Origin of the sequence: Methylovorus glucosotrophus (assembly GCF_009858335.1) — a bacterium.
GTDB lineage: Bacteria > Pseudomonadota > Gammaproteobacteria > Burkholderiales > Methylophilaceae > Methylovorus > Methylovorus glucosotrophus.
Map to the genome: position 1 here is coordinate 340,699 of NZ_VMSE01000002.1, position 57,671 is coordinate 398,369.

The window sequence follows — 57,671 nt, forward strand, 5'->3', positions numbered from 1 at the left end:
CCTGGCGTTGGCAACCGCCGTGACCTTTACCCTGTATTTTGCTGATGCCCGCCAGCTGATATCCGCCATCTGGGAGGGCCGTGCGCCCATGGCGGCCTATACCGCCATCGCCACCATCACCGCCACTACCTATGTCGCCGCCGGCTTCGCCCGCGAGAACATCTGCCGCGTGGCTTGCCCCTATGGCAAATTCCAGAGCGCCATGCAGGATCCACTGACCAAAACCGTGGTCTACGATGCTGCCCGGGGTGAACGCACCCAAGGCCGCCAGCCACCTGCCAAAGCGCTCAAGGAGCCGGGATCTCGCCAGCAGCAAGGCGTGGGTGACTGTATTGATTGCGGCTATTGCGTCAATGTCTGCCCCACCGGTGTGGATATCCGCAAAGGTTTTCAGATTGACTGCATTGCCTGTGGCTTGTGTATTGATGCCTGCAATACCATCATGAAATCCATCCAGCTGCCCACTGGCCTGATTGATTTCCGCCAGGCCGCGGCCGTCGAGCCTGCGGCCAAATCTGCCACCGTCAGCTTTGCCAGCCGCCTCAAGCAATATGGCTACCTGGGGCTGATGGCATTGGCGATTGTCTTCTTTGCCTACAAGATTCAGCACCTGGAGCCCTTTGTCGCCAATATCCAGCAGGACCAGCCGCTGGTGACCCGCATGTCCAATGGCGATCTCAAGAGCCGCTACATCGTGCGCCTCACCAATAAAGAAGCCCAGGCGCAGACCTATGTGCTCACCCTGCAAGGCTTGCCACCCGATGCTTCCCCTGCGCGGCATGTGATGCATGTGCCCTCCGGCAAGACCTACGCCAGCACGTTCAGCATTGTGGTGTCACCGCAGGTAGCGCAAACCCTGCAAGGCTTTACCGCCGTGATTACACCCATGGAAGCGCATGAACGCGCCGAGCCTGAACAAGCGCAGGAATTCAGTCTGGCATATTCGTCAGGCCAGGCTCACTGAGCAACTCGCATTTCTGCACGGGCGGTTATCACTATCCAATAATCCGGTGACGGCTTTTCTTGAGCCGAGTTTTTTCCTTGCATAGCATCCCTGGGTATTTAAACCATTTGTTTAATCTACCCAGGGGTAAACCATGTCATTGTTTGAGCAGCTTGCAGATAGGGTGTCACAGTACCAGCAGCAACTTAAAAAAGGGCGGTACCCCTTTCTTGCCACTGAAACGTCGGGCTTAAGCCGAGCCTGGGTGTTAAAACAACATGCCGATGGCTGCCGCCCGGTCAAGGCCCAGGCCAGTATCGCCATGGATAAATCGCCACCGCCGCTGGATGATGAGCCACCAGAGCCCGCACCCAGCCGCACATCCGCGCCCCCTGGCACAGGCAACACGCCACCCGCCACCGCGCAAAAGTCCCGTTCATCGCAAGTGGATGACGATGACGACGATGAAGAAGACTGCCCGCCACCGTTCGACATGCTCGATCTGCCAAAAGGCATGGCAGCCATGGGCTTCAAATACGCCGCCTACTGCGCCCGGCGCTGGTTCAATGGCCGTGCCCACGTTATCCCCGATAAATCCGACACCATGTTTGATGAAGCCTTTGTGGATACCGACAACCTCAAACTAAGCTGGGTGCTGGGCTTTGGCGATGTGCGCAAGCATTACAACTGGCTGCTGGATAGTGAGTTGGAGTCCACGGCCCATGAAAATATTTACAACAGTCCGGCTCGAAAAGAGCTTGTAAATAAATTTGAGCGCTTTATGAAGCGCTACGATTATCAGTACACTGGCACTCTGGATACGCTGGCGAACTGTGACAATGATAAGCAGCTTTTGCACAAGCGCTTCCAGTTTCAGCATGCCGATGTCCCCATGCTGGATGTGATTGCCAATCTCAAAACCGCTTATCAGGGCGTGGGCATGAACGACCTCGCCGCCGCCATTGGCAATTTCAGCCTGTATGCCGCCATTGCCAGTGCTGAAATCAGAGTGGCCCGCTACAATCGGTACGATCCTGTCCCATGGCGACAATGCCTGCATGCCACTGTCACCATCACCCATGTCTATGTTTATGCAAGAGACTACTATTCCTTTAACGATGCTGGGCACTCTGTTTCTCAGTACCTGGGACATTGGAACCATAGAGGTGTAATCATTGCCTTGGATGGTGCCATAGCAGACGTTATATCCAAGAAACTTGCTTCAAAGCGCAGATTTGAATTAGCTAATGATGCCCGCTACTACCTGCCCTCTATTCCAGACCACATCGACAAGCCGGTGGACATCAAGAGTCAGTTGCGTAAGGGGAATGTGTATTATCCGATCCGCAATCGTGACTTTCGCAGATGGCGCGAGCTTAAAATACGCGGTGGTGACTTTGTGATCTATTCTGATCTTAAGCGCATCAAACTGACCAAGCCTATCGTGGTTGATCTAGGAGAAGTATGCTGGGAGTACGAGCGATGATTATCAAAAGGATACTTCGCTTACTGCTAATTCTCGCGGCTATCCCCTATCTTTTCTGGTTATTCATGATGCGGGCAGACCTCGATGATTATTTTCGATGTGACCTTTACAACGAAGAAATGAATGGCGGCATCCATACCTTTCAGGGTCAGCAATACAACATTGTTCTTTGTGGACTGGCTGGAGGTATTGATCCAAGCAATTTCCAGGATGACGAAATCCTTCTCAGAGTTTACTCCATGCAGGGCGAGCTACTGGCCGAGCGCTACTTCGAGTTTAACTGGGAACTCCGCGAACTTGAGTATGGCAACGACTACCTGATCTACGCGGATGGTGGAGGTGCCGGATTTGAAACCCGCATGGCGATGCCACCCACCCGGTTGGATTGGATACGTGCCAGATTGCCGAGGCTGTGGCCGTGACTTTCCTACAACAAGGGCAGCATCTGTGGCGGGGCGGGGACATCCTGGAATAACAGGGAGGGATTGTGCAGCACCTGGGTCATTTCCTTGGCGGGCAGGGGTTTGCTGAACAGGAAGCCTTGCATCTTGGAGCAGCCCAGGGATTGCAGGGTGTGCATTTGCGGGATGGTTTCCACGCCTTCGGCGATGAGGTCGAGCTTGAAGCCGTTGGCGATACCGGCAATCGCCGAGATGATGGAGGCGTTTTCGCTGGTGCTGCTGATGTCGCTGACAAAGGATTTGTCGATTTTGACGCTGTGGATGGGGAAGCGACGCAGGTAAGCCAGCGAGGAGTAGCAGGTGCCAAAGTCGTCCAGGGCGATCTTGATGCCGTGGCTGCCCAGCTCTTTCAGCTTGCTGATGGAGCTTTCCACATCGCGCATCAGCAGGTTTTCGGTAATCTCGATTTCAAACAGGTCTTCGCTCAGCTGGTGGTGGCGTATCGGCGTCAAAATGCGGCTGACAAAGGCATCTTCTTCCACCAGTTGCGGTGAGATATTGATCGCCAGGCTGAAGTTGTTGAGCCCGGCATCCTGCCATTGCCGCATCTGCACACAAGCTTCTTCCAGCAGCATTTCACCCAGGGCGTGGATAAGGCCGGTTTCTTCTGCCAGCGGGATGAATTCCAGCGGCGAGACCAGGCCCAGCTCGGGGTGATGCCAGCGCGCCAGGGCTTCGAGGCCGATGACGCAATGACCATCCAGATGAATCTTGGGTTGGTAGTACAGCACAATCTGGCGTTTTTCGATGGCGCGCCGCAGCTCGTTTTCCAGCGACAGCTTTTTGTGGAACATGCTGTTCATGCTTGGATCGTAATACTGGAAGCCATTCTTGCCGCGCCATTTGACGTGGTACATGGCAATGTCGGCGCGCTTGATCAGGTTTTCGATGGAGTCGCCATGGTCCGGGTAAATGGCGATGCCGATACTGGATGAAATGAAGATTTCGCGATCATCCAGCATGAAGGGGCGCTTCAGCTCATCAAAAATCTTCTGCGCGATGACAGTCGCATCGTCGGGCTGATTCAGCTCGTGCAGCAGCATGGTGAATTCATCACCGCCCATGCGCGCCAGCGTATCCTGCTCGCGCATGCAGTTGCGCAGGCGGGCTGCCACTTGCTTCAGGAGCTCATCGCCATACAGATGGCCTAACGTATCGTTCACCCATTTAAAGCGGTCCAGATCCAGGAACATGATCGCCAGCTTGTGCTTGTTGCGCTTGGCGTGATGGATGGCGACGGTTAAGCGGTCCTTGAACAGCATGCGGTTGGGTAGGTCGGTCAGCGTATCGTGGTAGGCCTGGTGGGTGATGGCCTGCTCGGCTTTTTTGCGCTCGGTAATGTCGCGCGCCACGCCATAGGTGCCGTTGAAGGGCGTGCCATGTTCCGGGTGCGTGCCATAAATGCCCATGGCATTGATGACCACCGTAATGTAATTCTGCTCGGGCTGGCGGCGTTCACTGCGTCGCTCCTGGCAGCGCAGGCGCAGCTCCACGTTCTTGGCGGCGCGGTTGCCGGTGCGGCGCTCATTGAAGGCGTGGTGCGCGCGCTCGTAGTCTTCTTCGTGGATCAGCAGCGTGTAGTGCTTGCCCAGCATGGTCTCGCGTGAATAACCCAGCAGGGTTTCCACACGGTTGTTGATGAAGGTGAAGTTTCCGTTGTCATCCAGCGTGTAGATGATGTCGGGCGAGCTGTCGATCAGGTACTGGTAGAGCGTTTCTGATTCTTCCAGCCGGGCGTGGATGGATTTGTTCTGCAGCTCGAGCCGGGAGTGTTCCAGCGCGTTTTCAATCGTGCGCAGCAGCTCTTCCGGCTGGTAGGGTTTGCGCAAAAAGTCATAAGCGCCATGGCGCATGGCATCAATCGCGGCATTCAGGGTTTTGGTGCCACTGATGACGACCACGGGAATGCGTTGCTTGCCCTTGGGCAGTTGCATCAGCACCTCATGCCCGGTCATGCCCGGCATGGAAAGGTCCAGCAGCATCAGGTCAAAGCGCTGCTCGGCAACGAGATCAAGCGCGGCAAAGCCAGAGTTGCACACGTGGGCAACATAGCCATGGATTTCGACCAGGTATTTCAGGCTTTCCGCCAGCCGCACATTGTCATCGACAATAAGCAGCCGCGCCAGCGGCGCTGTTTCGGCAACCGGCTTGGGTGAGGCGTTGATGGGGTAGATGCTCGACATGGTGCCCTTTTATTCCATTAATGCCAGATCGCTGGCTTCGGATTGCAGAGGCAGGCGCACGTCAAAGCTGGTGCCCTGGGGGGATGTTCGGCAGGCCATGCTGCCATGCAGGGATTTGATAATGTCGTTGCTGATGGTGAGCCCGATGCCGCCATGGTTGCCGCCCTTGGTGCTGGTTTGCGGGCTGAACAAGCGTGCCATCACCTCATCGGGGATGCCATGGCCGGTGTCGCTGACCTGAATCAGCAGCATGGGTTCTTCGCCAGCGCGGTTTTCCACATGGGTGGCAATGGTAAGTGTGCCGCCATTCGGCATGGCTTCGGCGGCATTGCGGATCAGATTGACCAGCACTTGCCGCAACTGATACGGAATGGTGGTGACTTCCGGGAGGTTCGGCAGCAGCGCTTCCACTACATCCACGCCAGCGGGTTCCAGGTAAGTCTGGCGATGCAGGGTAATCAGGTCCAGTACCATCTGGTTGATATCCACACTGGCGGCGCTGTAGCTTTGGCCATTGGAATACAGCTCGCCGATCATGACGCCGATGCGGTCGATCTCTTCATTGACGATGCTGATGTCATCGCTTTGCATGCCGTTTTTCAGCATGCGCTGCTCTAAAATCGCGAGGTAGTTTTTAACCGTGGTGAGCGGGTTGCTGGTTTCATGCACAAACCGTCGCAAGCGTTCTTTTTGCGCTTCGCCTGCCAGCATGTCATCGGCCGGTTGGCCGCTGGCGGCCAGGCGGCTGGCGGCAATGCGGGCAAGGGCGGTGGGGATGGACATTTGCGTGTCCAGCAGCAGAAACTCGGGCTGATCCAGCGCCAGCACCATCACGCCCATGGGCTTGCCTTTCAGCATCATCGGCACGCACAGCATGCCAGCGGCATTGCTCATGCGCATCATCTGCTTGTCTGGCAAGGTGGCCTTGCTGCCACGGAAGGCTTCAAAACTATGGCGGGCCGCCTGCGCAAGCCAGGTGTCGGCAATCAGGCTGACATCCTGCTGGGTCGGCAGAATGAAATCGGCCACCCATTTCTGGTCAGCCTGCAGCGGCTTGCCGATGAGGGTGGTCTGGGTTTCATTGGGCACAAACAGCATCAGCTGCTTGCTGTGGCAAATCAGCCGCGCCAGCTTTTGCAGTTGCAGCAGCAGGGCTTCTTCATCCGGCTGCTGGCTGAGCGTGCTTTCCATGTGGTTGATCAGCGCATTGCTTGCCACGCCTTGCATCAGGCGGTCATCAATATTGGACGACGGTGCAAGCAGCGCTTGGGCACGGTTGCCAAGCGCACCCAGCAGGGCGTCGATATCTTCGGCTTCCGGGGCGCTGTCCATGCCCAGCGCGGGTTTTTCGGCTTCCAGGTTGAGCGAGATCGCCAGCACATCAATCTGCTGATGGCTGATGCTGACAATTTCATCCAGCGCGGTTTCGCTCAGATTGAACCAGCGCTCGGCCAGTTCGGCCAGGGCGGGTTTGTCACGGATATTCTGCTGTGCCAGCAGATTGGCCAGGTAGACAATCTTGATCAGCGCCGGCGAATGTTCCAGCTGTGCGGCAGGAAGATGGTGATAGGCAATCGCATCTTCCAGGAAGGACTTTACCTGCCAGTTCTTGATGACCCAGGCGCCCAGCTCGCAATGGTCGATGCCAAAGCGCGCGGCTTCACTCTCGATGTAGTTGGGCAGGGATTCGTCGATGGCAAAAAACGCCTGGTACTGGGCGTTGAATCCACTCAAGAGCCCCAGGCGGCCGATGTCGTGCAGCAGGCCGGAAATATAGGCTTCGTCAGTGGAAACCGCGCTGGTGCGGGCGGCCAGTGCCTTGCACAGCACGGCAGTGCGCAGCGAGTGATACCAGTAACTGGCGAGATCCTGCTGATTGCTCTTGAAGTAATCGCTCAGCATGCGCTGGAAGATAATGCTCAGGGTCAGCGTCTTGACCAGGTCCCAGCCCAAGTTGGAGATGCCGCTGTATACCGACAATACCTGGGTGCCGCGCTGGAAGGCCGCCGAGTTGGCTACTTGCAGGATGCGGGCGCTGATCACCACATCCATTTCCATCAAGTCCGCCAGCTTGCGCATGTCGGTATCTTCATCCTGCAGCATTTCCAGAATGCGCGTCAGCACCTGCGGAATAGACGGCAGCGCGCTGATCGTGACGTGATTCAGCACGATCTGCGCGTGATGGTCCGGCGTATATTGAGGCGATTGCTGCATGGGTTTATGGATTCAATGTCCGCGTTTTATAAATAGGCTACAAAAGGGCGGGACGCAAGAATCGTGCTCGCAAGGCGCATGCTATATAGACCCCCCTTGGAAAAACGCAATTAAACTACGTAAAATTTTCTGTTAAATAGCGATGTTTTTTTATAATTTGCCAACAAATTAAGGCACTTATGCCAAATTATTAAACCACAATGTATCATTGTGTGAATAAAGAGACAATACCGTGTCTTATCCCACAATTAATTTTTAGGATTTGTGTTATCCAACGACGGTCGGGCGCCAAGAAATGTGGTGCCGAAATCCCGTACTGACTGACCAGATTTCGACGTTGCCATGCTGGGAGGGAAACTGCCCGGTTTGGCGCCGGGCAGTTGGTGAGGCGGAGACTTAGAACTGCATCTGTGCCGAGAAGGCCAGGCTGCGCGGGGTGCCAAGGTAATAGGCGTTCAGCCAGTAATCCTTGTCGAACAGGTTATTCACATTCAAGCGCAAGGTCAGCGGGCGATTGGAGACCGTGGTTTGGTAACGTGCGCCAATATCCGCTGTGACAAAGGATGGCAGACGATCAGTGTTGGCGTCATCCGCATATTGCTTGCCGGTGTAGTAAACCCCGCCGGTGAGCGTCAGGCCTTCAACGCCCGGGATCTGATACTCGCTATATACCTTGGCAAACTGCTGTGCCACATTCATCGGCACATTGCCTGCGTTTTCCGATTTCTTCACCGTGGCATCCATTAGCGTCAGGCCGGTGATGACGGTGAGTCTATCGGTGGCTTTGCCGGTGGCGCCGAATTCTATGCCCTTGTGATTCTGGCGACCATTCTGGCGATAGACACTGCTTGAGCTGTCGATGACCTCCGTGTATTGATAGGCCTTTTCGATTTCAAAGATGGCGGTGGTTAGCAATACCTTGCCCACACTGGCTTTCAGGCCGAACTCCTGCTGACGGCTGACCATGGGTGGCATAACCTCACCATGGTTGGTATAAATCAGTGAAGTTGGCGCGCGACCACCTGCCTCCAGTCCTTCGATGTAGCTCAGGTAAGAGGTCAGCCATGGCATGGGCTTGTAAATCAGGGAGATCGCAGGCGAGGTCCGGCTCTTGTCATAGGAGGAGCTCTTGCTGTTGTCTTCGTTGTAGCTCAGCGACAGGATACGGCTGCGGTTTACCCCGGCCAGCATGGACCATTGCTCGTTGAAGGTCACCAGATCGCCCAGCATCAGGTTTTCATTGATATCGCGGCCTTTGGTATAAAGCGAGGCGGTGTCCGCAGCAAAGGCTGGTTTAGCGACATAGGTCGGACTGCGCATGGAAAATGGCCCTAGCGTGCTAGCGCCACTGTCGTAATCCGAGCCACGGAACAGGTCGGAATTCATGTAGTAGCCGGTGGTGAGCTTGTGCGAGATGCTGCCGGTATCAAAGCGGATATCGGCAAACGCCTGTCCCGCGTTATAGACATCCTCGCTATCGGCACCAGCCAGTGCCAGTTGCTGATAAGTGGTGGACGATTGCGGGTAATTGTAGGTGCCTGCAGTACCTTCGCGGTTGATGTAATCGCGCATGTAAGCGCCGCGCAGGGTGATGTTGTCATTCAGCTGGTAGGTCAGCTTGCTCATGAGCTTGGTATTGTGAAACTCATCACCACTCCATTTCTGGCCCCAGTATTTGCTGGTGTCGGGGGCGGAAGGGCGCTGAATGCCACTGGCCACATACCAGTAGGGTGAGACGGCATCAATTTTGTAGTGGTTGTAGACCGCGTTCAACTCCAGCAGCAGCTTGTCGGTGATCTGCCAATCGATGGCGCCGCTGATCAGTTCGCGCTGTATGCTTTGATGATCCAGCGCCGTGCCACCATCCTGCTTGACCACGTTCAGCCGATAGCCTGCGCGGCCTTCGTCGTCAATGCGGCCGCCAAAATCGCCATGCACATAGGCCTGGCTGCCACCGTAGTTACCCACAGTTACGCTGTTCAGGCGCTCCATGGTCGGGCGTTTGTACACGAAATTGATCATGCCGCCCGGGTTTGCTGCGCCATATAAAAAGCCGGAAAGGCCGTTCAACACTTCCACCCGTTCCTTGTCTTCCATGGTGGCAGCATGGTTGTAGGCGCGGCGCATGCCGTCTTCCGCTGTGTTATAGCCGTCAAAGCCGCGAATATTCACATTGGGGCTGAAGCCGGTGATCTGCGGCGTGGTGGTGCGGGTCGATGGGTTCAGCTTGTAGACATCATCTGGCGATTGCGCCTGGATATTCTGGATCAGCTCTTGCGGGATCACGCTGATCGCATAGGGCGTATCCTGCAGGCGCATGCTGCCGAGTGCGCCGACGGAGGAGATGGTCTTGACCCGATAGCCATCTGCGGCCTTGCCTTCTTCCTGCACGTTAGCGCTGGATTCGTTGGCGGCTGACACGCTGACTTCAGGCAGGGTAGTGGGCTCGGCATGGCTTTGCGGTTTTTCCACATTGGCCGGATTGGGCTTGAGGGTGTAGCTGCCATTGCTGCCTTTTACCGCCTGCAAACCGCTGCCGGCCAGCAGCGCGGTTAAGGCGTCTTCTGGCTGGTATTGCCCATTGATAGGTTTGGCCTGCTTGTTGCGCACCAGGTCGGCATCCACCCCGATCAGCATGCCGGTTTTGGCGGCCAGCTCGGTGAGGGCTTGCCCCAGTGGCTGGGCGGCGATCTGCAGATGGCTGGCAGTGCCGGTGTCGGCGGCGTGGGCCTGCGTCATCTGGCACAGGCACGCCACAATGGCGAGATGTAAAAGTGAGGCGCGGCCCCACGCTGGAGATGTTGTCATATGGACTCCCTGAGTTTGGTCATTGGAATTGAGAAGCTCTCAACTCCAATGACCGCGCTGAGGAAAAATCGGGCAGTCAGGAGTATTCGTCCCTTATATAAATCCTATAGAACGCTAGCGATCCGACGCAGGTTCGTTGCCGGCATCGACCAGCACGATGTAGTTCGAGTAGCGCTGAATGCGGATGGGCAAGGCCTGTTGCAGGATGCTGAGCGCCTTTTCGCTATCATCGGTGGGCAATACCCCGGTAAAGCGGAAGGCTTGGGTATCTGTCCTCAGCTTGAGCAGGCCGGGGCGGTATTCCGCCAGCCGTGCGATCACGGCACTGAGTGGTGCATCTTCAAATACCAGCCGTTGCATGTGCCAGCTATCGGCGAGTGCTGGGGCGGGCATCAGGGTGTATGCCTGCTGGGCGTCAAAGCGCAACTGTTCGCCTGCATATACTTTGCTGATGGTGGCTGAGTGGCGCGGCTTCACGGCTACCGTGGATTCCAGCACGGTGACGGTGCTACTGTCGGCATCCTGCCGCACCAGATAACGCGTACCCAGGGCAGTGGCCGTACCATCGCGATTTTCCACAATAAACGGGCGCTGCTGCGGGTCGTGCGCCACTTCGGCCAGCACTTCGCCCTCGGTCAGGCGTATGGTGCGGGTGTGGGCATCAAAGCGGATATCCACGGCGCTATGTGTATTCAGGGTGATGCGGCTGCCATCACTGAGGTTGATCTGGCGAATTTCGCCGGTCGATGTACGTTCATCTGCCAGCCAGTAGCGGGTGGTGGGCAGTTGCAGGCCGCCCAGCAGCAGCAAGGCACTCAGGGCGGTGCCGATCAGCGCCTTGCGCCTGCCCTTGCTGCGTTTTGGTTTCGCAGTGTCACCATGGTCCGCCAGGCTTTGCCACAGGGTTTGCATCTGACGAAATATCTCTGCGTGGCCAGGATGCTGCTGTTGCCATGCCTGGCAGGCCGCCTGCAATGCGGCACGCTGGGTGTCGCTTTCGGCCTCCGATAGCTGAATCAGCCATTCTGCGGCCTGCTGGCGTATCTCGGAAATGCTGGGCTGCGTCATCCCGGCGGAGGAGGCTGGCGTTGGCATGTCGTCGGGCATGATCAGGGCGCGCCGGGGTAGAGCCGGGCATGGCAATGCACCAGCGCCCGCGACAGGTACTGCTTCACGCTGCTTTCCGAGACTTGCATGGTAGCGGCGATCTCGCGATATCCCAGCCCATCGACACGAGCAAGCAGCAGGGCGCGCCGCGCTTTTTCATCCAGCTCTTCGCTCAGCATCAGCAATACCTGCGCCAGCAATTGCCGCGCCGAGCAGATGGTTTCCGGACTATGGCTGCTGTCATCGGCGTTGAGCAGTGCCACGGCTTGCAGGGTTTCCTGCTCCACCTGCCGCTTGCGGAATTCATTGATCATCAGCCGGTTGGCCGTCACCAGCAGGTAAGCCCTGGGCTCGCGGATGTCGGGGATGTTATCCAGCGCCAGCAGGCGGCTGAAGGTGTCGTGCGAAATATCCGCTGCATGGTGCGGGCAGCCCAGCTTCTTGCGCAGCCAGCCCATAAGCCAGCCCTGATGGTGGCGATAGAGCAGGCTTAGCCATTGATTGCGCAGATGAATCTGGGGGCTCAGCATGGTCGTGGCGGATTAATTCGCGGGGCTGGGCTTGGAGCCGTCGCGCTGCGCCAGTTGGCGCTTGCTTACGTCAGTGGACGCGGCGCGCTGACTTTGGTGCAGGCGCGACTTGCGCTTGCGTGCCCAGATAATGATGCCGGTGACGGAAAGCATGGTGACGACCACCCCCATCAGCGAGATCAGGATGCGCCCCGGCAAGCCGAGAATGCGGCCTGAATGCAGCGGGAACTGCGCCTGCATGAAGATATCGCCGGCACTGCCCGTGCCCGGTACGATGGCGCCCGCATATTCGCCAGTCTTGCCATCGAAATAGAGCCAGGGGTTGCCGAGCCCTCCATCGCCATGGTCATTGTCGGCTTCAAAGAATCCCACGCCATACACGCCAAATTGCGGCGACCAGAAAATGGCACCGGGAGGCGCTTCCCAGCCGCGCTTTCGTGCCTCGCTGGTGGCACGATCCAGCACGGCCTGACGCGAGATGACCGGCGTCAGCGGTTTATCCAGCGGGCTGGGGGTGATGGTATCAAACGGGCTGGCAGTCAGCGGCGATATGCGATTTACCAGCGGGCGCATGACTTCCGTATCCAGGTTCATCGAGATGGAGGTGACCGCCATGATCAGCAGCAAGCCCCAGACCCAGACGCCGCCCGAGCGGTGCAAATCAAAGTTGAGCGCATAGCCCCCCTTTTGCCAGCGAAACGCAAACGACTTGCGCCAGCTGGCGAGGTTGGGGAAGGAAATCCACAAGGCAATCAGGCTGTCTATGGTCCAGACGATGGCAACAATCCCCATGAACAGCACGCCCAGTTCAAGATTGAAACCATCGGGGATATGCAGGCTGTAATGCAGCTTGTACAAAAATGGCAGCAGGTTTTCCGGCGCCAGTGAAATCTCGCCCCACATGCGCTTGCCCTGCACCTCGCCGGTGTAGGGGTTCACCGCCATCTGGTTGAAGTCTGGCGTGTAGGGCTTGCCGGTGGCCGGGTTGAGCCGCGGCTGCACGAATAGCTGCAAGGCATGTCCGGCTTCTGTTGCCAGCGGCAGGTAGGTCACCTGTATGGACGGGTTGGCGGCCTCGATCTCGGCAGCCAATTGCAGGGATGGCTGCGGAATGCCATGCGCCGGGGCTTCTAACTCGAAAAGATGCGGATTCAGCGCCGCATCCAGTTCATGATCCCAGGAAATAACCGCGCCGGTAAGGCCGGCAATAAACAGAAAAATCGCGGTGGCAAGGCCAAACCAGCGATGTAGCAGGGCAAGTGGTTTACGCATGAAGCATCCGGCAGTAACAATATTCAGGGGATATTATACATATCAAATACAAATCATTCTCATTTTGTGCTGGGCCATGATATTGCATGAAAGCAGAGCTTGATCATGTGCTTGCGCGCTAGGACCTTATCCCGACTTTACGATTGAGCGGTTGTGGGATGCTGGCTTGTTTCATATAATGATAATTATTCTCAACTGTATGTATCGGTCATGTCCCTGATTCTTTGTCCCCGTCGTCGCGATGTGGCGGAAATGCTTTATACCCAGCATCACAGCTGGCTACAGGGCTGGCTGCGCAAAAAGCTGGGCTGCGCGCATGGGGCGGCGGACATTGCACAGGATACATTTTTGCGGCTGATGGCCTCACGTGATCTGCTGATGCTGCAGGAGCCGCGGGCTTTCCTGACGCGCACGGCAACCCGCTTGCTGATTGATGATGCGCGGCACAAGAAAATCGAAGCCCTGTATCTGGAAGAACTGGCGGCGCAGCTGGAACAAGCCCATGCGCCAGACCCGGCAAAAATACTGGAAGCGGTGCGCGCTCTGGCCTATCTCGTCTCGGTGCTGGAAACCCTGCCGCAGAAGCCGCGCGAGGCATTTCTGATGGCGCAGCTGGAAGAGCTGGGGCATGACGAAATCGCCCGTCGCCTGTCGGTGTCCACCCGCATGGTGCGCAAGTACCTGGTGCAGGCGTTGGTGCATTGTCACGATGCGCTGGAGCAGGTGCAAGCATGAGCGAAGCATTCGCATGAGCAACATCGCAGATCAGGGCGCAAAGCCAGCTGAAACGAGGTCTGCCGTGGTGCGTCAGGCAGCCGAGTGGCTGGTGCTGCTGGCCAGCCCGGAGGCCAGCGCGGCCGACGAGGCGGCGTTTAATGCCTGGGTGCAGGCAGATCCGGCCCATCTCAATGCCGTGGTTACCATGCGCGGCTTCGTCGGCAAGCTAAGTGCCATAGCGAGCGATACCTCGCAACGCGCTGTTCTCCAGCAGGCGTTGCACAAACCGGCGTCCGGTCGCGGCTGGCGTAACGCAGTCGCCGCGATGTTGCTGCTGGGCGCCATGCTGGGCAGCTGGCAGCTACTCAATCCATGGTCGGCCATGTTTGCCGATCTGAGTACCGAAACCGCCGAGTGGAAAAACGAAGTGCTGCCAGATCAATCGCACCTGGCTTTGGCCAGCGCCACGGCGGTGGATATCAACTTCAGTGCACATGAACGCAAGCTTGCGCTGCTCAAGGGCGAGATTCTGGTGGATGTTGCCCCTGATCCAGAGCGGCCATTTATCGTGCAAACCCCGCATGGCACCATGCGCGCCCTCGGCACGCGCTTTGTGGTGACGCTGACCGATAGCGGGACCACGCTGACCATGCTGCACTCCCGGGTCGAGGCCAAAACGGAGGCGCAAGACCAGACGCGCATAGTCAGTGCAGGCGAGCAGGTGCTGCTGTCGGCTGAACACATCAGCACTCCCGTGGCGATTGATACGGAAAGTGTCGCCGCTGCGTGGAGTGCCCATCAGCTGATGGTGCAGGACCAGCCTATGGACCAGGTGCTCGACAAGCTGTGGCGCTACCGTCGCGGCATTGTCATGTATCGCACGGCCGATATGGAAGCCATGCATGTATCGGCCCTGCTGCCACTGGACGATACAGACCGGGCGCTGCAATTGCTGGCGAGCAGCTTCCCGCTGCGCATCCGTCATTTGACGCCATGGCTGAGCTGGGTGGAGAAGGTGGAAAAGCCTCAGTCGGCAGCCAAGGTCAGCCAGGCCCCTGCGCAGAGTTCATCCAAATAACTGACAAAAAAACGGCAAGAAATGCAGCACATGCAGTTCCGCTTTTGCGGGTGACTACGTCATAGCTTGTGTAGACACCATCAAAAAAGGGAGCACATGAAGCAGTATCAGAAAAGTGGGAAAGGGCAGGCGCGCATGCCTGCAAAAGCGGCAGCGTGGACAAGATTAAAGCCCGCCTGTCTGGCGGTACATCTGGCCCTGGGTTCCATGCTGGCCATCTCGGCAAGCACCCAGGCAGCAGAAGTTGCGCAAAAGAGTTACCAGATTCCAGCGGGCAGTCTCGCCCAGGTATTGAACCGCTACGCGCAGCAGGCTGGCGTGCTGATTTCATATGATGCCGGGCTGGTGAAAAACCTGAATTCGCCCGGCCTGCAAGGGCAATACGACGTGGACGCAGGCTTTGCCCGTTTGCTGGATGGCAGTGGTCTGCAGGTAAAGCGCAATGCCGCAGGCTACGTGCTGGAAGTCGCGCCCAAAGCCGCTGCGCCAGACTCGGCGGCAGTGCGTGATCAGACCCTGCCTGAAGTCGCTGTGGTCGCAAACGAGGAAAGAATGGCCGTTACCGAAAACACCGGCTCGTACACTACGGGCGAGACCAGCACCGCCACCCGGCTCGGTTTGTCCCTGCGCGAAACGCCGCAGTCGGTGAGCGTGATTACGCGCCAGCAAATGGACGACCGCGCCTTGCTGGGCTTGTCAGATGTATTGCGCCAGACCACGGGCATCAGCGTCAACCAGAATGGCTCGGACGTCACCGATGGCGTGCAGTATTACTCGCGCGGCTTCGCGGTAGAAAACTACATGATAGACGGCATCCCGCTGTCGACCAGCGAAAGCTGGCAGTATCAGGTTTCCGACCTGGCATTTTATGACCGGGTTGAGGTGGTAAGGGGCGCGACTGGCCTCATGAGTGGCGTGGGCACGCCTTCCGCCGCCATCAATCTGGTGCGCAAGCGCCCGACCAAAGAGTTTCAGGCCTCGGTCACCGGCATGGCGGGCTCCTGGGATAACTTCCGTGGCGAAGCGGATGTTTCCGGATCGCTGAATGAAGATGGCAGTGTGCGTGGCCGCATGGTGGGCGTGCGCCAGAGCAGCAACTCCTTTATCGACCGCATGAGCTCCGACAAGGAAATGTTCTACGGTATTCTGGAAGTCGACCTCACTCCCAGCCTGCTGTTTACCGCTGGCATTGAATACCAGAAATACACCTCCACTAGCGCCAGCCGTGCAGGCCTGCCCTTGTTCTTCAGCGATGGCAGCCGCACCAACTGGTCGCGTTCGGCCAATTCGTCTGCGTCATGGGCGGATTTCAATCATGAGCAGCGCTCGTATTTTGCCTCGCTGGAAAAGCGTTTTGACAACGACTGGCTGGCCAAGGTCGTGGTCAACCAGCGTCGTAGCGATTACGACGCCCTGCTGGGCTATGCCATCTGGAAGACGCCGAATCGGGATGGTACCGGTTTGGGCATGTACAAGAGCAGCTGGCTGGCCAAGCCCAAGCAAAACAGTATCGATGCCTATGCCACCGGGCCGTTTAGCCTGTTCGGGCGCGAGCATGAGCTCGTGGTCGGCGTCACCGCCTCCAAAACCAGCTGGGGTAGAACAGCCAGTCATGGCTGGGCCCTCAGCGATATTGACAATATCTATACCTGGAATGGCGCTACGCCTGGCTACGACGATATCCCGGTGACTGGTTCCGGTGCGTTTGACAGCCACGAATCCGGTGCCTACACCACGGTGCGCCTCAAGCCCGTGGATGATCTTTCCATCATGATCGGCAGCCGTATCAGCAACTGGAGCACGCGCAACTTCTCCTGGGACCCGAGTGGTACGCAGAATGCCACCGATGCCCGCAGTGAAAGCGGCGTGGTAACGCCGTATGCCGGTGTGGTGTATGACCTCAACCGCACCTGGTCTGTGTATGCGAGCTATACCGATATTTTCAAGCCTCAAACCAATCGCGGTTCTGACGGTACATTTCTGGATCCTCTGACCGGCAGCAGCAAGGAAGCGGGCGTCAAAAGCGAATTCTTCAATCGCAGGCTCAATTTCAGCGCTGCCGTGTTTGAAATTCAACAGGACAATCTGGCGCAGCTGATTCCCGGTGTCACGATTGACGGCAACTCAGTGTATCGCGCTGTATCCGGGACCAAGAGCCGCGGCTTTGAAGCCGAAGTCAGTGGCGAACTTCGCCCGGGTTGGCAAGTGGTGGCCGGTCTTTCGCATAGCCGCGCCAAGGATAAGGACGGCGAGCTGCTGAATACCTATGTTCCGCAGAACACCATCAAGCTGTTCACGACCTATCGCATGAGCGGTGTGCTGAACAAGCTGACGGTGGGCGGCGGCACCAACTGGCAGAGCAAGACCTACACCGATGGGCTGGGCCCGAATGGCGACCAGCGCTTCACGCAGGATGCCTATGCCGTGGTCGACCTAATGGCGCGCTATCAGGTGGATAGCCATCTGTCGGCTGCGCTCAATATCAACAACGTATTCGACAAGTCGTATTACAGCACGACCAGCTCGAGCTATTTCGGTACGCCGCGCAATGCCATGCTGACACTCAAGTATCAGTTCTGACGCGCGTCGATTTGTGGTTTAACCCGTGACCGGTACCTGGTTGTTTTCAGGTGCCGGCCTGTTTTTTTGTAAAGGATGCATGGATGCAGGTGTATGACGAAGGCAATGAGATGAGCGACGTCGGGCTGGCGCCGCGCAAACCCGCGCAGGCGCAGCGTAAATCAGGCTCCGACACATCCGCAACCAGCATGCGCTGGGCGGTGTTTTCCCGGGTGATGGCGGCGATTATCGGCGCCTATGTGCTGACGCTGCTGAGCATCGCCGTGCTGGCACTGGTATTGCCGATGTCGCGCGCGGAGTCGGTGTTGCTGTCCATGCTGTTGTCCTTTTTGATTTATGCCTGTGCCGTCCTTTGGGTGTTTGCCACGCGCAGTGCATGGCGCGCATGGTGTGGCATGTTGCTGCCTTCGCTGCTGATGGCAGCGGGGCTGGGTGTGTGGTGGAGTGTGAGATGAAAGACGCGTTTAGAGCTTCCATGGCGTGGGTGCACACCTGGGCTGGCTTGCTGGTGTGCTGGGTGTTGCTGCTGATCTTTGCCGCAGGCACGGCCAGTTATTATCGCAACGAGATTACCTTGTGGATGCAGCCCGAACTGCATGCCATTGCCCCCAGTCAGGATAGCCAGGCCCACATGGCCGAGCGGGCGGTGATCGCCCTGCAACAGCGTGCGCCCGATGCCAAGCAATGGTTTATCGGCTTTCCCAGTGAGCGCAGCCAGGGTCTGCAGATTTTCTGGGAAGACAAGCTGCCGCCGGGGGTAGAGCCCACGCGTGAACGTTTTCACGATGTGATGCTGAACCCCGATACCGGCTTGCCGCTGGAGGTGCGGGAAACCAAGGGCGGCAATTTCTTCTACCGGCTGCATTTTGATCTGCATTACCTGCCGGTGACGCTGGCGCGCTGGATCGTCGGTTTTTGCGCCATGTTCATGCTGGTGGCGCTGATCACGGGCGTGATTATCCATCGCCGCATTTTCAAGGATTTTTTCACCTTCAGGCCCGGCAAGGGGCAGCGCTCGTGGCTGGATGCCCACAACATCACCGGTGTGCTGGCCTTGCCCTATCACCTGATGATTACCTATACCGGCCTCATGCTGCTGATGTACCTCTATATGCCCACGCCGATTGTGGTTGCCTACCAGGGCAACAACCAGGCATTTTTCGGCGAACTGTTCCGCGAGGAACCGGCGCCTGAGCCCAGTGGCCGAGCAGCAAAACTGACGTCCATCGGTAATCTTGTCGCACAGGCACAGCATATCTGGCGAGGCAGCGAGGGCGATGGCAGCCATGCAAAAGTCGACCACATGCATATCAATAATCCCAACGATGCTGCCGCCAGCGTCAGCCTGGATAAAGCCGGGGATGGCGGTCTGATCGAGAGCGGCATGTCGCTCACCTTTGATGGTGTCAGCGGCAAGCTGCTGCATGAGGTGGATGCAGAGCAGCGCGCCGTGGTGCAGACCGCCACCGCCATGCGCAGCCTGCACGAGGCGAATTTTGCCCAGCCCTTGCTGCGTGCCCTGTTTTTTATCAGCGGTTTGGGTGGCTGCCTGATGATTGCCACGGGGGCAGTGCTGTGGGCCGTGAAAAAGCGCCAGGCGCAAGCCAGGCGCTTGGCCAGTGGCCTGCCGCCAACCTGGGGATTGCGGCTGGTTGAGGGGTTGAATCTGGGCGTGATTGCGGGTCTGCCTATCGCCTTTGCCACGTTTTTCTGGGCGAACCGCATATTGCCGGTAGGGCTCGCGGACCGCGACGAATGGGAGATTCACTGTGTGTTTATCGCCTGGGCCGCCGTGCTGCTGCTGGCGCAGTGGCGACCGGGGCGGCATATGTGGCAGCTGATGCTCTGGCTGGGCGGCCTGATGTGGCTGGCGCTACCGGTGCTGAATGCCATGCTGACGCCGCAATCGGCCTTGTTGACCACCTTGCGGCAAGGTCCAGCGGCCGTGGCCGGCTTGGATATCACCGCCATGCTGCTGGGCGCGGCTATCTGTTTTGCCGCCTGGCGTACCGGCAAGGTGCGCAGCCAGTTAAGCAATCCTCGGCGCTCTGCGCGGCCTGAACACAGACCCGAACTGGCCGAAACGGAGGTGGCATGATGAAAGGCTCATGGCTTTATCTGGCAGTGTTTGCACTGGCGTATCTGGGGCTGGCAAGCCTGGCCTATGGCATGGAGCGTCACCACAAGCAGCTCACCCGCGCACACGGTTCTTCCGTGCTGGCGGCGCTGAAGCGCCTTACTCCAGTAGCGGCGTGGGGCTGGCTGATTGCCGCCTTGCATCTGGCGATCAGCCTCGAAGGCGCCGGCCCCGGCAGTGTGCTGTGGCTGGGTAATCTCACGGCAGCGGCCATGATGCTGGCCTTGCTGCTGACCTATGCTCCGGGGCTAGCGCGCAGACTTGCCATGGTCAGCCTGCCGCTGATCGTGCTCGGCATGCTAGTGGCTTACTGGGCATAGATATGCACGTACCAAGTCTGGCAGCTTGTTTCAGGCTTGTTTTGGAAATTTCACACGGAAGGTAATTCATCTTGATGCATTCAACACACTCGCGTTTTGCTATTGCCCGCCTGGGCGCTTTGCTGTTGTCGACCCTGCTGTTCAGTCTGTCGGCGCATGCCGATTATGTCTGGCTGGAGCGCGATGGCGCCACGGCCCATGCCTATCTGGGCGAGCTGCAGCCGGATCGTCCTGCGGCCAGCGCTGAGTTGCTGGGCGATGCCCGCGCCTTTATGGCGGATGGCAAATCGCTGGCGACCACCATGAGTGACAGCCATTACAGCATTGCCAACCTGCGCGAAGGTGGTGATTTGCGCTTTACTGCCAAGCGCCAGTCATCCAATGGCGGCCTGCTGTTTTACCAGGCCAAAGCCGGGCGTGAGGACACCAAGCCGGTGAATGATCTGGAACTGGTGCCGGACCAGGCGGGCGGCAATACCTTCCGCCTGTATTGGAAAAGCCGGCAGGTACCTGCCGATCAGGTCAACGTCTACACTTCCGAAGGCTGGACGCGCAGCTTCAAGGCCGCCGCCGATGGCAGCGTGACCATAAGCACGCCATTCCCCGGCCGCTATGTGCTGGAAGTGACGGCCAAGGTCAATGGCACGGTGGAACTGGAAGGCAAAAAATACGATGACGTGCGCCATGTGGCGACCGTGAGTTTTGTCGTCGCAAAATAAACGCGTAAACGCAGTACCCATTTCGCTTGCTCATCCGTCATAGAAAGTAAGAGCCGAAAAAATCGGCAAAAAGGTGGATGAGATGAAGAAGCAAACATATGGATGGGGACTGATGGTCCTGGTGATAGTGCTGACCGGCGCCTTGGTCTGGACCATGCGCGACACGGTGGAGCGCGATACGCAGGCTGTGAGCAAGGGGGACATCGAGATCAATGTCAGCGCACTGGGCACCCTGCAGCCGCGCAGTTATGTGGATGTTGGCGCGCAGGTGTCGGGGCAGATACGGCGCATACACGTGGCCCCCGGCAGCCATGTGGAAAAAGGCGAGCTGCTGATCGAGATAGATCCCAGCATTCAGCAGGCGGTGGTGGATAGCGATCGTGCTACGCTGGCCGCCCTCAAGGCGCAACTGATGGAAAGCCAGGCGCAAAGCGAGCTGGCCGGGCAGCAGCATCGCCGTCAGCAGCAGCTGGCAAAAGACGATGCCACGCGTGAAGAAGATGTACAGACCGCCCTTGCCAGCTGGCGTGCTGCTGAAGCCCGGGTAGACAATCTGCGTGCGCAGATTGATGGCGCCCAGTCTACGCTAAAGGGCCATGAAGCCCAGCTGGGCTACACCCGCATTTATGCGCCTATGGCCGGTACCGTGGTATCGCTGGAGGCGCGTGAAGGGCAAACCCTGAATGCCACTTACCAGACCCCCATGATCCTGCGCATTGCCGACCTCAGCAGCATGACGGTCTGGGCAGAAGTCTCCGAAGTGGATGTCACGCGCGTCAAACCCGGCATGCCGGTGTATTTCACCCGCCTGGGTACCGAGCAGCGCCGTTGGCAGGGCAAGGTGCGGCAAGTGCTGCCAGCGCCACCCACTGCCGCCGGGCAAGGGCAGAGCAGTGAAACCAAACCCGCCGCCTCCTCCGTGGGTAAAGTGGTGACTTACACCGTACTGTTTGATGTGACGAATGCCGATGGTGACCTGATGCCGCAAATGACGGCGCAGGTATTTTTTGTGGTGTCGCAGGCGCTGGATGTGGTGATGGTGCCCATGCAGGCCCTGCATATCAAGACGCCCGGCGTGTATGAAGCGCGGGTGCTGAACAAGGCGGGCAAGATTGAGGTGCGTGAGGTGCGCATTGGCCTGCAGGACCGCATTCATGGCGAAGTCTTGCAAGGCTTGCAGCCCAGCGATCAGGTGGTGACAAGTGAACGCAATATCAGCCACTGGGCCGAGAGGTTTCAGTGGTGAGTGAAGCCATCCCGCTGATCGAGCTGCGCGCCATCCGCAAATGCTATGGCGGCGGCGATACGCCCGAAGTTGAGGTGTTGCGCGGTATCTCGCTCAGCATCCATGCAGGCGAATTCGTGGCCATCGTCGGCGCTTCGGGTTCCGGCAAATCCACGTTGATGAATCTGCTGGGTTGCCTGGACCGGCCGACCAGCGGTGAATACCTGTTCGCCGGGCTAGATGTTGCCGGGCTGGGAGCCGATGCCCTGGCCTGGTTGCGCCGCGAAGCCTTTGGTTTTGTGTTTCAAGGCTATCACCTGATCCCCACCGAATCCGCCCGCGAAAATGTGGAAATGCCCGCCATTTATGCCGGCTTGCCCGATGCCGAGCGCGCAGCGCGTGCCATCAGCCTGCTGCAACGGCTGGGCTTGGGCGACCGCCTTGACCACAGGCCCAGCCAGCTTTCTGGCGGTCAGCAGCAGCGGGTGTCGATTGCGCGGGCGCTGATGAATGGCGGCCGCATCATTCTGGCGGATGAGCCCACCGGTGCGCTGGATAGCCGCAGCGGCGAAGAAGTCATGGCTTTGCTCAATGCACTGGCCGATGCCGGACATACCATTCTGCTGATTACGCATGATCGTGAAGTCGCCGCGCAGGCCAGACGCATCATCGAAGTGCGCGATGGGCAGGTGGTGGCGGATTCCCAAGCTTCTGGCCGTGACGAGAACTCCGTATCGCCTTCCATTGTGAATGCCACCCCCGCTGCAGCTTCCTTGCTGGGCTCACCCCAGCAACTGGTCGCCGCCATGCAGCAAGGCAGCACCGCCTCCCCGGTATTCTGGAGCGATCTGCGCGAGGCCTGCCGCGCCGCCTGGCGCGTGATGACCATCAACCGCTTTCGCACGGCGCTCACCTTGCTCGGCATTGTGATTGGCGTGGCGGCGGTGATCGTCATGCTGGCGGTGGGCAATGGCGCCAAGCGCAACATCCTGTCGCAGATTTCCATGTTCGGCTCCAAGAATCTTTACCTGGAGCCGCAAGGCGAAAGCGCGCTGCAAAACGGCGGGCGCATCTCGCTGGATGACGTCGCTGCTGTGCGCGAGATTCCCAATGTGCTGGCCGCCATGCCGTATCTCGAAGGCTTTTATACTGCGCGCTATGACAACCGGGATTTCCGTACCGAAATTGGCGGCGTCACGGTGGAGTTTCCACTGACCATCAACTGGAACGTGGCGCGTGGCAGCTTTTTTAACACCACCGATGAAAACAGCATGGCAAAAGTCGTGCTGCTGGGCACCAGTGTAAAAAAAGCCTTGTTCCCGGATGAGGTGGACCCGCTCGGCAAATATGTGCTGCTGAACAATATTCCGTTTCAGGTGATCGGCCTGTTGGCAGAAAAAGGCGCGGGCCGCGGGCAGCAGGACGAAGACAATCGCGTGGTGATTCCATATTCCACCGCCAGCAGCCAGATTTTCGGCAGCCCTTACCCCAACTGGGTCGCCATTACGCTGGATGATCCGGCGCTGATGCATGAAACCGAGCAGGCGGTGGATCAGCTCATGATGGCGCGGCACCATATCAAGGATTATCGCCTGTTCAATGCCGCCTCGTTCATCAAGGGCCAGGCCAAAGCCAGCGATACCATGTCCTTGCTGCTGGGGCTGATTGCGGTGGTTTCGTTGCTGGTGGGCGGCATAGGCATCATGAACATCATGCTGATGACGGTGCGTGAGCGCACGCGTGAAATCGGCATCCGCATGGCTACCGGCGCCCGTCAGCGCGACATCATGCGACAGTTTCTCACCGAGGCCATGCTGGTCTCGCTGGTGGGCGGTGCGGTGGGCGTGCTGCTGGGCCTGTTGATCGGGGCGGTGCTGGTGGTGGCTGGCGTGCCTATCATATTTTCAATAAGTGCCATTCTGGGGGCCTTTGGCTCTGCCATGCTGGCGGGCCTGATTTTTGGCTACACGCCTGCCAAAAAGGCGGCGCAGCTGGACCCGGTAGTGGCATTGGCGAGCGAATGATGCAATTTTCTGATCTGGATGTACCTATGAATGCGGTTGGTGCGGGGGCAGCTCGCCTGGCTGGCGTATCAAATCTGTTGGCGATCTCAAAGCGCTGGCGCTTGCTTGGCGGCATGATGGGCATTGTGGCCGCCAGTTTGAGTGCATGTTCTAGCACGCCGCTGCAACCCTTGCCTGGCACATCGGTGCCTGATCGCTGGCAATACGCGACGGGGAGTGTGGCTGCCGATGCCGTCTCGCAGCAATGGTGGCAAAGTTTTGGCAGTGATGAGCTGGACCAGCTGCTGACCCGTGCCCAGCGCGACAGCTTTGATGTGCAAGCGGCTGCCGCACGCGTGGAGCAGGCCGTGGCGCAGGCGCGGATTGCCGGTGCGCCTTTGTTGCCTGAGCTTAACCTTGGCGTCAACGCCAGTCGGCAGGATTATCTGGATAGTCATCGTAACGCGGATGGTTCCAGCCACACCGTGGCGTTGGCCGCGAGTTATGAAGTGGATTTCTGGGGCCGCAACCGGGCACTGCGCGACCGTGCGCGCTATCAGCTGCAATCCAGCCATCATGATCTCGACACCGTGCAGCTGACACTGACCAGTGGCGTGGCACGTCTTTACCTGCAAGTGCTGGGCCTGGCCGAGCGCCTGTCGATTGCCGAACTGAATGTGGCGAATGCCAGCCGGGTGCTGGAAGTGGTGGAAGCGCGTTATCGCGCCGGGGCGGCAACTGCGCTGGAGGTGGCCCAGCAGCGTGGCTTGCTCGCCAGCCAGCAGCGCACGATGGAAACCCTGCGCCAGCAGCTGGCGGATGGCAAAACCGCGCTGGCGGTGCTGATCGGGCTACCACCGGCGGAGCTGGTGATAAGTGGGCAGGGCTTGCAGGGCGTGCAAACGCCGCAGATTACGCCTGGCCTGCCCGCGCAACTGCTGGTACGGCGGCCGGATATTGCCCGCGCCGAAGCAGCATTGGCGGCGGCCGATGCCAACACCATTGCCGCCCGCGCCGCCATGTTGCCGCGTGTGCAGCTCACCGGCAGCCTGGGGCTGGGCGGCGAGCAATGGAGTGACATGCTGGCGCATCCAATCTACAGCGTGGCCGCTGCGCTGACTGCGCCGGTATTCAACGCCGGTCGGCTGGCGGCTGGCCGTGATCTGGCGCTGGCGCAGCGCACCGAGCTGTTGCAAAACTACCGTGCAGCGATTGTGGCGGCGTTTGGCGATGTGGAAACCGCGCTCAATGCCGTGCAGGCGATTGAGCAACAACGGCGTTGGCAGGGCGAAGAGCTGGCGCAGGCCGAGCGCGCCTTTCGTCTGGCGGAAACTCGCTACCGCGCTGGCGCCGATACCCTGCTGACCATGCTGGATGCCCAGCGCACCTGGTATAGCGCGCAGGATCAAGCCGTGCAGCTCACGCTGGCCAACTTGCAAGGGCGAGTTGCCTTGTTCAAGGCCCTGGGCGGCGGCTGGCAGCTCACTCCTGCATCCGCCTCGTGATCCAGCTATTGAATAAGGGCAGTATTCACGGCAAAGCCTTGGGATGACGGGCTGCCTGTGTCACAATTCCATCTGAAACAATTACCCTGCCTGTGTGGCAGATGATGGAGATGATGATGGTGGACGCATTGACGGATGCGGCGATCCAGCAGCTCAATCTGGGCTACAACGCCGAGGAAGACCGACTGCTGCTGAAGATAGGTTTGGCGGACGATGTGGAGGTGCCAGTATGGCTGACCCGGCGTATCGTGCGCTCCTTGTGGAAACTGCTGCATCGCGATGCAGCGCCAGCGCCCACGGCTCCTGAGCTGGCCGCTACCCCGATTTACCCCACCGCCGCGGCGCAGGTCATGCAGGCCTTTGCCGAAGAAATGCGCGAGCTCACGCTGGCGCAGCAAGTCAGCGAAAGCCTGGACATGACCGGCGCCTATGAAGAGCGCAGCCAGCAGCTGGGCGACGAACCCTTGCTGGTCAGCGTATGCCGCATGATTACCGAGCAGCCGGATAAACCGACGCTGGAGCTGGCGGCGGCCGATGGTCAGACCCTGCATTTTTCCCTGAGCCCCGAACTTGGCATGGCATTGGGCAGCATGCTGCAACTCGCCACCCGCGAAGCACAGTGGGATCTGGGCTTTGCCGATGGCCCGCTGCTGATCGATCAGCATGTGGTGCCCGCTGTTCTGCATTAATGAAGGCCACCTGCATTTTCAATGACTGAAGCGAGCCGTAATCAACAGCTGCTGGCGCGCAGCCTGCATGCCGTATGGCATCCCTGCACCCAGATGAAACATCACGAACACCTGCCGCTGGTACCCATACAGCGCGGTGAAGGCGTATGGCTGTATGACATGGATGGCAAAGCCTATCTTGATGCTGTCAGTTCGTGGTGGGTCAATCTGTTCGGCCATAATCATCCCCGCATCAAGGCCGCCATCAGCCAGCAAATGGATCAGCTGGAGCATGTGATCCTGGCGGGCTTTACCCACGAGCCCGTGGTGCAATTATCCGAGCGGCTGGCAGCGCTTACCGGGCTGGGGCATTGTTTTTATGCTTCGGATGGCGCCTCGGCGACCGAAATTGCGCTCAAGATGAGCTTTCATTACTGGCGCAACCTCGGGCTTGCGCAAGGCAAGCCCAGCGCTAAAACCGGCTTTATCAGCCTGCAAAACAGTTATCACGGCGAAACCCTGGGCGCACTATCGGTGACCGATGTGGCTATTTTCAAGGATACCTACGCGCCCCTCCTGCGGCAGAGCATCCAGATTCCCAGCCCGGACTGGCGGCTGGCAGAAGCAGGCGAGAGCGCCGAAGCCTATGCCCTGCGCTGCGCCCAGGCGCTGGAAACCCATCTGCAACAGCACCATGCCACCACCGCTGCCGTGATCGTGGAGCCGCTGGTGCAATGCGCTGCCGGCATGGGCATGTACCACGAGGCTTATCTGCAACGCTTGCGCGCCTTGTGCGATCAGTACGAAGTGCATCTGATTGCCGATGAAATTGCCGTGGGCTTTGGCCGCACCGGGACGCTGTTTGCCTGCGAGCAGGCTGGCATACGGCCCGACTTCCTGTGCCTTTCCAAGGGCATCACCGGTGGCTATCTACCTTTGTCGGTATGCCTGACGACCGATGCCATATACCAGGCGTTTTATGATGACAGCACCGCGCGTGGCTTTTTGCATTCGCACAGTTATACCGGCAATGCGCTGGCCTGCAGTGCGGCCCTGGCCACGCTGGATATTTTTGCCGAGGAAGACGTCATTGCGCGCAACCGCGACAAAGCTGCAGCGATGAATGTGCAATTGCAGGCCTTGCAGGATCTGCCCATCCATCATCTGCGCCAACGCGGCATGATCTGGGCATTTGATGTTGAATCGGCGCGCTCCGATTTCTCGCGCCAGTTTTACCTTGAAGCCTTGCAGCATGGGCTTATCCTGCGGCCCATCGGCAATACGGTGTACTTCATGCCGCCGTATTGCATTACGCCGGATGAAATGTCCACCCTCGTCGACCACACCGCGCAGATACTGCGCAAGCTAGGTTAGCCGTGTTGCGCCGCCTGCTGCTTTGTTGCTTGCTGGGTCTGGCCGTGCCTGCACACGCCGTATTGCCTCTGCCCGTGAGCCAGGCCTTGCAACAGGCCGGGCTGGCAGATGATGATGTGGCGGTGTATGCCCAGCGGCTGGACCTTCCCCTGCCGGTGATTATTGCGCACCGGGCTGATGCCGCGCTTAACCCGGCATCCACCATGAAGTTGCTCACGACCTATGCCGCGCTCGATATGCTGGGCCCGGCCTACCGCTGGCGTACCGAGATTTATCGGGATGGTCCGCTGGTCGATGGCGTGCTGCAGGGCAATCTGATTCTGCGTGGCGAGGGCGACCCGGCGCTGATGGCGGAAGATTTCTGGCGTTTGCTGGGCCGTTTGCGGCAGCTGGGAGTGCGCGACATTACCGGCGATCTGATCATCGATAACAGCTATTTTGCGCCGCAAGCACAGGATGCCGCGGCGTTTGATGGCGATGGCTACCGCGCTTACAACGTCACCGCCTCGGCGCTGGTTATCAATCTGCAAGCCAGCAGCCTGCGGCTGGCAGTATCCGCCGATAGTCCCGCCAGAGTAGAAGTCAGCGCCGAGCCTGCATTGCCGGGCGTGGTGGTGCAAAACCGCCTGCAGGTCACGAGCGATAGTTGCGGTGACTGGCGCAGCCGCCTGCAATACAAGGTGCAACCTAAAGTGGAGCCGCAGGCGGCAAACGATCCTGTGCGTGGTGTGAGCATCGCATTGAGCGGGACGTTTTCGGCAGATTGCGGTGAAAAGTATCTAGAACTCAGCGTGCTGGATGGCCCGCAATATACCTATCAGCTGTTCCAGAGCCTGTGGCAATCGCTCGGTGGCTCCTTGCATGGCGAGGTGCGTTTGCAGGCCTTGCCGCCACAAGCGGTGAAACTGACGGACCAGCTATCGCCGCTGCCACTGGCGGATGTGCTGCGGCGCCTGAACAAATACAGCAACAACCTGATGGCGCGGCAACTGCTGCTGACCGTTGCCGCCCAACAGGGCTCCCTGCCCGCCACGGAAGAGGCCGGGGCGAATGCTGTGCGGCAATGGCTGGCTAAAAAAGGCTACCGCTTCCCCGAGCTGATGATAGAAAACGGCGCCGGGCTGTCGCGTGTTGAGCGCATCAGTCCGCGCCATCTGGGGAATATTCTGGCCGATGCCTATGCCGGCCCATGGATGCCGGAACTGATGTCATCGTTGCCCGTGCTGGGCGTGGATGGCACGCTGCTCAAGCGCATGCAAGGCCAGCCGGTGCAAGGGCGGGCGCATCTCAAAACCGGCTCGCTGAATGGTGTGAGCACGCTGGCGGGTTATGTGCTGGACCAGCACGGCCAGCGCTGGCTGCTGGTATTCATGGCGAATCACCCACGCGCCGCGGCTACAAGAGCGGCGCAGGATGCCCTGATTAACTGGATTTACCGGCATGATGAGTAAGGCTGTTTTACCCTGCTTTACGTTACCTTTGCCGCTAGCGGGTGCACGGCTACGGAACCGATGCTGAATTCGGGTATCATAATCCCCTCGGAAACAGGCGGGTATGCAGCCGCAATGTCGCCTGCTTCTGCAGCACTTCAGCCAGAAACTCGCCTATCACCGGGTTTTGTAACATTAGCCTCTAAATTTTGGAGTACGCAATGAAACATGTAAGTCTTTTTGCCAGCGCATTGTTGCTGGCGATGTTTGCGACCAGCGGATGCAGTGCTGACAATAACGGAACATCTTCAACACAGGAAAAACCCGCCATGAGCAAAACCATTACCGAACTGGTCAAGATCGACCAGGTAGTCGGCACCGGCCGTGAAGCCGAACCCGGCCTCAACGTCACCGTGCATTACACCGGCTGGCTGTATGACCCCAGCAAGCCTGAAGGCCATGGCGCCAAATTTGATAGCTCGGTCGATCGTCGTGATCCTTTCATTTTCTACCTCGGCGGCGCGCAAGTGATCCGTGGTTGGGATGAAGGCGTGGTCGGCATGAAAGTCGGCGGCAAGCGCACGCTGATCATCCCTTCACACATGGCTTATGGTGAGCGTGGTGCGGGTGGCGTGATCCCTCCTTACGCGACCCTGGTGTTTGATGTCGAACTGCTGAACGTCAAGTAATCCTTCCGGGCCGGCCATGGGTCGGCCCTGTATAGCCCTGGAACGGGCAGGAGCAAGTATGAAAGCAAGAATCAAGTGGGTGGAAAATGTCTGCTTCATGGGCGAGTCTGAAACCGGGCATGCCGTGATTCTGGATGGCGCCCCGGATGCCGGTGGCCGTAATCTCGGCATGCGTCCGATGGAAATGCTGCTGATCGGCATGGGCGCCTGCACGTCGTTTGATGTGGTGACCATTCTCAAAAAAGCCCGCCAACCAGTGACCGATTGCGTTGCGGGCATCAGCGCCGAACGTGCCGATGAGGTGCCAAAGGTCTTTACCAAGATTCATGTGCATTTTGTGGTGACGGGCAAAGGATTGAATCCGGCACAAGTCGAACGTGCGGTGAAACTGTCTGCTGAAAAATACTGCTCGGCATCCATCATGCTTGGTAAGGCAGCAGAAATCACCCACGACTATGAAGTGGTGGAGGCCCCGCTGTGAGCACACGCCCAGGCGGCATGCTGGGCATGCATCATGTGGCCTTGTTTGTGCATGATCTCGAAGCTTGCCTGCATTTTTACCGCGATGTGGTCGGCATGGTCGAAGAGTGGCAGCCTGATCCGGACAATATCTATTTAACTTCCGGTAACGACAATGTCGCCCTGCACCGGCTGGCGGCAGACAAAACGCTGGATGGCCCGCAACGGCTGGATCATCTGGGCTTCATCCTGCGGACACCGGAGGATGTGGATGCCTGGCATGCCCACCTGACGGCGAATGAAGTTCGCATTGCGCAGGCGCCCAAAACCCATCGTGATGGTGCACGCAGTCTTTACTGCTTTGACCCTTGCGGGAATCTGGTGCAGTTTATTTATCATCCGCCGATTGCAGACAAATTGTAGAGTGCAACCTGCGGTTAGGAATCAAAAAGGCCCCGCAAATGCGAGGCCTTTTTTGTGTGGGTGATTTATTAATTTGTTTAATATTTCCAGGTGAGGGTGGCGCTAGCGTTCATGGGGGCTCCGTAATAGCTCTGACCACCATTGGCCCACATCAGACTGGTGAGGTATTTTTCGTCGGTAAGGTTATAAATGTTTAACGCCGCGCTCCAGTGTTTATCGATTTCATAATTGGCCATCAGGTTCAAGAGTGCATAGCTATCCTGCTTATATCGTGTAGTGCCTATATCTACATGCGTTTCGCTTTGCCAATTAACGCTCGCGCCGACTTTCAGTTTTTCGATAAAAGGCACTTGGTAGACGGTGGTTAGTCTTAGCAGCTGCCTTGGGGTGTAAGGCTTGACGTTCTCATCATTGTCACCTTTTACACTGGCCAACCGGGTGTACCCGCCGGTGATCTTCAGTCTTGGGGTTACCTCACCTGACATATCAAATTCATACCCCTTGGTGGTGGCGTTGATACCTTCATAGATGGTGGTGTTGCCTATCACTGTGCCAGTGGACTGAGCCAGATTTTCTTGTTCAGTCTTAAATACTGCAAAAGATGTGTTCAGGTTATTGAACAGCTGACTTTTAATGCCGGCTTCATAGTTTTTGCCTTTCATTGGCGCCAGTGGCTGGAGGTTCCTGTCCAGTTTGGTTTCTGGATTGTAGATGCCGGTATAGCTGGCATAGAGAGAGTGTTCATTTGTCAAGTTATAGACTGCTCCGGCATACGGAGTGATTTTATTATTGGCTTCCGATTCTCTGCTGACGCCATAACTTACTCCGGTCAGCTCATAGCTCAACATGTTTCCGCCAGTGGTGATTTTCAGTTTGTCAGTGACATTGAATTTGGCTGCGGCATAGGTGTTAAGGCGTTTGACGTCAAAGGAAGCCGAGCTGCCTGTCACCCAGGTAGGCTCTGGCAGGTCGCCCGCATTATCGAAACTGCTGAGACCGATCGTTGTGTAGGAAGCTGATTTCTCGTGCTCATCATAAGTGGAGCGCGACCAGTTACTGCCAATTACCAACTCATGTTCACGACCCGCTAATTGAAATGGGCCAGATACATAGGCATCCGCAATCAATTCTTTATAGGAGTCGCGATATGCACCTGGCCAGCCGGTCAAGCCAGTTCCTGTGCTGCGGTCTTCGTTGCCAAAAACATAAAGAAGTTTGGCATTTCCAGTCATTTCTTTGCGGGTTAGCTGGGTGCGCAGTTTCCAGCCGTTATTGAACAGGTGGGTCAGCTCAGCGAAGGTAATATTGTTGGTTGTATCCCAGTAGCTCCAGTCTGCAGATGTAGATGCTGATCTGCTGTAATGGCGGGTTGAGCCATCCGAGTAAAGCAGTGGCAGGCTGCCCCACATCGGGCTGTTGGTATTATTCTGTTGATAGGTGTGACCAAATGTCACCGTCGTGTTATCGGTAATGTCTGCTTCAATTACGCCATAAGCGACATTCCGCTCCTGACTGTAGCGGTCCAGGTATGAGTTACGATCCTGGTTGGAAAGAACCAGGCGGCCGCGCACATTTCCGGCCTCATTCAATGGGCCAGAGACATCCATATCTACCCGGCGCTTGTCCCAGGATCCGACGGTCAGATCAATCTTGGCCTGAAATTCTTGTGTCGGGCGTTTGCGGATAAAGTTGATGGTGGCTGATGGGTTTCCTGTGCCGGATAATAAGCCTGTCGCACCCCGTAAGACCTCAATTCGATCATAGACTGCAGTATCTATATCACCAATTAATAGCCCATCCGGGAACGGCACACCAAGTCCATCTATCTGGAAGTTGGTAATGTCTGAGCCTCTGGCTGTGTAATATGTACGATCGGTTTCGGCCCGTTCAACCTTAATGCCGGTGGTCATGTCCAGCACATCATTAATGGATGTGAGCTTGAAGTCATCCATTAACTCGCGTGTGACGACAGAAATCGACTGCGGTGTTTCCCGCAAACTCGTATTCAAACGGGTCGCAGTTTCTGTGGATTTCACCGTATAGGATTTTGTTTTTTCAGAAGCCTGTGGGGCCGAGTCTTCGGCCTGGGCGCTTACTTTCACTTCCGGCAGTGTGCTTGTGTTTTCAGCGGTTTGTTCGGCAGCGAAACTATTGGCTGCCCAGATGGCGGAGAGAGCCAGCGCAAGTGCTTTTTGTTGCATGGGGTGTCCTCATGGAGCTTATGGTTGAGGCACGGGCGGGCTACTTGTTGCTGGCTGGTGCGGATGATTAATTTATCAAATGATAATCGTTTTCATCCACATTGAAAATGCATGGAGTGTAAAAGTGTTGGATTTTTACATCTGCAAAGGAACTTACAGGGTATCAGGAGAGGTATCCCCCGCTTGAAGAGCAGTGAATGTTGCAGGGGTGCAACATTCACGGAGGGAAATTTATTCTGTCACTTTGGCCGTCAGGGTGTGCTGGCTCGAAATGACATCCAGCAAGCGGTCGATATTGGGGTGTTTGCCTGGAAAGGCTTTTGCATCCGCAGTGTGCTCGGCATACAGATCCAAGCCCTCCTGAGCGGCGGCGGGTGTGATGGCGCCATGCTTTTTGATCAGGTGTTGATATACCTTAAGCGAGCCCTGGCTGCCGGGTTTGTTTTCAATCAAGCCTGCGGGTTGCTGGTCAGGAGTGTAAAGGGCGATGGATTGAATATGATCTGCACTGGCAAGGGTACTGAGAATTTCGCTAAAAGGTTTCATGGCGGTGTTTTATCAGGCTTAAAGATAATAGGTGGTGGAAGTCATGACTTTGGACGCGGCTTGCATGGCGGACTTGATCGTAGGTGGAAGCTCCGCTCCACCCTGTGCCACGGCAGTTTCGGCATGCTTGGCTTCGTCTTCCTGCATCTGGGTGACAACTGCACGGCTTTTGGCATCCTGCTCAGGTAGCGTTTGCAGATGGGATTGCAAATGCCGACCCACCTGACGTTCCGTTTCCGCCAGAAAGCCCAAGTTCCATTTATCGCCCAGGGCGCCAGCCAATGCACCAAGTGCAAACGAGCCACCGTACCAGAGCGGGTTGAGCAGGCTTTTGCGGCCACCCAGTTCGCGGATGCGCTTTTCGCACCAGGCCAGATGCTCGGTCTCTTCACGCGAGGCTTCCTGCAAAGCTGCCACCGTCTGCGGATTGCGTGCAGTCAGAGCCTGGCCGTTGTACAGCGCCTGTGCGCAGACTTCGCCCACATGGTTGATGCGCATGAGGGATGCCGCATGGCGTTTTTCAGTCGCACTGAGAGGTGCTTCGGGAATCGTTTGGTCGGGGAAGGGGCGTTGGCTGTGGGCTTCGGCAAATACCGTGCGCAGGCCTTTGTCTAACTCGATGATCAGTTTGTCCAGCATGATGACTTTCCAATGAAAACCGCCGCCATATTGCATGGCGGCGGGTTCGGTCTTACTTGTGTTGCAGGATCTGCAGGCCTTTGAGCAGGTTCAGGGCCTGAGTGAACTGGTAGTCGTTCTTGGAGCCTGGCTCCATGGGAGCCTTGTCAGCGGCTTTGTCCTTGCCATCCTTGTCGGCTGGCTTGGCATCATCCTGGCTGTTGGCCGGGGTTTTTGGCGTTTCAATCGTCACCGGAGTATCGCCATCCTTAGGGTTGGACAGGTGATGTGACAGATCAGCCTCGCGCAGATTCATGCCTTGCTCGACGGTGTTGATCGTTCCTTCTTCCACAGCGATGTCCGGCACGATGCCCTTGGCCTGGATGGAGCGGCCATTCGGCGTGAAGTAACGCGCAGTTGTCAGCTTGATGGCGGTGCCGTTATTCATGGGCAGAATGGTTTGAACGGAGCCTTTGCCAAAACTCTGGGTGCCCATGATGACGGCGCGCTTGTGATCTTGCAGAGCGCCGGACACAATTTCAGAAGCCGAAGCGGAGCCGCCGTTTACCAATACTGCCATGGGCACGGTCTTGATGTCCGCAGGCAGGTTGCGCAGGTAATCACCACCGCCGCGCACGTAGTTTTCAGGTTGTGCGGTCAGACGCATCTTGGCATCTTCCGTGCGGCCTTCGGTGTAGACCACGAGGTCACCCTTGGGCAGGAAGGCAGCCGAAACACCAACAGCTGCGTTCAACAAGCCGCCTGGATTGTTGCGCAAGTCCAGAATCAGGCCCTTGAACGGTTCCTTGTTTTCGTCACGCATGGTCTTGAGGGCCTTGGCCAGGTCTTCACCAGTGTGTTCCTGGAACTGGGTGATGCGGACATAGGCGTAGCCAGGTTCGGTCAGCTTGAATTTCACGCTTTGCGTTTTGATCACGGCCCGGTTCAGGGTCACGATGATAGGTTTGGCTTCGCCCTTGCGCAGGATGGTCAGGGTGATGGGGGTGTCTGGCTTGCCGCGCATGCGCTTGACGGCATCATTCAGCGTCATGCCTTTAACCGGGGTTTCATCCAGTTTTACGATCAGGTCGCCGCTCTTGAGGCCGGCCTTGTAGGCAGGGGTGTCTTCAATCGGGGACACTACCTTGACGAAACCATCTTCCATGCCGACTTCTATGCCCAGGCCGCCGAATTCGCCTTGCGTACCGGCTTGCAGGTCCTTGAAGCCATCAGCATCAAGATAGGCCGAGTGAGGGTCCAGCCCGGACAGCATGCCGTTGATAGCCTCGGTCAGGAGTTTTTTGTCTTCCACCGGTTCTACGTAGTCACTTTTGATCTTGCCGAAAATCTCAGCGAAGGTGCGCAAATCGTCGATAGGCAGCTGTGGTTTGGTTTCCTTATCGGCGACGGCGGAGTAGTTGAGGCTGAGCATGATGCCCAGAACAGCACCCGCAGTGATGAGGCCGAATTTTTCGAATTTTGCGCGCATGTGACACGATTCCTTCATGGGAAAAGTAATGGGAAGTACTTAATGATTAATCAGATTAAAATTGAGCTTAACGCAAAGCTTGCATATTTTCCGCTATTTAATGGGAGCTTGCAAAGCCGCCGAGTGTTTTTAGGCGGTTTTTTACGCTATTTGTCAAAATCTTGCATACCTAACATCTTGCTAACTTGAGGTTGTCATGAAATCACATCATATCGAACTCGAATACTGTACCCAATGCCGCTGGTTGCTGAGAGCGGCCTGGATGGCACAAGAGTTATTGACGACCTTCGAATCGGACATCGAACGTGTATCGCTGGTTCCGGGTACCGGGGGCATTTTTGAGGTGCGTCTGAATGGCGAGGTTATTTTTTCGCGAAAACAGATGGAGCGTTTCCCCGAGTCCAAAGAATTAAAGCAGCTGATCCGTGACCGCATTGATCCTGAGCGCTCTCTTGGACACAGTGATCGCTAGGATGCGTTTGCAGAAATGCATAAATTTAAGGGATAAATTTTTAAACTCAATTTTGCAAATTTTTACTTTAAATAATAATCATTCTCAAATAGAATTGGCTGTATGTGATTCTGATTGAGGTGAATGTTAATGAATGCGATTAACCGGCTTGAGTTAAAAGCGCTGTTTGCCAGCCAGGCATTAGACCCTGAGGAACTGCCCGCCCATGACATGCTGGATGTGGTGATGTCCCGGCGCTTTGGGGTGGAGTATCAGCCTATTGTCGACGTGCAGGCTTGCGAAGTGATGGGCTATCAAGCCTCTGCCAGATTCTGGAATGCCGAGCAGCAAGCGCTGGATGCAGGGCGCATGTTTGCCAGCCTGCACCGCAACCCCTTGCTGCTGTTTTATACCGAACTGGAGATGAAGCGCTTGCAGATCGCGCAGGCGCCCAGCCAGGGATGGCTGATGCTGGATCTGGATATCGACAGCTTTTTTGAAGGTGGTGACCATCTGGATAATCCGTTTTTGCAGCTGTTCAAGACCCATGCCTGGACGGAGCGCGAGCTACTGGTCAACATTGTCGAAAATCATAATCTTGCCGATGCCCAGCGCTCGCAACGCATGATCGAGCTATTGCAGCAGAGTGGCACTTCGGTGGCGCTGGAGGATGTGGGCGTGCGCTGGGGCATGTTTTCACTGAGTGCTTTTATGGATGCCACGGTGATCAAGTTTAATGGTCAGCAGTTGCGCAGTATGAATGAAAACGCCGCTCAGGCCATGGTCGATTGGCTGGTGAGCGCTGCCCGGCGCATAGGCGTGCATGTCATCATGAGTGGCATTGATAGCTGCGAAGAATTCGAATGGGCGAAACGTTTTGGCGTGGATTATGTGCAAGGCGGACTGTTTGCCAAGCAAGAGATTACGGCCAAGCTATAAACGATACGGTGGTAAGGAAGGGCAGTTGAAACAGAGGTTACGGCGGGGAGGAGTTACTTGAGGGAAGGCTGGCTGGATTCGGTTTCACTCGGCTCAATACGTCGGGCGCCATTGAAGCGTTTGGCCCAGTAGGCATCTTTCATATCCACCACCTGAATGCCGCCGCCCGTGCTGGGGGCATGGATAAAGCGGTTGTCACCCAGATAAATGCCCACATGAGAAAAGGCAGATTTAAGCGTATTAAAAAACACCAAGTCGCCGGGTTGCAGCTCATCTTTGGATACAGACTGGCCCAACTGGCTGATGGCGCGTGCATTATGTGGCAGGGTCAGGCTGGCTGCCTGCTTGAATACATAACGAACAAAGCCGCTGCAATCAAATCCGGTGTCCGGGGAGTTCCCGCCGTATTTGTACTGAATGCCAGTGAGGCTGAGCGCGTTTAGCAGGACTTCTTGCGCCGTGTCTGACCAGTCAGCCGTGTCGGCAGCAAAGCCTGATTTGTTGCTGCCATTGTCCGCGCGCGTCTCTGCCGCATGGCAAAAACTGGTGAACAACAAGCCGAGAAAAATGAAGAGGGTGGCAAAACGCATGCCCCGATTCTAAAAGCAAAAGACGCGTGTTGTAAACCCTTGACGCAATGTGAAATTATTTTCGGCCTTCGGTTGCCAAGGAACCATAGTGTAGAATCAGGCTCAAGACATCACCAACGCCGGAGCCTGGTATGCGCAATCACTCCCTGATGAAATTCCGCAATATTCGCTATTCCTCCCCTCAGCTGGCGCATGATGTGCAGCGACCGCAAGAGGGCTTGCAGGGCACCTTGGCCGACTACGCACATCATATGGGGGTGAGCACCAGGCAACGTTTGCGTTTGATTGCCAGAGGCGTTGTAAATGAAATTCGCAGCAGCGCGCGGGAAGGCGGCAAGATGGCGGGCCGGGCGGCGGAACGAGTAAAAGCCAGACTGGCGCATGGCGCTGCCCGCCGACTGATCAAGCTGGCGGACAGGCTGGAACGCAAGGTCTCCCGCATCAAGTAGCCTCAAGTTACGTAGCGCTAATGTCACCCACCTAACAGGAATAAATTAACGCCCATGATTCGTGCCACCCTCTTCGTTATTCGTGACTTTCGCCGTATTCGGGCCATCGCCGGTATTTTGATGCGCTATGGCTGGGGGGATGTCGCCAAGCGTCTTGGGCGTGGCAGCTTTATACGCCGGGCGGGCAATGCCCTGAATTCAGAGGCTTCACGCGAGGTCATGAGCTTGCCATCCGAAGTGCGCGCGCGCCTGGCGATTCAGGAGCTGGGGCCAACCTTCGTGAAATTGGGTCAGGTGCTGGCAACCCGTCCCGATATTTTTCCGCCCAACTGGATTGCCGAATTTGCCAAGCTGCAGGATCAAGTGCCGCCAGTGGCTTTTGAAGAGCTGCTGCCTGAGCTGGAAAAAGCGCTGGGCCGTTCGCCCTTCGATGTGTTTCGTGATTTTCAGGTAGAGCCGATTGCTGGCGCCTCCATTGCCCAGGTGCACCTGGCCAAGTTGCAGGATGGCACCCCAGTCGTGCTTAAAATCCGCCGCCCAAATGTACAGCACAGTATTGATGCCGACCTGCGCTTGCTGATGCATCTGGGCAAGCTGGTCGAGGCCGAGTTTGAGCAGGCACGCCGTTTTCAGCCGGAAGAAATCATCAGCCAGTTTTCCAAATCCCTCAAGCGCGAGCTGGATCTGGCGTTGGAAGGGCGCAATACCGAACGCTTTGCGCAGAATTTTGCCAAGGATAAAAACGTCAAGTTTGCCAAGATATTCTGGGAATTCACCAGCGAGAGCGTGCTGGTCATGGAACATATTGACGGTATTGCTGGCAACGCGCTGCAAGAGGCGCGAGAGGCTGGGCTGGACCTCAAGCTGCTGGCCGAGCGTGGTGCCAATGCGGTGCTGAAGATGGTGCTGATTGATGGGTTCTTTCACGCCGACCCGCATCCAGGCAATATTTTTTACCTGGAAAACAACCGCGTTGCCATTATTGATTGCGGCATGGTCGGCCGTATTTCTTTCGAGCGACGCGGCGAAATCGCCGATTTGCTGGCGGCGCTGGTGTCACGGGATATTGATACCCTGCGCGATATCCTCATTATCTGGGCGGGCGATGCCGAGGTGGATGAAGCCAAGTTGAGTGCGGATGTGGATGAGTTCATCTGCAACTATGACAATGCGCCGCTCAAGCACCTCAAATTCAGTGCCTTGCTGAATGACCTGACGACCATCATGCGTGAGAATCACCTGTCGGTGCCGCCTGACCTCACCATGCTGTTCAAGGCATTGGTGACCCTGGAAGGCCTGGGCAGGCAGCTGGATCCGGATTTTCAGATAGTCAGCCACCTCACGCCCTTCGTGAAGAAAATAATCATTGATCGCTATATGCCAAGCACCCTGCTCAAGCGTGGGCGGCGGGGCATCAGCAGTATTGCCAGTGCGATTACCGAGCTGCCAGGCGATGTTTCGCAGGTATTGAAAGAAGCCGGCCGTGGCAAGCTCAAGATCAATCTGGACCTCAAGCGCCTGGATCACTTTGGTCATCAGCTTGATCACAGTACCAATCGGCTCACCATGGCCATGATTACCGCAGCCCTTATTGTGGGCTCGTCTATCGTCATGACGGTGCGCGGCGGCCCTACGCTATTTGGCCTGCCGGCCTTCGGGTTTATCGGCTTTTTCCTGGCCTTTGTCATCGGCGTCATGCTGGTGATTTCCATCTGGCGCTCAGGGCGGGATTGAGTCAAACATGCATTAGCTCTACAGCAGGGCGCGCCGTTTGAAGGCGCGCCCCAACTTGGTGCAAAAACGCACATATTGTCAGGAGTTGCTCTTGAAGATCATGATTTCTAACGACATTATGCGCTGGCACGCGGTTTGCGTAAGCTAAACCATGGATACTACCCTTCAAACTGCATTCGATGAGATGCAACTTCCAGCGGGGGCGGTACGCGAGATTTACGCCGCTTATGCTGACTGGTTGCGTGATGTTCCCCACCAACAGCTGGAAAGCAAACGGCAGGAAGCCGAGCTGCTGTTTCGCCGCGTAGGTATTACCTTCAATGTCTACGGTGAAACAGCGGGTGCCGAGCGCCTGATCCCGTTTGATGTGATCCCGCGACTGCTGGCGGCCAAAGAGTGGAAAGTATTGTCGGATGGGGCGATTCAGCGGGTACGGGCGCTGAACATGTTCCTGAACGACATCTACCACAACAAGGACATCATCAAGGCGGGCATCGTCCCCGCCAGCATCCTCGCCAATACCCAATACCGCCCCGAGATGCATGGGGTGGACGTGCCAAATGGCATTTATGCCCATATCGCGGGTGTCGATATCGTGCGCACCAGCGAAAGCCAGTTCTACGTGCTGGAAGATAATCTGCGCACCCCGTCCGGGGTTTCCTACATGCTGGAAGACCGCAAGATGATGATGCGGCTTTTCCCCGAACTGTTCCGTCGTTATTCCATCGCGCCGGTCGAGCATTACCCGCAAGTCCTGCTGAATAATCTGCGCGCGGTGGCCCAGCCCGGCGTGCAAGAGCCAACCGTGGTGCTGCTGACGCCAGGTGCTTATAACAGCGCCTATTTCGAACATGCTTTTATTGCGCAGCAGATGGGCATCGAGCTGGTCGAAGGCCAGGATCTGTTTGTGCGCAACAATGCGGTGTATATGCGCACGACCGAAGGCCCCAAGCGCGTCGATGTCATCTACCGCCGCATAGACGATGATTTCCTTGACCCATTGAGCTTCCGCCCCGACTCCATGCTGGGCGTTCCGGGTTTGCTGACGGTCTACCGCAACGGCGGAGTTACCTTGGCCAATGCCGTGGGTACCGGCGTTGCCGATGACAAGGCGACTTATACCTATGTGCCGGAGATGATCCGGTTTTACCTGGGTGAAGAGCCCATCCTTTCCAATGTGCCTACGTATGAACTGAGCAAGGAGGATGACCTCAAGTATGTGCTTGATCACCTGCCTGAGCTGGTGGTGAAGGAAGTGCAGGGGTCTGGCGGTTACGGCATGCTGGTTGGGCCTAGTGCCAGCAAAAAGGAGATTGAGGAATTCCGCTTGCGTATTCTTTCCAATCCCGCCAATTACATTGCCCAGCCAACGCTGGCGCTTTCCACCTGCCCGACGCTGGTTGAGCAAGGCATTGCGCCCCGGCATGTGGATTTGCGGCCATTCGTGCTTTCCGGCAAGACGGTTACCCTGGTGCCTGGCGCCTTGTGCCGTGTGGCATTGCGAGAGGGGTCGCTGGTGGTCAACTCATCCCAGGGTGGCGGTACCAAGGACACCTGGGTGCTGAATGACACCGGCATGTAAGCGCGGACTTGAAGCTTAAGCAGTTGCAGGCCGCTACGATAATGTAAAAAAGAGGGAATTCCGGCAAGGCAACGCCGGACCTCTCGGAAAAGGGTTCAAAGTGTTAAGCAGAACGGCGGATCACCTCTACTGGATGGCACGTTACATTGAGCGTGCCGAGAACATGGCACGTGTGCTGGATGTGACTTACAACATGTCACTGGTGCCGAATGCGGCGCAAAGCGAAGCTGCATTGTGGCAACCCGCGGTGGAGATTGCGGGCAACACCGAACTGTTTGAAAAGAATTACGGCGAGTACACGGCGGCGAATGTCATCCAGTACATGTCCATGGACGATGCCAATCCGTCCAGCATCTACAACTCCTTGCGCAGCGCGCGCGAGAATGCGCGGGCGGTGCGGGTGGCCATGTCCTCCGAAACCTGGGAAAACATCAACACCCTGTGGCTGGAATTCAGCCAATTCATCGGTATCCGGCTGGTGGAGAGCGGGCTTAGCGTATTTTGTGACTGGGTCAAATCCCGGTCACATCTGTTTCGCGGCGTGAGCTTTGGCACCATGCTGCGTGATGATGCGTTCCGCTTTGTGCGGCTGGGGACGTTTATCGAGCGGGCGGACAACACCGCCCGGCTGCTGGATGTGAAATACCATCTGCTGTTGCCCGAAGGCGAAGAAGTCGGCGGCGCGGTGGATTATTACGAGTGGAGTGCGGTGCTGCATTCGGTGTCGGCCTTTCAGGCTTACCAAAAGGTATTCAGCGATACCATTGTGCCTTGGCGGGTGGCGGAGCTGCTGGTGCTGCGTGGCGATATGCCGCGTTCACTGCTGGCCTGTTACGATGAAATCACCATTATTCTGGGGCAGCTGTCCGGTCGGCAGAATAATGAATGTCGCCGACTGGCAGGCGAACTGCACGCCAAGCTGCGCTATGCGCGCATGCGCGATATTTTCCAGGATGGGCTGCACGAATTCCTCGAAGACTTTATTGTCAGCAATAATAGGCTCGGTGGCGAAATCCAGCGTACCTATCTCAATGTGCACGGCGGCTAAGGCGAACTAACGGGTTACGGCAATGCTACTTAATATTGAACACCGCACGACCTACCAATACAGCGAGGTGGTGAATTACACCATCCAGCTTTTGCGTCTGACGCCGCAAAACGGCTTCGGCCAGCAGGTGTTGCGCTGGGAGATTCGCGTCAATGGCCATCTGCAGCCGCACAAGGATACCTACGGCAATCATGCCCACACCCTGGTGGTGGATGCCCCACATGAAGAGATCAGCATCGTGGCATCGGGCGAGGTGGAAACCGGCCTGAATGTGTTGCCTATCAATGATGGCTTGCCCACGCCGATTTATCTTCGTCCCACGCCATTGACCGAGATGGATGAAAACCTGACGGCCTTTGTGGAAGAATTCAAGTTAACGCACCCCAAACTGCAGGAGCCCGCAGCGCTGCAAGCATTGATGGATGCCATCATTGACCGTGTGCCGTATGTGAAAGGCCAGACGGCGGTGGAAACCTCCGCGGCCAAGGCATTCGCCCTCGGCTCTGGCGTTTGCCAGGATCATGCCCATATTTTTATTGCGTGCTGCCGCTATCTGGGTGTGCCGGCGCGTTATGTCAGCGGTTATCTGTTTACCCCGGATGGCAGCCTGATGGAAAGCCATGCCTGGGCAGATGCCTGGCTGGACGATATCGGCTGGATCAGTTTCGATGTCACCAACCGCTGCCGTACCAACGGCGTGCATGTGCGGCTGGCAACCGGTCTGGATTATCGTGATGCCTGCCCTATTAGCGGCGTGCGCAATGGTGGCGGTGTGGAAACCATGTCGGTTAAGGTCGTCGTCCATCAGATGCAGCAGCAAGCCCAGCAATAAGCGCTACCGTCATACCCAAGGAATCAGCACATGAACTCTCTCGGCTTTGCCCGTCACGGCGATAAGGAAAACTCGCCATTCTTTGAAGAATACCTAGTGCGCCTGCTGGAAGAGCGTGACCGTGTCGGCCTGACCGATATGATTCACGAAATAGATGCGCTGATGATAACGGTGGATCCTGGACACTCCATCCAGTACATCGCCGAGCTGGCGCTGATGACGCCGTATCATTACCTGGTCACGCTGGAAAGCGAAAGTCACTGGACGCATATCCTGCGCATTGATCTGGAGTCACCGGATATTCTGGTGCGCGAAGTCAAGGACCCCAACTTGCGCGGGATTTTCCGCGCCCTGAATGAGGTGTACCCGGTGGGCGCCCGCAAACCCAACAGCCGCTATATGGGGGAAGTGCTGCGCGTCAGCAATCTGCACGAAGTCAGCCGCCTACAGCAAGCGCGTGAATTCCGCTTTTTCAGCCAGGATGAAGTGCGCAAGCTGGAGCTGCCTGGCAATCTGGCCGTGAGCAAACCCTCGCCGTATACCCATAACATCATTGCCTATCTGGAACGCGAGCCGCAGGAGCTGCGCGTGTATGCGCTCGGTGTCAGTCGTATTGATAATGAAGTGCAGGCGGTCTACGAGCAGGCCAAGAATACCCAGGCCAAGCTGGGTGTAGATCAATTGCTGCTACCGCTGGATCACTTGGCCACGCGCGTTTACAGCCAGAATCGCGAACTGGCGATTCTGGAGTACCTGTCCTGGTCGAGCTACTATTTCTGGGGCGCCTACAACATCCACGACCAGAACTCGTCGACCAATGTCACCAAGAGCGTGCATGGCATCCCCGAATCCAAGAGCCCGGCCAAGGTATTCACGGCCAACAACACGCCTTATTTCGTCAATCACCTGGAAAAACTGCCTTCGCCGACCGAGACCTTCGTGCGCAACTATGGCCCGCGCCTGCACCACATGGCGATCGCCGTGCGCGATGGCGAAACCCAGGGCCTGGAGAACATAGATTACGTGGTGAATTCCATCGCCGAACAGGGCAAGGGTTTTCTGCTGGATGTGATCGGCTCCAAGAGTGAAGGGCTGAAGCAGATTTTCTCCAATGCCTCCGAACACTCCTCGCTCATCATTGAGTATGTGCAACGCTTCGGCAGCTTTGATGGCTTCTTTACCAAGGATAATGTGGCTGTGCTCACCGAAGCAGCAGGCCGCGAAGAGGGCGTGCAAGCCGTAGTCTGAGGGTGTACGCCATCCGTGCGCAGACGCTGGGGGCGCTTTGCGGTAAAATACGCGCTTCCCCAGCCTAGCCCTTCGCCATGACCGCTCACCGTCGCCAACTTGAACTGCTCGCCCCTGCCCGTAATGCCGACTTTGGCATTGAGGCTGTGCGGCATGGCGCCGATGCCGTGTATATCGGCGGCCCGGCGTTTGGCGCGCGTGCCAAGGCTGAAAACTCTGTCGCAGACATTGCACGCCTGGTGCAATATGCCCACCGCTTTCGTGCTGAAGTGTTTGTCGCGTTCAATACCATTTTTCACGATAACGAGATTGAAGCTGCCCGTGACATGACCTGGCAGCTTTACGAAGCGGGTGTTGACGCGCTGATCGTGCAGGATATGGGCCTGCTGGAAATGGATATTCCGCCTATTCAACTGCACGCCAGCACGCAAACCGATATTCGTACCGTGGAAAAAGCGGTGTTTCTGGATCAGGTAGGGTTCAGCCAGATCGTACTGGCGCGGGAGATGGATATCCAGACCATCCGCAAAGTCGCGGATGCGACCCAATGCAATCTCGAATTCTTTATTCATGGCGCGCTGTGTGTCGCCTTCAGCGGTCAGTGCTATATCAGTCACGCCCATACCGGCCGCAGTGCCAATCGCGGCGAATGCTCCCAGGAATGCCGCCTGCCATACACGCTGGAAGACAGCAAAGGCCGCATTCTCGCCAAAGACAAGCACCTGCTTTCCATGAAGGATAACGACCAGAGTGCCAACCTGCGCGCGCTGATTGATGCAGGCGTCAGCTCTTTCAAGATCGAGGGGCGCTACAAAGACCTGGCCTACGTCAAAAATGCCACCGCGCATTATCGCCAGCTGCTGGATGAGATTCTGCTGGACCTGCCGGATTACGCACGCGCGTCTTCCGGTCGCTGCAGCTATACCTTCACTCCGCAACCGGAAAAAACCTTCAACCGCAGCACCACCGAGTATTTCATTCATGGTCGTGGTGAGGACGTGGGCGCGTTTGACACGCCCAAGTTTGCCGGAGAAGAAATCGGCAAGGTAAGCAAAGTCGGTCCGGATTATTTTGAGGTGGAAAGCCAGCTGGAATTGCACAACGGCGATGGCGTGTGTTTTTTTGATGTACATAAAGAGCTGGTTGGCATGCGCATCAATACCGTCAACGGTAAGCGCCTGTACCCGAATGAAATGCCTGCGGATATACGCCGTAACATGACGGTGTATCGCAATCGCGACCAAGCCTATATGCGTCTGCTGGAAAAAGACTCTGCCAGCCGCCGCATCAGCGTCGATATGGTGTTTTATGAAACGCGTGATGGCTTTGCGCTGGATCTGGTGGATGAAGATGGCGTCACTGCGCATGCGCAATGCGTGGCGGAAAAGCAGCCGGCCCAGCAGGCCGAGAAAGCCTATGCCAGCTTGCGCGATAACCTGACCAAACTGGGCGCTACCGATTTTGTGGCACGCGACATCCGGCTTGAGATTGCCCAGCCCTGGTTCCTGGCGGCATCCATCATTAACGGCCTGCGCCGCGATGCGGTATCCGCGCTGGAAGATACGCGGCTGCAAACCTATCCCCGCCCGCAACCGGCGATTCCCGCCCAGCTGCCCGCTGTTTATCCGGAAGATACTCTGAGCTATCTCGCCAACGTCTACAACAAGCATGCGCGGGCGTTTTATGAAAAGCATGGTGTCAGCGCGATTGCCGCTGCCTATGAAGCCAATGAAGAGCTGGGCGAAGTGCCGGTGATGATTACCAAGCACTGTCTGCGCTATAGCTATGCCATGTGCCCCAAGGAAGCCAAAGGCGTCATCGGTGTGCAGGGGACGATTACCGCCGAGCCCATGACCCTGATCAGCGGCAAGGACAGGATTACTCTCAAATTTGACTGCAAGCGGTGTGAGATGCATGTCATGGGCAAGGTACGCAAACCTGTCCTCGCCATGCCGCCGCCTCAGCCCGTGCAGTTCTTTGCCAAGCGGCCATAAGCCCATCGGCGTGCATGATGGCCATTGTGAATAAATTCGCGTCAAAGCTGTAAAAACCGGTAAACCCGGCTGATCGCTCTCGCCGGCCTGCTTATACTCGTTGCTCCATTATCTGGGAGTTCTTGATATGCGTTCCATCCATAGCCCAATTGCCATCGCGTTACTGTTGTCGGCCTCGCTCGCTTCGGCTGATGCGCCGCCGCCTCCACCTCCGCAGGATTTTGCTGCCGCCAGGCAGGACGCCATTCAACGGCTTAATGCCGAGCTCGCCTGCGTGCAGGCGGCCAAAACCCCTCAGGCATTGCAGCAATGCCGTCCACGTCCGCCGGCTGGCGCTGATGGGCGGTCGCAGAATGCCCCACCTGGGCCGCCGCCTTCCTCCTGGTAGTTGTGTTCGCGCCCGAATCTCATGCGCTCGCGTGTTAGAATGCACGCGGAAGTTGGCTGGACAGTCGCCGCCCGCGCAAGCGGGGGGAGGAAAGTCCGGGCTCCGCAGAGCAGGATGACGGCTAACGGCCGTACGCCGTGAGGCGAGGAACAGGGCCACAGAGACGAGCGTATTAAGTTACGGTGAAACGCGGTAACCTCCATCCGGAGCAAGACCAAATAGGGTAGCAAGGGCGTGGCTCGCGCTGCTACCGGGTAGGTTGCTTGAGCGTACGAGCAATCGTGCGCCTAGATGAATGACTGTCACGCATCGCAAGATGCGACAGAACCCGGCTTATCGGCCAACTTCCTTTTATTGCTTCTGTTTTTCCCTCTGATTTTGACCCGATTTACACCACTTTCCCCCACCTGATTATCGAGCACCTCACGATTCAGTCACATCAAAGATTGTTCTCACAAAGCACTTTCAGTTAATTGGCTATCTCCTTATTTTTAAACAACTAATTTTTTAGCAGCAAAATTCGCTAAGTCATTGTCCCATAAAGGAAAAATAGCAAAAAACCGCTTGCATGCCCTTATTTTTTTAACTATAGTGGGCGTAAGTGGAGAAATGTGGGTTTTTGTGGGAGATTGCTGGCCGAGGCTAAGGGCGGTCAGCAATTTTTCTAACCCGACAATTGGCAAAGGGGTGTGTGTTTTAAATGTTTCGCGGTGCTACATCATTGAATCTGGATGCCAAGGGCAGATTGGCCGTGCCGGCCAAGCACCGCGATGCCCTGTTGTCCCAGTGCGCCGGTCATCTGGTGCTCACTGCGCATCCACACCGCTGCCTCCTCCTTTATCCCCAGCCTGCCTGGGAACCCATTCAGGCCAAAATGATGGCGCTCTCCAGTTTTGACCGCCAGTCCAGCAGTCTGCAGCGTTTGCTGGTGGGCTTTGCCGAAGATATCGACATGGATAGCGCAGGCCGCCTGCTGGTGTCTCCGGTATTACGCGAATTTGCCGGTCTGGAAAAACAGGCCATGCTGGTCGGTCAGGGTAGCCATTTTGAGCTCTGGAACATGGACGCCTGGCGAGCCCAGCTTGATCAGGTGATGGCCGCCGACGAAATGGTGCTGCCGGCCGAACTTGAAGGATTCTCACTGTGAGCGCGCGCTCACAATCCCCCTCCGAAGTCGTTGTGTCCCCACATGTTTCGGTATTGCTTGAAGAGGCGGTCGCTGCCCTGGCGATCAAGCCGAATGGCATTTACGTGGATGGCACCTTTGGTCGCGGTGGTCATAGCCGCAAAATTCTCGAGCAATTAGGCGCAGATGGTCGCCTTTTGGGCCTGGACCGTGATCTGGCAGCTGTTTCGGCTGCCCAGTCCATTCAGGATCCACGTTTTTCCATACACCATCATCACTTTTCCGAGTTGGGCGAAGTATTGCGCGCCCAAGACATCCAGCAGGTCGACGGGGTCTTGCTGGACCTTGGAATTTCATCGCCGCAAATCGACGAAGGCGAGCGCGGTTTCAGTTTCAGATTTGACGGTCCGCTGGACATGCGCATGGATCAAAGCCGTGGGCAAACAGCCGCTGAGTTTCTGGCGGAGGCGTCCGAGCAACAACTTACGGGGGTAATTAAAGAATATGGTGAAGAACGGTTTGCTAAACAGGTTGCAAGGGCGATTGTTGCGGCACGCACAGGGGGGAATGCCCTCACCACTACAGGACAGCTTGCCAAGGTCGTGGCTGGGGCGATCCCCAAAGTCGAGCCTGGGCAAGACCCGGCGACGCGCACCTTTCAAGCTTTACGGATTTTCCTCAATCAGGAGCTTGAGGAGTTGTCGCTAGTTTTACCGCAATGCCTGGATGCCCTGGCACCAGGTGGTCGTCTGGCCGTGATCAGCTTTCACTCGCTGGAAGACCGCATCGTAAAACGCTTTGTGCGCAGCGAGCAGGATCGCGACGACTTGCCTGCCAACTTTCCGGTGCTGGCGAAAGATTTGCCGCAGCCACGCATGATGGCGGTGGGCAAGCCCATCAAGCCCAGTGCTGCTGAGATCAAGCGCAACCCACGTTCACGCAGCGCCGTGCTGCGTGTGGCCGAGCGTACGGGGGTGGCATAACCATCATGACGCGGCTCAACCTCATCCTCTTCATGGTACTGATTGTAACGGCGCTAGGCGTCATCACGTCCCAGCACAAGTCGCGTAAGCTCTATATCGAATTGCAGCAACAGGAAGATGCCGCCAAGCAATATGACGTGGAGTGGGGCCAGTTGCAGCTGGAGCAAAGCACCTGGGCCATGCACGCGCGGATTGAGCAGATAGCCAACCAGCGTCTGCATATGCAGGTGCCGGATGCCAAGCGGGTGCAGGTGGTGACGCGAGGTGCCCAGCCATGAGGTCGCGCGTGATTCAGCCTCCCGTGATCAAGCTCCCCGCCTGGCGTCGCCGCGTATTGTTGATCGTGGTGATGGCGGGTTTTGCCGCATTGCTGGGCCGCAGTATCTACCTGCAAAGCATGCACAAAGGCTTTCTGCAGAAAGAGGGCGATGCCCGCTATAGCCGCTCGATGAAGCTGCCAGCGCATCGCGGCATGATCACCGATCGTTTTGGTGAGCCACTGGCCATCAGTACGCCGGTGGAGTCGATCTGGGCGAGTCCGCCGGACGTGCAGGCCACGCCGCAGCAGATCAGCAAAATGGCGACGCTACTCAAAATGAAGCCCGCCGAACTCAATAAAAAACTCGCCAATAATCCGCGCGAGTTTGTCTACATCAAGCGCCGCATTCCGCCCGAGCTTGCCAAGCAAGTCATGCAGATTGGCGTGCCCGGTGTTTTCATGCAGCGCGAATACCGTCGCTATTACCCAGCTGGCGAAGTCATGGCGCATCTGGTCGGGTTTACCGGTATCGATGAAAATGGCCAGGAAGGCTTTGAGCTGCGCTACCAGGATTGGCTCTCCGGCAAATCCGGCAGCCGTCGCGTGATCAAGGACCGCCAAGGTCATATTGTGGAAGACCTGGAAGCCGTCAAAGTCCCGCAGGATGGCCATGATCTGGTGCTGTCGATAGACCGCAAGATCCAGTATCTGGCCTACCGCGAACTCGCGCATGCCGTCGATCAGTTCAAAGCCAAGGCCGGCGCTGCCATTGTGCTGGATGCCCGTACCGGTGAAGTACTGGCCATGGCCAATCTGCCCACCTACAACCCCAACAACCCGGTCAATATGGCCGGGCGTTCGCGCAATCGCGCCATTGTTGATACCTTTGAGCCGGGCTCCACCCTCAAGCCATTTACTGCGGCCGCTGCCCTGGAGTCCGGACATTTCACGCCAGATACCCATATCCAGACCGCGCCTGGCATTCTGCGTATTGGCCCGGCGACTATCCATGACGCTCACCCGCAAGGCATGCTGACGGTGGCGCAGGTGATTCAGAAATCCTCCAACGTTGGTTCGGCCAAGATGGCCCTGACGCTGGAGCCGCAATATCTGTGGGGCATTTATAACCACATGGGCTTTGGCAGCCCGACCCATATCGGCTTCCCCGGCGAAGCTTCCGGCCGTCTGCGCAATTACAAGAACTGGCGGCCTATCGAGCAGGCCACCATGTCGTTTGGTCACGGTATCAGTCTCACGCTCTTGCAGCTGGCGCGGGCCTATACCGTGTTTGCCAATGATGGGGAGCTGAAGCCGGTTTCGCTGCTGAAGCTGAAAGAAACCCCGGTGGGTCAGCAAGTGTTTTCCGCCAAAACGGCGCTCGCCGTGCGCGATATGCTGGAGTTGGTCGTGCAGCCAGGCGGCACGGCGCCACGTGCCCAGATAGCGGGTTACCGTGTGGCAGGCAAAACCGGTACGGCCCACAAGCTGGGGCCGGGCGGTTATCTGGCCGATAAATATGTCTCCTCGTTTGTGGGGCTGGCTCCGGCTTCCAACCCGCGCCTGATTATTGCGGTGATGGTGGATGAACCGAGCAGTGGCCAATATTACGGCGGCACCGTGGCGGCGCCAGTGTTCAGTGCCATCATGGCCGGCGCGCTGCGCATGCTCGCGGTGCCACAGGATGCGCCCAACGACAATATCGTGATCCCGCCAGAAGATGCGCCTGAGATCAAGGAGGTGGTGTAATGACCATCCTTGCCTCCCTGCATGATCTCGGCATACGCCCAAGCAGCCTGACTTCCGATAGCCGCAAGGTGACGGCGGGCAGTCTTTTTGTGGCTTACCCTGGCGACGCTGCCGATGGTCGGGCCTATATTCCGCAGGCGATTGCCAATGGCGCTGGCGCCGTATTGTGGGAGGCCGAAGGCTTTAGCTGGCCGACTGATCTGCAGGCCGTCAATCTGCCGGTGAAAGACTTGCGCAAGCAGGCCGGCGAGATCGCCGATGAATTCTATGGTCACCCTTCCCGCGCGTTGTGGATGGTGGGGGTGACCGGTACTAACGGCAAGACCTCCTGCACGCAGTGGCTCACCCATTGCCTGAATAGCCTGCAACGCAAAACCGCTGTCATCGGCACCTTGGGCAATGGTTTCCCCGGGGAGCTTGCTACCGCCATCAATACCACGCCGGATCCTATTGTGTTGCACGGTCTGCTGGCCGAGTACCTGAAACAGGGCGCGGTAGCCACCGCCATGGAAGTCTCATCGCATGGGCTGGACCAGGGTCGCGTCAATGGCGTGCATTTTGATGTTGCCGTGTTTACCAACCTCACGCGCGACCATCTGGATTATCACGGCGATATGGACAGCTACGCTGCCGCCAAGCGCCGCCTGATGGAGTGGCCTGGCCTCAAGCTGGCGGTATTGAACGCAGAAGATGCCTATGGGCTGACCTTTTTGCAGGCGCTGCGCTCCGAAGGGCGCCCGGTGTTGAGTTACGGCATGCAAAGCGGCGATGTGCATTGCACCAGCCTGCATCTGCATGAAACCGGCATGCAACTGTCGGTGACGACGCCTTGGGGGGATGTGACACTGCACGCCGCAGTCATGGGCCGATTTAATGCCTATAACCTGCTCGCCGTGCTGGCGACCCTGCTGGCAATGGATGTGCCGCTGGAGGCTGCCGCGCAAGCCATCGCCACCTTGAAGCCCGTGCCAGGGCGCATGGAACAATACGGTGGCAACGCCATGCCCGTGGTGGTCATTGATTACGCCCATACCCCCGATGCCCTGGAAAATGCATTGCAGGCCCTGCGCGAGCAAACCCGCGGCAAGCTCTGGTGCGTGTTTGGTTGCGGTGGTGATCGCGATGCCGGCAAGCGGCCGATGATGGGCGCCATTGCCAGCCGTCTGGCCGATCACGTGGTGGTCACCAGCGACAATCCCCGCAGCGAAACCCCGGACACCATCATTGCCGACATTACCGCCAGCATGGGTAGAAATCACCAGATCATGGTGGACCGTCGTGCTGCGATTGCCCACGCCATTGAGCAGGCCGCACCAGGGGACATCGTGCTGGTAGCAGGCAAGGGACATGAAACGTATCAGGAAATCAAAGGCGTTCGGCATCCGTATAGCGATGTCGATGTCGTCACAACATTATTAGGAGCCGTCGCATGATGCGTTTGTCCGAGTTGGCGGCTGCAGTAGGCGGCGAGCTGGTGGGGGAAGATGTGCTGTTCACCAGCGTGGGCACCGATAGCCGCAATATCGTGCCAGGCCAGCTGTTTATTGCCCTGCGTGGCGAACGGTTTGATGGTCACGCCTATGTGCTGCAGGCACTGCAGTCCGGTGCCGCGGCTGCGTTGGTGGCAGAGGCCCAGCCAGGCATGGCCGCTGGCGTGGTGGTCAAGAATACGCGCCTGGCATTGGGCCAGCTGGCCGCCGTGTGGCGCAACCGTTTCTCGATTCCGGTGGCAGCGATTACCGGCAGCAACGGCAAAACCACGGTCAAGGAAATGGTCGCTTCCATTCTGCGTGCCGAGGCCGGTGACAGCAATGCCGTGCTGGCGACGCGTGGCAATCTCAATAACGACATTGGCCTGCCGCTGACCCTGCTGCGCTTGCGGCCTTCGCACAAATACACCGTGGCCGAGATGGGCATGAACCATTTCGGTGAAATCCGCTACCTGAGCCAGATGGCGCGGCCTACCGTGGCGCTGGTCAACAATGCCACCAGTGCCCATCTGGGCGGGCTTGGCTCCGTAGAGGGCATCGCCCGCGCCAAGGGTGAAATCTTTGAAGGGCTGGCGCTGGAAGGCATGGCCGTCATCAATGCCGATGATCTTTACGCGCCGCTGTGGACCGAGCTCGCAGGCGAGCATGACATTCTGACCTTTGGCCTCGCCAAGATGGCCGATGTTACGGCCAATTATGAGCTGCGTGCTGATACCAGTTATGTCTACATGAAATCGCCCATAGGCGGCATTGCCTTCAATCTGCAAGTGGCGGGTTTGCACAATGTGCGCAATGCCCTGGCTGCCAGCACGGTGGCCATTGCCATGGGCGCAAGGCCTGAGTCGATAGCCAAGGGCCTGGAAGCCTTTGATGGTGTGGATGGCCGTCTGCAGCATCGCGCTGGTATCGGTCAGGCGCTGGTGATTGATGACACCTATAACGCCAACCCGGCCTCCATGAAAGCTGCGATTGATGTGCTTGCCGCCCGCCCGGGCAAGCGCCTGCTGGTGCTGGGCGACATGGGCGAGCTGGGGGAAACCGCCGCTGCCATGCATACCGAAATCGGCCAATACGCCCGTGAGGCTGGCATTAACGGTCTCTACACGCTGGGTGATTTGTCCCTGGAAATGAGCAAGGCCTTTGGTGACCCTGCCCATCATTATAAAACGCCCGAGCAGCTGGTGGCTGGCCTCTGCCACGAGATGGATGCCAATACCGTGGTGCTGGTGAAAGGCTCACGCTTCATGCGCATGGAGCGCGTCGTGCAGTTGATTGTGAGTGAACAAAATAATACGAAAGAGGAGGCGCACTAATGTTACTGGAACTTGCCCGCTGGCTTGCGCAAGACGTACGCGGTTTTAACGTCTTCAATTACATCACCCTGCGTGCCGTCATGGCGACGCTGACGGCCCTGGCTATTTCCTTCATTGTTGGCCCCGGCCTCATTCGCAAGCTGACCCAGTACAAGGTGGGCCAATCTGTGCGCGATGACGGTCCACAGACCCATCTGGTCAAGGCCGGTACGCCGACCATGGGTGGCGCCCTGATTCTGGTGGCGATTGGTATTTCCACGCTGTTGTGGGCGGACCTGACCAATCGTTTTGTCTGGGTGGTGCTGATTGTTACCCTGGGCTTTGGCATCGTCGGCATGGTGGATGACTGGCGCAAAGTGGTGCACCGCAACCCCAAAGGCCTGTCTGCCAAGGAAAAATACTTCTGGCAGAGTCTGCTGGGCTTTGGCGCGGCAATCTACCTGTGGCATACCTCTACCATCCCGGCGGAAACCACGCTGATTTTCCCCTTCTTTAAAACCGTCACCGTGCCGCTGGGTGCTGCCAGCTTTATTGTGCTGACCTATCTTGTCATCGTCGGCAGCAGCAATGCCGTCAACCTGACCGATGGGCTTGATGGTCTGGCCATTCTGCCCACTGTGCTGGTAGCAGGCGCATTGGCGATCTTTGCCTACGCCGCGGGCCACCTCTATTTCTCCAAATATCTGGGCATTCCCTATATTCCCGGCGCGGGCGAGCTGGCCGTGTTTTGCACTGCCATGGCAGGCGCAGGTTTGGGCTTTCTGTGGTTCAACGCTTACCCCGCCGAAGTGTTCATGGGTGACGTCGGTGCGCTGGCGCTTGGTGCCGCACTCGGCGTGGTGGCCGTGATTGTGCGTCAGGAAATCGTGCTGTTCATCATGGGTGGCGTGTTTGTGATGGAAACCCTGTCTGTAGCCGCCCAGGTGACATATTTCAAATACACGAAAAAGCGCTACGGCACTGGTCGACGCATTTTCCTGATGGCGCCCTTGCACCATCACTATGAACAAAAGGGCTGGAAAGAGACGCAAGTCGTCGTGCGCTTCTGGATCATTACCATGATGTTGGTACTGGTCGGCTTATCCACATTGAAACTGCGTTAAGGAAAACAAAGACCATCATGCGCGATCTTGCAGGCAAACAGGTGCTGGTGCTGGGGCTGGGTGATACCGGCCTTTCGGCCTTGCGCTGGCTGCGCGGCCAGGGTGCCGTGCTGTCTGTTGCCGACTCGCGCACGGCACCGCCCAATCTGGATACGCTCAAGGCGGAGTTCCCTCAGCTCACGGTATATACCGGGCCATTCCGTTCCACCATGTTCAATGCGGTTGATCTGGTGGTGATCAGCCCTGGTGTGGCGCTGGCCGAGCCGGAAGTGCAACAGGCACTGGCCAATGGTATTCAGGTGGTGGGCGATGTTGAGCTGTTTGCCCAGTTCCGTCCGCGCAGCAGCAAGGTGATCGCGATTACCGGTGCCAATGGCAAGACCACCGTCACCACGCTGGTGGGTGAAATGTGCAAGGCGGCTGGTCTCAAGACTGTGGTGGCTGGCAATATCGGCCTGCCCGTGCTCGATGCGCTGCGTCAGGTGGAAACCGACGGCGCGCCCGATGTTTACGTGCTGGAGCTTTCCAGCTTTCAGCTCGAAACCACGAGCAGCCTGGCACCCGATGCCGCCGCCGTGCTGAACGTGACCGAAGATCATATGGATCGTTACCCCGGCATGCCGGAATACGCTGCCGCCAAGGCGCGCATCCTCAAAGGGGCTGGCGTACAGGTGCTCAACCGCGAAGATGCCTGGTGCCGCAACATGGCCTTGCCGGATCAGCCCGTGGTGACATTTGGCCTGGATCTGCCTGTCGAGTCTCATGCCTATGGCCTGCTGGCGCTGCATGATCAACTCTGGCTGGCACAAGGCGCACATCCCATTCTGCATGTGGAAGAGCTGCGTATCCCCGGCTTGCACAATGCCGCCAACGCTCTGGCAGCGCTGGCCTTGTGCCGTGCCATCGGAGTGGATTGGGCGCCACTGCAGCATGTGCTGCGCGAATTCAAAGGCTTGCCACACCGGGTGGAGTGGGTGGCTGATCTGCATGACATCGCTTTTTACGATGATTCCAAGGGCACCAATGTGGGCGCGACCTGCGCTGCGCTGGCTGGCTTGCCACGCAAGGTGGTGCTGATTGCCGGTGGCGATGGCAAGGGCCAGGATTTCAGCCCGCTGCGTGAGCCAGTCGACCAGAATGCCCGCGCCGTGGTGCTGATAGGTCGCGATGCCGCGCTGATTGAGGCCGCTTTGCAAGGCAGCCCGGTGCCACGCCTGCAAGCCGCAAGTCTGGAAGAAGCCGTGCAGCAGGCTTATGCTGCCGCGACGCCCGGCGACGCCGTTCTGCTGTCACCCGCATGTGCCAGCTTTGATATGTTCCGCAACTACGCCCACCGTGCCGAAGTCTTTATCGCCGCCGTGGCTGATCTGGTGACGCGTCACGAGGAGGTGCAGTCATGATGATCACCCTCGGCAGCCGCGAGCGTTTCAATAGCGCTACCTATGATCAGGGGCTGGTCTGGGTCACGCTGATCTTGCTGGGCATAGGCCTGGTGATGGTGTATTCCGCCTCCATCGCCCTGGCCGAAGCAGACAAGGCCACCGGCCATCAAAGTACCTATTTCCTGATTCGTCAGGCGGTCTTTATTGTCATCAGCCTGATCGCCGGTTTGATGGCCTTCCAGGTGCCCACGGCCATGTGGCAGAAAATGGCGCCGTATCTGTTCCTGACCGGGATTGCGCTGCTGGTATTGGTGCTGATCCCCGGTGTGGGGCGCAATGTGAATGGCAGCCAGCGCTGGCTGTCGCTGTTCATCATCAATCTGCAGCCATCGGAGTTCATGAAGCTGTTTGCCGCCATTTACGTGGCGGATTACACCATCCGCAAATCGGCCGTGATGGATAGCTTTACCAAAGGCTTCCTGCCCATGGTGTTTGTGATGCTGCTGGTCGGCTGGCTGCTGTTGCGCGAGCCTGATTTCGGCGCATTTGCCGTCATCGCCGCCATCTCCATTTCCATCCTCTGGCTGGGTGGCATCAATGGCCGTATTTTCGCTGGTCTGCTGACCCTGTTGCCGATTGCCATCGTCGGCCTGATCTGGAGCTCACCATACCGCCTGCAACGTGTGATCGGTTTCATGGACCCATGGGCTGATCCGTTCGGCAAGGGCTATCAACTGTCGCACGCCTTGATCGCGTTTGGCCGTGGCGAGTGGTTTGGCGTTGGCTTGGGGGCCAGCGTGGAAAAACTGCTTTACCTGCCCGAAGCGCATACCGACTTCCTGCTGGCCGTGATCGCCGAAGAGCTGGGTTTTGTCGGCGTCATGGTCGTGATTGCACTCTTCGCCTGGCTGATCCTGCGCGCCTTCGGCATCGCCAAAGAAGCCATCGGCAACGAGCGTTACTTCTCCGCCCTGCTGGCACAAGGCATAGGCGTTTGGATGGGCGTGCAAGGCATCATCAACATGGGCGTGAACATGGGGCTCTTGCCCACCAAAGGCCTGACCCTGCCGCTGCTCTCGTTCGGCGGTAGCGGCATCCTCGCCAACTGCATCGCACTGGCGGTCTTGCTCCGGATCGATTGGGAAAACAGACGCCTGCAGAAAGGATTGCCAGCATGATGACGCGGCCTTCCGTAATGATGGTGCAGGAGACTCAGGCGTCTGTTTCGGCGAAGGCTAACTGGCGCATGCCAGTTAAGCGCAGCGGCCGTAGCCAAAACGCCAGGTTGCAGAAAGGATTGCCAGCATGAGCAAGACGCTCCTGATCATGGCGGCTGGTACGGGCGGGCATGTGATGCCAGGCCTGGCGATTGCCGATGTGATGCAGCGTCGCGGCTGGCAGGTGCACTGGCTGGGCACGACGCATGGCATGGAAAACCGCCTGGTGCCACCCAGTGGCATTGCCATGACGCGGCTGGATTTTTCCGGGTTGCGCGGCAAGGGCTTGGTGCATACCGCCAAAGGTGTATTCAAGCTGCTGGCCGCCACCTGGCAGGCCTGCAAGCTGATCAAGCAATTGCAACCCGCCGCAGTGCTGGGCATGGGCGGCTATGTGACCGTGCCGGGTGGCTGGGCTGCCCGTTTGTGCAAGGTACCGCTGGCGCTGGTGAATGCCGATGCAGCGTTGCTGATGTCGAATCGTGCGCTAGCCAAGTCGGCCAACCGCATCCTGTTTGGTTTTGAGGGTGGCGAAGGCGGCCTGGGTGGTATGGCCGTCAAGGCGCGCGTGACCGGTAACCCCGTACGCGCCGCGATTGTGGCAGTGCCTGC

Annotated in this window: 50 protein-coding genes and 1 other RNA gene (2 of these 51 only partly in view); 40 read left to right on the forward strand and 11 right to left on the reverse strand. The window is 57.5% G+C overall.

Annotation, left to right across the window (positions count from 1 at the left end; genetic code table 11):
• From ccoG to FNL37_RS12715, 3 genes are all read left to right on the forward strand, one after another.
• Nucleotides 1–964, forward strand: partial view of a cytochrome c oxidase accessory protein CcoG gene (gene ccoG, locus FNL37_RS12705; protein WP_159356389.1) — the 3' portion only. Its footprint begins 476 nt before the window's first position; only the last 964 of its 1,440 coding nucleotides appear in the window; its start codon lies off the left edge, out of view; its stop codon occupies nt 962–964.
• Between the two features lie 244 nt (nt 965–1,208).
• Nucleotides 1,209–2,429, forward strand: coding sequence for a DUF6402 family protein (locus FNL37_RS12710; protein WP_159356390.1), 1,221 nt, complete (start codon nt 1,209–1,211; stop codon nt 2,427–2,429).
• Entirely contained in the window at nt 2,408–2,851 is a 444-nt protein-coding gene (locus FNL37_RS12715) for a hypothetical protein (protein WP_159356391.1), read from the forward strand. The genes FNL37_RS12710 and FNL37_RS12715 overlap by 22 nt, the downstream gene beginning before the upstream one ends.
• Nucleotides 2,852–2,856: 5 nt before the next feature.
• Here FNL37_RS12715 and FNL37_RS12720 read toward each other — a convergent pair whose 3' ends face one another.
• The 6 genes from FNL37_RS12720 to FNL37_RS12745 all read right to left on the reverse strand — a co-directional run bounded on the left by FNL37_RS12720 (nt 2,857) and on the right by FNL37_RS12745 (nt 13,004).
• A complete protein-coding gene (locus tag FNL37_RS12720) occupies nt 2,857–5,073 on the reverse strand; it encodes an EAL domain-containing response regulator (RefSeq protein WP_159356392.1) in 2,217 nt (738 codons plus the stop codon).
• Nucleotides 5,074–5,082: 9 nt separating this feature from the next.
• Entirely contained in the window at nt 5,083–7,287 is a 2,205-nt protein-coding gene (locus FNL37_RS12725) for an HDOD domain-containing protein (RefSeq protein WP_159356393.1), read from the reverse strand.
• Nucleotides 7,288–7,683: 396 nt separating this feature from the next.
• Nucleotides 7,684–10,095, reverse strand: coding sequence for a TonB-dependent receptor (locus FNL37_RS12730; protein WP_244948296.1), 2,412 nt, complete (start codon nt 10,093–10,095; stop codon nt 7,684–7,686).
• A gap of 114 nt (nt 10,096–10,209) precedes the next feature.
• Entirely contained in the window at nt 10,210–11,202 is a 993-nt protein-coding gene (locus tag FNL37_RS12735) for a FecR family protein (protein WP_159356394.1), read from the reverse strand.
• Nucleotides 11,203–11,204: 2 nt separating this feature from the next.
• Nucleotides 11,205–11,732, reverse strand: a complete 528-nt coding sequence (locus FNL37_RS12740) for a sigma-70 family RNA polymerase sigma factor (RefSeq protein WP_013441242.1) — start codon at nt 11,730–11,732, stop codon at nt 11,205–11,207.
• A 12-nt stretch (nt 11,733–11,744) separates the two neighbouring features.
• On the reverse strand, nt 11,745–13,004 hold the full coding sequence (locus tag FNL37_RS12745; RefSeq protein WP_159356395.1) for a PepSY-associated TM helix domain-containing protein: 1,260 nt from the start codon (nt 13,002–13,004) through the stop codon (nt 11,745–11,747).
• Between the two features lie 210 nt (nt 13,005–13,214).
• Between FNL37_RS12745 and FNL37_RS12750 the strand changes: the two genes are divergently transcribed.
• The 16 genes from FNL37_RS12750 (at nt 13,215) to FNL37_RS12825 (ending at nt 30,331) form a co-directional block, all read left to right on the forward strand.
• Complete coding sequence (locus FNL37_RS12750; protein WP_159356396.1) at nt 13,215–13,739, forward strand: sigma-70 family RNA polymerase sigma factor; 525 nt, start codon at nt 13,215–13,217, stop codon at nt 13,737–13,739.
• A 13-nt stretch (nt 13,740–13,752) separates the two neighbouring features.
• Nucleotides 13,753–14,799 (forward strand): FecR family protein, encoded by a 1,047-nt coding sequence (locus FNL37_RS12755; protein ID WP_159356397.1) that lies wholly within the window; start codon nt 13,753–13,755, stop codon nt 14,797–14,799.
• A gap of 135 nt (nt 14,800–14,934) precedes the next feature.
• Complete coding sequence (locus FNL37_RS12760; protein WP_244948297.1) at nt 14,935–17,379, forward strand: TonB-dependent siderophore receptor; 2,445 nt, start codon at nt 14,935–14,937, stop codon at nt 17,377–17,379.
• Between the two features lie 83 nt (nt 17,380–17,462).
• Nucleotides 17,463–17,834: a DUF3649 domain-containing protein gene (locus FNL37_RS12765; protein ID WP_159356399.1), complete on the forward strand. Its 372-nt coding sequence runs from the start codon at nt 17,463–17,465 to the stop codon at nt 17,832–17,834.
• On the forward strand, nt 17,831–19,477 hold the full coding sequence (locus FNL37_RS12770) for a PepSY-associated TM helix domain-containing protein (protein ID WP_159356400.1): 1,647 nt from the start codon (nt 17,831–17,833) through the stop codon (nt 19,475–19,477). Before FNL37_RS12765 ends, FNL37_RS12770 begins: the two co-directional genes overlap by 4 nt.
• On the forward strand, nt 19,474–19,836 hold the full coding sequence (locus FNL37_RS12775) for a DUF3325 domain-containing protein (RefSeq protein WP_159356401.1): 363 nt from the start codon (nt 19,474–19,476) through the stop codon (nt 19,834–19,836). Before FNL37_RS12770 ends, FNL37_RS12775 begins: the two co-directional genes overlap by 4 nt.
• A gap of 74 nt (nt 19,837–19,910) precedes the next feature.
• On the forward strand, nt 19,911–20,555 hold the full coding sequence (locus FNL37_RS12780; RefSeq protein ID WP_159356402.1) for a hypothetical protein: 645 nt from the start codon (nt 19,911–19,913) through the stop codon (nt 20,553–20,555).
• Between the two features lie 82 nt (nt 20,556–20,637).
• On the forward strand, nt 20,638–21,801 hold the full coding sequence (locus FNL37_RS12785; protein ID WP_159356403.1) for an efflux RND transporter periplasmic adaptor subunit: 1,164 nt from the start codon (nt 20,638–20,640) through the stop codon (nt 21,799–21,801).
• A complete protein-coding gene (locus FNL37_RS12790; RefSeq protein WP_159356404.1) occupies nt 21,798–23,804 on the forward strand; it encodes a MacB family efflux pump subunit in 2,007 nt (668 codons plus the stop codon). The genes FNL37_RS12785 and FNL37_RS12790 overlap by 4 nt, the downstream gene beginning before the upstream one ends.
• Nucleotides 23,801–25,288, forward strand: a complete 1,488-nt coding sequence (locus FNL37_RS12795; protein ID WP_159356405.1) for an efflux transporter outer membrane subunit — start codon at nt 23,801–23,803, stop codon at nt 25,286–25,288. Before FNL37_RS12790 ends, FNL37_RS12795 begins: the two co-directional genes overlap by 4 nt.
• Nucleotides 25,289–25,389: 101 nt before the next feature.
• A complete protein-coding gene (locus FNL37_RS12800) occupies nt 25,390–25,977 on the forward strand; it encodes a hypothetical protein (protein ID WP_244948298.1) in 588 nt (195 codons plus the stop codon).
• Nucleotides 25,978–25,998: 21 nt separating this feature from the next.
• The gene (locus FNL37_RS12805; RefSeq protein WP_159356406.1) at nt 25,999–27,330 is read left to right on the forward strand and encodes an adenosylmethionine--8-amino-7-oxononanoate transaminase; all 1,332 of its coding nucleotides are present in this window, start codon (nt 25,999–26,001) and stop codon (nt 27,328–27,330) included.
• Nucleotides 27,331–27,332: 2 nt separating this feature from the next.
• Nucleotides 27,333–28,781 (forward strand): D-alanyl-D-alanine carboxypeptidase/D-alanyl-D-alanine endopeptidase, encoded by a 1,449-nt coding sequence (gene dacB / locus FNL37_RS12810; protein WP_159356407.1) that lies wholly within the window; start codon nt 27,333–27,335, stop codon nt 28,779–28,781.
• Nucleotides 28,782–28,981: 200 nt separating this feature from the next.
• Nucleotides 28,982–29,449 (forward strand): FKBP-type peptidyl-prolyl cis-trans isomerase, encoded by a 468-nt coding sequence (locus FNL37_RS12815; protein ID WP_015829351.1) that lies wholly within the window; start codon nt 28,982–28,984, stop codon nt 29,447–29,449.
• A 58-nt stretch (nt 29,450–29,507) separates the two neighbouring features.
• Nucleotides 29,508–29,930 carry an OsmC family protein gene (locus FNL37_RS12820; protein ID WP_159356408.1) on the forward strand — a complete coding sequence of 141 codons (423 nt, stop codon included), beginning with the start codon at nt 29,508–29,510 and terminating at the stop codon, nt 29,928–29,930.
• Nucleotides 29,931–29,947: 17 nt separating this feature from the next.
• Nucleotides 29,948–30,331: a VOC family protein gene (locus tag FNL37_RS12825; protein WP_159356544.1), complete on the forward strand. Its 384-nt coding sequence runs from the start codon at nt 29,948–29,950 to the stop codon at nt 30,329–30,331.
• 77 nt (nt 30,332–30,408) lie between these two features.
• Here FNL37_RS12825 and FNL37_RS12830 read toward each other — a convergent pair whose 3' ends face one another.
• From FNL37_RS12830 to FNL37_RS12845, 4 genes are all read right to left on the reverse strand, one after another.
• Complete coding sequence (locus FNL37_RS12830) at nt 30,409–32,532, reverse strand: TonB-dependent siderophore receptor (RefSeq protein ID WP_015829354.1); 2,124 nt, start codon at nt 32,530–32,532, stop codon at nt 30,409–30,411.
• Nucleotides 32,533–32,763: 231 nt separating this feature from the next.
• Complete coding sequence (locus FNL37_RS12835; protein WP_159356409.1) at nt 32,764–33,078, reverse strand: DUF2322 family protein; 315 nt, start codon at nt 33,076–33,078, stop codon at nt 32,764–32,766.
• Between the two features lie 18 nt (nt 33,079–33,096).
• The gene (coq7, locus tag FNL37_RS12840; protein WP_159356410.1) at nt 33,097–33,753 is read right to left on the reverse strand and encodes a 2-polyprenyl-3-methyl-6-methoxy-1,4-benzoquinone monooxygenase; all 657 of its coding nucleotides are present in this window, start codon (nt 33,751–33,753) and stop codon (nt 33,097–33,099) included.
• A 16-nt stretch (nt 33,754–33,769) separates the two neighbouring features.
• A complete protein-coding gene (locus FNL37_RS12845) occupies nt 33,770–35,185 on the reverse strand; it encodes a S41 family peptidase (protein WP_013441264.1) in 1,416 nt (471 codons plus the stop codon).
• 196 nt (nt 35,186–35,381) lie between these two features.
• Between FNL37_RS12845 and FNL37_RS12850 the strand changes: the two genes are divergently transcribed.
• Nucleotides 35,382–35,657 carry an Rdx family protein gene (locus FNL37_RS12850; protein ID WP_015829357.1) on the forward strand — a complete coding sequence of 92 codons (276 nt, stop codon included), beginning with the start codon at nt 35,382–35,384 and terminating at the stop codon, nt 35,655–35,657.
• A gap of 129 nt (nt 35,658–35,786) precedes the next feature.
• Nucleotides 35,787–36,575: an EAL domain-containing protein gene (locus FNL37_RS12855; protein ID WP_013441267.1), complete on the forward strand. Its 789-nt coding sequence runs from the start codon at nt 35,787–35,789 to the stop codon at nt 36,573–36,575.
• Nucleotides 36,576–36,628: 53 nt separating this feature from the next.
• Here FNL37_RS12855 and FNL37_RS12860 read toward each other — a convergent pair whose 3' ends face one another.
• Entirely contained in the window at nt 36,629–37,165 is a 537-nt protein-coding gene (locus FNL37_RS12860; protein ID WP_159356411.1) for a C40 family peptidase, read from the reverse strand.
• A gap of 131 nt (nt 37,166–37,296) precedes the next feature.
• Between FNL37_RS12860 and FNL37_RS12865 the strand changes: the two genes are divergently transcribed.
• The 19 genes from FNL37_RS12865 to murG all read left to right on the forward strand — a co-directional run.
• On the forward strand, nt 37,297–37,614 hold the full coding sequence (locus FNL37_RS12865) for a hypothetical protein (RefSeq protein WP_013441269.1): 318 nt from the start codon (nt 37,297–37,299) through the stop codon (nt 37,612–37,614).
• A gap of 54 nt (nt 37,615–37,668) precedes the next feature.
• On the forward strand, nt 37,669–39,348 hold the full coding sequence (locus FNL37_RS12870; RefSeq protein WP_013441270.1) for an ABC1 kinase family protein: 1,680 nt from the start codon (nt 37,669–37,671) through the stop codon (nt 39,346–39,348).
• A gap of 151 nt (nt 39,349–39,499) precedes the next feature.
• Nucleotides 39,500–40,930, forward strand: a complete 1,431-nt coding sequence (locus FNL37_RS12875) for a circularly permuted type 2 ATP-grasp protein (protein WP_013441272.1) — start codon at nt 39,500–39,502, stop codon at nt 40,928–40,930.
• 100 nt (nt 40,931–41,030) lie between these two features.
• Nucleotides 41,031–41,978: an alpha-E domain-containing protein gene (locus tag FNL37_RS12880; RefSeq protein WP_015829359.1), complete on the forward strand. Its 948-nt coding sequence runs from the start codon at nt 41,031–41,033 to the stop codon at nt 41,976–41,978.
• Between the two features lie 22 nt (nt 41,979–42,000).
• On the forward strand, nt 42,001–42,810 hold the full coding sequence (locus tag FNL37_RS12885) for a transglutaminase family protein (protein ID WP_159356412.1): 810 nt from the start codon (nt 42,001–42,003) through the stop codon (nt 42,808–42,810).
• Nucleotides 42,811–42,840: 30 nt separating this feature from the next.
• Complete coding sequence (locus tag FNL37_RS12890; protein WP_013441275.1) at nt 42,841–44,058, forward strand: hypothetical protein; 1,218 nt, start codon at nt 42,841–42,843, stop codon at nt 44,056–44,058.
• Nucleotides 44,059–44,135: 77 nt separating this feature from the next.
• A complete protein-coding gene (locus tag FNL37_RS12895; protein ID WP_159356413.1) occupies nt 44,136–46,052 on the forward strand; it encodes a peptidase U32 family protein in 1,917 nt (638 codons plus the stop codon).
• A gap of 127 nt (nt 46,053–46,179) precedes the next feature.
• Nucleotides 46,180–46,440 carry a hypothetical protein gene (locus FNL37_RS12900; protein WP_159356414.1) on the forward strand — a complete coding sequence of 87 codons (261 nt, stop codon included), beginning with the start codon at nt 46,180–46,182 and terminating at the stop codon, nt 46,438–46,440.
• Nucleotides 46,441–46,488: 48 nt separating this feature from the next.
• Nucleotides 46,489–46,792, forward strand: an RNA gene (gene rnpB, locus FNL37_RS12905) — RNase P RNA component class A.
• 348 nt (nt 46,793–47,140) lie between these two features.
• Complete coding sequence (gene mraZ / locus FNL37_RS12910; RefSeq protein ID WP_013441278.1) at nt 47,141–47,587, forward strand: division/cell wall cluster transcriptional repressor MraZ; 447 nt, start codon at nt 47,141–47,143, stop codon at nt 47,585–47,587.
• Nucleotides 47,584–48,549 (forward strand): 16S rRNA (cytosine(1402)-N(4))-methyltransferase RsmH, encoded by a 966-nt coding sequence (gene rsmH / locus FNL37_RS12915; protein WP_013441279.1) that lies wholly within the window; start codon nt 47,584–47,586, stop codon nt 48,547–48,549. Before mraZ ends, rsmH begins: the two co-directional genes overlap by 4 nt.
• A 5-nt stretch (nt 48,550–48,554) precedes the next feature.
• Nucleotides 48,555–48,827, forward strand: a complete 273-nt coding sequence (gene ftsL / locus FNL37_RS12920) for a cell division protein FtsL (RefSeq protein ID WP_013441280.1) — start codon at nt 48,555–48,557, stop codon at nt 48,825–48,827.
• Complete coding sequence (locus FNL37_RS12925; protein ID WP_159356415.1) at nt 48,824–50,554, forward strand: peptidoglycan D,D-transpeptidase FtsI family protein; 1,731 nt, start codon at nt 48,824–48,826, stop codon at nt 50,552–50,554. Before ftsL ends, FNL37_RS12925 begins: the two co-directional genes overlap by 4 nt.
• A complete protein-coding gene (locus FNL37_RS12930) occupies nt 50,554–51,987 on the forward strand; it encodes a UDP-N-acetylmuramoyl-L-alanyl-D-glutamate--2,6-diaminopimelate ligase (protein ID WP_159356416.1) in 1,434 nt (477 codons plus the stop codon). Before FNL37_RS12925 ends, FNL37_RS12930 begins: the two co-directional genes overlap by 1 nt.
• Nucleotides 51,984–53,357, forward strand: a complete 1,374-nt coding sequence (locus FNL37_RS12935) for a UDP-N-acetylmuramoyl-tripeptide--D-alanyl-D-alanine ligase (RefSeq protein ID WP_159356417.1) — start codon at nt 51,984–51,986, stop codon at nt 53,355–53,357. The genes FNL37_RS12930 and FNL37_RS12935 overlap by 4 nt, the downstream gene beginning before the upstream one ends.
• Entirely contained in the window at nt 53,357–54,460 is a 1,104-nt protein-coding gene (gene mraY, locus FNL37_RS12940) for a phospho-N-acetylmuramoyl-pentapeptide-transferase (protein WP_013441283.1), read from the forward strand. Before FNL37_RS12935 ends, mraY begins: the two co-directional genes overlap by 1 nt.
• Nucleotides 54,461–54,477: 17 nt before the next feature.
• The gene (murD, locus tag FNL37_RS12945; RefSeq protein WP_159356418.1) at nt 54,478–55,860 is read left to right on the forward strand and encodes a UDP-N-acetylmuramoyl-L-alanine--D-glutamate ligase; all 1,383 of its coding nucleotides are present in this window, start codon (nt 54,478–54,480) and stop codon (nt 55,858–55,860) included.
• Nucleotides 55,857–57,020 (forward strand): putative lipid II flippase FtsW, encoded by a 1,164-nt coding sequence (gene ftsW / locus FNL37_RS12950; RefSeq protein ID WP_013441285.1) that lies wholly within the window; start codon nt 55,857–55,859, stop codon nt 57,018–57,020. Before murD ends, ftsW begins: the two co-directional genes overlap by 4 nt.
• 127 nt (nt 57,021–57,147) lie before the next feature.
• Nucleotides 57,148–57,671, forward strand: the 5' portion of a protein-coding gene (murG, locus tag FNL37_RS12955; RefSeq protein WP_159356419.1) for an undecaprenyldiphospho-muramoylpentapeptide beta-N-acetylglucosaminyltransferase. The gene runs 583 nt beyond the window's last position; only the first 524 of its 1,107 coding nucleotides appear in the window; its start codon is at nt 57,148–57,150; the stop codon falls past the right edge of the window.

Excerpts from the sequence above, each read along its gene's own strand:
- FNL37_RS12740 (WP_013441242.1), bottom strand. The coding sequence starts at position 11,732 with ATGCTGAGCCCCCAGATTCATCTGCGCAATCAATGGCTAAGCCTGCTC.
- FNL37_RS12850 (WP_015829357.1), top strand. The coding sequence starts at position 35,382 with ATGAAATCACATCATATCGAACTCGAATACTGTACCCAATGCCGCTGG.
- FNL37_RS12745 (WP_159356395.1), bottom strand. The coding sequence starts at position 13,004 with ATGCGTAAACCACTTGCCCTGCTACATCGCTGGTTTGGCCTTGCCACC.
- FNL37_RS12900 (WP_159356414.1), top strand. The coding sequence starts at position 46,180 with ATGCGTTCCATCCATAGCCCAATTGCCATCGCGTTACTGTTGTCGGCC.
- FNL37_RS12875 (WP_013441272.1), top strand. The coding sequence starts at position 39,500 with ATGGATACTACCCTTCAAACTGCATTCGATGAGATGCAACTTCCAGCG.
- FNL37_RS12860 (WP_159356411.1), bottom strand. The coding sequence starts at position 37,165 with ATGCGTTTTGCCACCCTCTTCATTTTTCTCGGCTTGTTGTTCACCAGT.
- FNL37_RS12805 (WP_159356406.1), top strand. The coding sequence starts at position 25,999 with ATGACTGAAGCGAGCCGTAATCAACAGCTGCTGGCGCGCAGCCTGCAT.
- FNL37_RS12865 (WP_013441269.1), top strand. The coding sequence starts at position 37,297 with ATGCGCAATCACTCCCTGATGAAATTCCGCAATATTCGCTATTCCTCC.
- FNL37_RS12835 (WP_159356409.1), bottom strand. The coding sequence starts at position 33,078 with ATGAAACCTTTTAGCGAAATTCTCAGTACCCTTGCCAGTGCAGATCAT.
- FNL37_RS12830 (WP_015829354.1), bottom strand. The coding sequence starts at position 32,532 with ATGCAACAAAAAGCACTTGCGCTGGCTCTCTCCGCCATCTGGGCAGCC.
- FNL37_RS12760 (WP_244948297.1), top strand. The coding sequence starts at position 14,935 with ATGCCTGCAAAAGCGGCAGCGTGGACAAGATTAAAGCCCGCCTGTCTG.
- FNL37_RS12775 (WP_159356401.1), top strand. The coding sequence starts at position 19,474 with ATGATGAAAGGCTCATGGCTTTATCTGGCAGTGTTTGCACTGGCGTAT.
- FNL37_RS12720 (WP_159356392.1), bottom strand. The coding sequence starts at position 5,073 with ATGTCGAGCATCTACCCCATCAACGCCTCACCCAAGCCGGTTGCCGAA.
- FNL37_RS12735 (WP_159356394.1), bottom strand. The coding sequence starts at position 11,202 with ATGCCCGACGACATGCCAACGCCAGCCTCCTCCGCCGGGATGACGCAG.
- FNL37_RS12935 (WP_159356417.1), top strand. The coding sequence starts at position 51,984 with ATGATGCGTTTGTCCGAGTTGGCGGCTGCAGTAGGCGGCGAGCTGGTG.
- FNL37_RS12765 (WP_159356399.1), top strand. The coding sequence starts at position 17,463 with ATGCAGGTGTATGACGAAGGCAATGAGATGAGCGACGTCGGGCTGGCG.
- FNL37_RS12820 (WP_159356408.1), top strand. The coding sequence starts at position 29,508 with ATGAAAGCAAGAATCAAGTGGGTGGAAAATGTCTGCTTCATGGGCGAG.
- FNL37_RS12750 (WP_159356396.1), top strand. The coding sequence starts at position 13,215 with ATGTCCCTGATTCTTTGTCCCCGTCGTCGCGATGTGGCGGAAATGCTT.
- FNL37_RS12730 (WP_244948296.1), bottom strand. The coding sequence starts at position 10,095 with ATGACAACATCTCCAGCGTGGGGCCGCGCCTCACTTTTACATCTCGCC.
- FNL37_RS12925 (WP_159356415.1), top strand. The coding sequence starts at position 48,824 with ATGAGGTCGCGCGTGATTCAGCCTCCCGTGATCAAGCTCCCCGCCTGG.
- FNL37_RS12825 (WP_159356544.1), top strand. The coding sequence starts at position 29,948 with ATGCTGGGCATGCATCATGTGGCCTTGTTTGTGCATGATCTCGAAGCT.
- coq7 (WP_159356410.1), bottom strand. The coding sequence starts at position 33,753 with ATGCAATATGGCGGCGGTTTTCATTGGAAAGTCATCATGCTGGACAAA.
- FNL37_RS12715 (WP_159356391.1), top strand. The coding sequence starts at position 2,408 with ATGCTGGGAGTACGAGCGATGATTATCAAAAGGATACTTCGCTTACTG.
- FNL37_RS12785 (WP_159356403.1), top strand. The coding sequence starts at position 20,638 with ATGAAGAAGCAAACATATGGATGGGGACTGATGGTCCTGGTGATAGTG.
- FNL37_RS12780 (WP_159356402.1), top strand. The coding sequence starts at position 19,911 with ATGCATTCAACACACTCGCGTTTTGCTATTGCCCGCCTGGGCGCTTTG.
- FNL37_RS12885 (WP_159356412.1), top strand. The coding sequence starts at position 42,001 with ATGCTACTTAATATTGAACACCGCACGACCTACCAATACAGCGAGGTG.
- ftsW (WP_013441285.1), top strand. The coding sequence starts at position 55,857 with ATGATGATCACCCTCGGCAGCCGCGAGCGTTTCAATAGCGCTACCTAT.
- FNL37_RS12930 (WP_159356416.1), top strand. The coding sequence starts at position 50,554 with ATGACCATCCTTGCCTCCCTGCATGATCTCGGCATACGCCCAAGCAGC.
- FNL37_RS12755 (WP_159356397.1), top strand. The coding sequence starts at position 13,753 with ATGAGCAACATCGCAGATCAGGGCGCAAAGCCAGCTGAAACGAGGTCT.
- FNL37_RS12845 (WP_013441264.1), bottom strand. The coding sequence starts at position 35,185 with ATGCGCGCAAAATTCGAAAAATTCGGCCTCATCACTGCGGGTGCTGTT.
- FNL37_RS12770 (WP_159356400.1), top strand. The coding sequence starts at position 17,831 with ATGAAAGACGCGTTTAGAGCTTCCATGGCGTGGGTGCACACCTGGGCT.
- FNL37_RS12870 (WP_013441270.1), top strand. The coding sequence starts at position 37,669 with ATGATTCGTGCCACCCTCTTCGTTATTCGTGACTTTCGCCGTATTCGG.
- FNL37_RS12800 (WP_244948298.1), top strand. The coding sequence starts at position 25,390 with ATGATGGAGATGATGATGGTGGACGCATTGACGGATGCGGCGATCCAG.
- mraZ (WP_013441278.1), top strand. The coding sequence starts at position 47,141 with ATGTTTCGCGGTGCTACATCATTGAATCTGGATGCCAAGGGCAGATTG.
- ftsL (WP_013441280.1), top strand. The coding sequence starts at position 48,555 with ATGACGCGGCTCAACCTCATCCTCTTCATGGTACTGATTGTAACGGCG.
- murD (WP_159356418.1), top strand. The coding sequence starts at position 54,478 with ATGCGCGATCTTGCAGGCAAACAGGTGCTGGTGCTGGGGCTGGGTGAT.
- FNL37_RS12895 (WP_159356413.1), top strand. The coding sequence starts at position 44,136 with ATGACCGCTCACCGTCGCCAACTTGAACTGCTCGCCCCTGCCCGTAAT.
- FNL37_RS12725 (WP_159356393.1), bottom strand. The coding sequence starts at position 7,287 with ATGCAGCAATCGCCTCAATATACGCCGGACCATCACGCGCAGATCGTG.
- FNL37_RS12815 (WP_015829351.1), top strand. The coding sequence starts at position 28,982 with ATGAAACATGTAAGTCTTTTTGCCAGCGCATTGTTGCTGGCGATGTTT.
- FNL37_RS12855 (WP_013441267.1), top strand. The coding sequence starts at position 35,787 with ATGAATGCGATTAACCGGCTTGAGTTAAAAGCGCTGTTTGCCAGCCAG.
- FNL37_RS12890 (WP_013441275.1), top strand. The coding sequence starts at position 42,841 with ATGAACTCTCTCGGCTTTGCCCGTCACGGCGATAAGGAAAACTCGCCA.
- mraY (WP_013441283.1), top strand. The coding sequence starts at position 53,357 with ATGTTACTGGAACTTGCCCGCTGGCTTGCGCAAGACGTACGCGGTTTT.
- FNL37_RS12795 (WP_159356405.1), top strand. The coding sequence starts at position 23,801 with ATGATGCAATTTTCTGATCTGGATGTACCTATGAATGCGGTTGGTGCG.